The organism is Mycobacterium colombiense, assembly GCF_001953985.1.
Classification (GTDB): domain Bacteria; phylum Actinomycetota; class Actinomycetes; order Mycobacteriales; family Mycobacteriaceae; genus Mycobacterium; species Mycobacterium colombiense_B.
The window spans coordinates 1-57,671 of the sequence record NZ_MBEI01000008.1; the positions used below are offsets into that span (position 1 = coordinate 1).

50 protein-coding genes, 1 pseudogene and 3 riboswitches (1 of these 54 running past the window's edge) are annotated in these 57,671 nt (G+C 67.7%); of the genes and pseudogenes, 37 read left to right on the top strand and 14 right to left on the bottom strand.

The genetic code is table 11. The annotated features are described in order from the left end of the window. From A5732_RS01650 to A5732_RS01750, 21 genes and pseudogenes are all read left to right on the top strand, one after another. The coding region (locus tag A5732_RS01650; protein ID WP_171974940.1) for a WXG100 family type VII secretion target at positions 1-186 on the top strand (186 nt) is incomplete at its 5' end. 105 nt (positions 187-291) lie between these two features. Beyond that, entirely contained in the window at positions 292-1,194 is a 903-nt protein-coding gene (locus A5732_RS01655) for an ESX secretion-associated protein EspG (protein WP_076050565.1), read from the top strand. Between the two features lie 270 nt (positions 1,195-1,464). Next, on the top strand, positions 1,465-2,976 hold the full coding sequence (eccD, locus tag A5732_RS01660) for a type VII secretion integral membrane protein EccD (protein WP_076100252.1): 1,512 nt from the start codon (positions 1,465-1,467) through the stop codon (positions 2,974-2,976). Continuing rightward, positions 2,954-4,810 (top strand): S8 family serine peptidase, encoded by a 1,857-nt coding sequence (locus A5732_RS01665; protein ID WP_076050567.1) that lies wholly within the window; start codon positions 2,954-2,956, stop codon positions 4,808-4,810. The genes eccD and A5732_RS01665 overlap by 23 nt, the downstream gene beginning before the upstream one ends. 16 nt (positions 4,811-4,826) lie before the next feature. Further along, positions 4,827-6,026 carry a type VII secretion protein EccE gene (gene eccE, locus A5732_RS01670; protein WP_076050568.1) on the top strand — a complete coding sequence of 400 codons (1,200 nt, stop codon included), beginning with the start codon at positions 4,827-4,829 and terminating at the stop codon, positions 6,024-6,026. Then, positions 6,023-7,855, top strand: coding sequence for a type VII secretion system ESX-5 AAA family ATPase EccA5 (gene eccA5, locus A5732_RS01675; RefSeq protein WP_076100254.1), 1,833 nt, complete (start codon positions 6,023-6,025; stop codon positions 7,853-7,855). Before eccE ends, eccA5 begins: the two co-directional genes overlap by 4 nt. 125 nt (positions 7,856-7,980) lie before the next feature. Then, positions 7,981-8,156, top strand: a riboswitch (M-box (ykoK) riboswitch). Positions 8,157-8,435: 279 nt separating this feature from the next. Beyond that, a complete protein-coding gene (locus A5732_RS01680; protein WP_076100256.1) occupies positions 8,436-8,735 on the top strand; it encodes a PE family protein in 300 nt (99 codons plus the stop codon). A 17-nt stretch (positions 8,736-8,752) separates the two neighbouring features. Beyond that, complete coding sequence (locus tag A5732_RS01685; RefSeq protein ID WP_076100258.1) at positions 8,753-9,940, top strand: PPE family protein; 1,188 nt, start codon at positions 8,753-8,755, stop codon at positions 9,938-9,940. Positions 9,941-9,959: 19 nt separating this feature from the next. Further along, positions 9,960-11,165, top strand: coding sequence for a PPE family protein (locus A5732_RS01690; protein WP_076100260.1), 1,206 nt, complete (start codon positions 9,960-9,962; stop codon positions 11,163-11,165). An 18-nt stretch (positions 11,166-11,183) separates the two neighbouring features. Further along, positions 11,184-11,519, top strand: coding sequence for a DUF732 domain-containing protein (locus A5732_RS01695; protein WP_076050573.1), 336 nt, complete (start codon positions 11,184-11,186; stop codon positions 11,517-11,519). Between the two features lie 325 nt (positions 11,520-11,844). Further along, positions 11,845-11,958: pseudogene (locus A5732_RS01700) on the top strand (type VII secretion protein EsxI); the annotation flags it as partial. Positions 11,959-12,639: 681 nt separating this feature from the next. Beyond that, positions 12,640-13,905: a PPE family protein gene (locus A5732_RS01705; RefSeq protein WP_076050574.1), complete on the top strand. Its 1,266-nt coding sequence runs from the start codon at positions 12,640-12,642 to the stop codon at positions 13,903-13,905. Between the two features lie 68 nt (positions 13,906-13,973). Next, on the top strand, positions 13,974-15,377 hold the full coding sequence (locus A5732_RS01710; protein ID WP_076100262.1) for a PPE family protein: 1,404 nt from the start codon (positions 13,974-13,976) through the stop codon (positions 15,375-15,377). Positions 15,378-15,430: 53 nt separating this feature from the next. Next, positions 15,431-15,754 (top strand): DUF732 domain-containing protein, encoded by a 324-nt coding sequence (locus A5732_RS01715; RefSeq protein WP_064953774.1) that lies wholly within the window; start codon positions 15,431-15,433, stop codon positions 15,752-15,754. A gap of 121 nt (positions 15,755-15,875) precedes the next feature. Next, a complete protein-coding gene (locus A5732_RS01720; protein ID WP_076050576.1) occupies positions 15,876-16,202 on the top strand; it encodes a DUF732 domain-containing protein in 327 nt (108 codons plus the stop codon). 410 nt (positions 16,203-16,612) lie between these two features. After that, the gene (locus A5732_RS01725; RefSeq protein ID WP_075233757.1) at positions 16,613-17,857 is read left to right on the top strand and encodes a PPE family protein; all 1,245 of its coding nucleotides are present in this window, start codon (positions 16,613-16,615) and stop codon (positions 17,855-17,857) included. Between the two features lie 87 nt (positions 17,858-17,944). Then, positions 17,945-19,348: a PPE family protein gene (locus tag A5732_RS01730; RefSeq protein WP_076100264.1), complete on the top strand. Its 1,404-nt coding sequence runs from the start codon at positions 17,945-17,947 to the stop codon at positions 19,346-19,348. Beyond that, positions 19,345-19,662 carry a DUF732 domain-containing protein gene (locus A5732_RS01735; RefSeq protein WP_076100266.1) on the top strand — a complete coding sequence of 106 codons (318 nt, stop codon included), beginning with the start codon at positions 19,345-19,347 and terminating at the stop codon, positions 19,660-19,662. The genes A5732_RS01730 and A5732_RS01735 overlap by 4 nt, the downstream gene beginning before the upstream one ends. 137 nt (positions 19,663-19,799) lie before the next feature. Next, the gene (locus tag A5732_RS01740) at positions 19,800-20,516 is read left to right on the top strand and encodes an MgtC/SapB family protein (RefSeq protein WP_064953293.1); all 717 of its coding nucleotides are present in this window, start codon (positions 19,800-19,802) and stop codon (positions 20,514-20,516) included. Positions 20,517-20,558: 42 nt separating this feature from the next. Continuing rightward, on the top strand, positions 20,559-21,503 hold the full coding sequence (locus A5732_RS01745; RefSeq protein WP_076050579.1) for a sterol desaturase family protein: 945 nt from the start codon (positions 20,559-20,561) through the stop codon (positions 21,501-21,503). Between the two features lie 95 nt (positions 21,504-21,598). After that, positions 21,599-22,279: an Rv1815 family serine proteinase gene (locus A5732_RS01750; RefSeq protein WP_076050580.1), complete on the top strand. Its 681-nt coding sequence runs from the start codon at positions 21,599-21,601 to the stop codon at positions 22,277-22,279. Positions 22,280-22,286: 7 nt separating this feature from the next. Here the strand turns inward: A5732_RS01750 and A5732_RS01755 are convergent, their stop codons facing one another. Then, entirely contained in the window at positions 22,287-22,733 is a 447-nt protein-coding gene (locus A5732_RS01755) for a nitroreductase family deazaflavin-dependent oxidoreductase (RefSeq protein WP_064953290.1), read from the bottom strand. 122 nt (positions 22,734-22,855) lie between these two features. Here A5732_RS01755 and A5732_RS01760 point away from each other — a divergent pair, with 122 nt between their 5' ends. The 3 genes from A5732_RS01760 (at position 22,856) to A5732_RS01770 (ending at position 25,718) form a co-directional block, all read left to right on the top strand. After that, entirely contained in the window at positions 22,856-23,539 is a 684-nt protein-coding gene (locus A5732_RS01760) for a TetR/AcrR family transcriptional regulator (RefSeq protein WP_216351559.1), read from the top strand. Between the two features lie 135 nt (positions 23,540-23,674). Then, a complete protein-coding gene (locus A5732_RS01765) occupies positions 23,675-24,175 on the top strand; it encodes a VOC family protein (protein ID WP_076100270.1) in 501 nt (166 codons plus the stop codon). Positions 24,176-24,224: 49 nt separating this feature from the next. Continuing rightward, complete coding sequence (locus A5732_RS01770) at positions 24,225-25,718, top strand: FAD-binding protein (RefSeq protein WP_076100272.1); 1,494 nt, start codon at positions 24,225-24,227, stop codon at positions 25,716-25,718. A 3-nt stretch (positions 25,719-25,721) separates the two neighbouring features. Here the strand turns inward: A5732_RS01770 and A5732_RS01775 are convergent, their stop codons facing one another. Beyond that, on the bottom strand, positions 25,722-27,641 hold the full coding sequence (locus tag A5732_RS01775) for an ABC transporter ATP-binding protein/permease (RefSeq protein WP_076100273.1): 1,920 nt from the start codon (positions 27,639-27,641) through the stop codon (positions 25,722-25,724). An 83-nt stretch (positions 27,642-27,724) separates the two neighbouring features. On the opposite strand from A5732_RS01775, the gene A5732_RS01780 reads away from it, so the two are divergent. The 12 genes from A5732_RS01780 to gcvP all read left to right on the top strand — a co-directional run bounded on the left by A5732_RS01780 (position 27,725) and on the right by gcvP (position 41,349). Then, a complete protein-coding gene (locus A5732_RS01780) occupies positions 27,725-29,368 on the top strand; it encodes an acetolactate synthase (protein ID WP_076100275.1) in 1,644 nt (547 codons plus the stop codon). Between the two features lie 70 nt (positions 29,369-29,438). Then, positions 29,439-31,769, top strand: coding sequence for an accessory Sec system translocase SecA2 (gene secA2 / locus A5732_RS01785; RefSeq protein ID WP_076100277.1), 2,331 nt, complete (start codon positions 29,439-29,441; stop codon positions 31,767-31,769). Between the two features lie 52 nt (positions 31,770-31,821). Continuing rightward, positions 31,822-32,451, top strand: coding sequence for a CDP-alcohol phosphatidyltransferase family protein (locus A5732_RS01790; protein WP_076100279.1), 630 nt, complete (start codon positions 31,822-31,824; stop codon positions 32,449-32,451). Next, positions 32,444-33,370: a DUF881 domain-containing protein gene (locus A5732_RS01795; protein WP_076050589.1), complete on the top strand. Its 927-nt coding sequence runs from the start codon at positions 32,444-32,446 to the stop codon at positions 33,368-33,370. The genes A5732_RS01790 and A5732_RS01795 overlap by 8 nt, the downstream gene beginning before the upstream one ends. Before the next feature lie 55 nt (positions 33,371-33,425). Then, entirely contained in the window at positions 33,426-33,758 is a 333-nt protein-coding gene (locus A5732_RS01800; RefSeq protein ID WP_064950365.1) for a small basic family protein, read from the top strand. Between the two features lie 203 nt (positions 33,759-33,961). Continuing rightward, positions 33,962-34,726 (top strand): DUF881 domain-containing protein, encoded by a 765-nt coding sequence (locus A5732_RS01805; RefSeq protein WP_065126395.1) that lies wholly within the window; start codon positions 33,962-33,964, stop codon positions 34,724-34,726. Between the two features lie 28 nt (positions 34,727-34,754). Continuing rightward, positions 34,755-35,153 (top strand): glycine cleavage system protein GcvH, encoded by a 399-nt coding sequence (gcvH, locus tag A5732_RS01810; RefSeq protein WP_076100282.1) that lies wholly within the window; start codon positions 34,755-34,757, stop codon positions 35,151-35,153. Between the two features lie 294 nt (positions 35,154-35,447). After that, on the top strand, positions 35,448-35,909 hold the full coding sequence (gene garA / locus A5732_RS01815) for a glycogen accumulation regulator GarA (protein WP_007771376.1): 462 nt from the start codon (positions 35,448-35,450) through the stop codon (positions 35,907-35,909). Next, complete coding sequence (gene ftsR / locus A5732_RS01820; RefSeq protein ID WP_076050591.1) at positions 35,909-36,661, top strand: transcriptional regulator FtsR; 753 nt, start codon at positions 35,909-35,911, stop codon at positions 36,659-36,661. Before garA ends, ftsR begins: the two co-directional genes overlap by 1 nt. Before the next feature lie 114 nt (positions 36,662-36,775). Next, positions 36,776-37,270, top strand: a complete 495-nt coding sequence (locus tag A5732_RS01825) for a bifunctional nuclease family protein (protein WP_007771374.1) — start codon at positions 36,776-36,778, stop codon at positions 37,268-37,270. A 282-nt stretch (positions 37,271-37,552) separates the two neighbouring features. Then, a complete protein-coding gene (locus A5732_RS01830) occupies positions 37,553-38,182 on the top strand; it encodes a MerR family transcriptional regulator (protein ID WP_064950368.1) in 630 nt (209 codons plus the stop codon). A gap of 62 nt (positions 38,183-38,244) precedes the next feature. Further along, positions 38,245-38,342, top strand: a riboswitch (glycine riboswitch). Further along, positions 38,343-38,467, top strand: a riboswitch (glycine riboswitch). Positions 38,468-38,517: 50 nt separating this feature from the next. Continuing rightward, complete coding sequence (gene gcvP / locus A5732_RS01835) at positions 38,518-41,349, top strand: aminomethyl-transferring glycine dehydrogenase (RefSeq protein ID WP_076100284.1); 2,832 nt, start codon at positions 38,518-38,520, stop codon at positions 41,347-41,349. Positions 41,350-41,363: 14 nt separating this feature from the next. Here gcvP and A5732_RS01840 read toward each other — a convergent pair whose 3' ends face one another. The 7 genes from A5732_RS01840 to A5732_RS01870 all read right to left on the bottom strand — a co-directional run bounded on the left by A5732_RS01840 (position 41,364) and on the right by A5732_RS01870 (position 51,386). Beyond that, positions 41,364-42,008 carry a TetR/AcrR family transcriptional regulator gene (locus A5732_RS01840; protein WP_076100286.1) on the bottom strand — a complete coding sequence of 215 codons (645 nt, stop codon included), beginning with the start codon at positions 42,006-42,008 and terminating at the stop codon, positions 41,364-41,366. Between the two features lie 113 nt (positions 42,009-42,121). Then, the gene (locus A5732_RS01845) at positions 42,122-43,081 is read right to left on the bottom strand and encodes an oxygenase MpaB family protein (protein WP_076100288.1); all 960 of its coding nucleotides are present in this window, start codon (positions 43,079-43,081) and stop codon (positions 42,122-42,124) included. Positions 43,082-43,113: 32 nt separating this feature from the next. Continuing rightward, positions 43,114-44,004 (bottom strand): oxygenase MpaB family protein, encoded by an 891-nt coding sequence (locus tag A5732_RS01850; protein ID WP_076100291.1) that lies wholly within the window; start codon positions 44,002-44,004, stop codon positions 43,114-43,116. Positions 44,005-44,339: 335 nt separating this feature from the next. Continuing rightward, positions 44,340-46,403, bottom strand: a complete 2,064-nt coding sequence (locus A5732_RS01855; RefSeq protein ID WP_076100293.1) for a substrate-binding domain-containing protein — start codon at positions 46,401-46,403, stop codon at positions 44,340-44,342. Between the two features lie 100 nt (positions 46,404-46,503). Beyond that, positions 46,504-48,699, bottom strand: a complete 2,196-nt coding sequence (locus tag A5732_RS01860) for a malate synthase G (RefSeq protein ID WP_076100296.1) — start codon at positions 48,697-48,699, stop codon at positions 46,504-46,506. A 279-nt stretch (positions 48,700-48,978) separates the two neighbouring features. Continuing rightward, complete coding sequence (locus A5732_RS01865) at positions 48,979-50,019, bottom strand: hemolysin family protein (protein WP_076050598.1); 1,041 nt, start codon at positions 50,017-50,019, stop codon at positions 48,979-48,981. Then, complete coding sequence (locus A5732_RS01870) at positions 50,016-51,386, bottom strand: hemolysin family protein (RefSeq protein ID WP_076100299.1); 1,371 nt, start codon at positions 51,384-51,386, stop codon at positions 50,016-50,018. The genes A5732_RS01865 and A5732_RS01870 overlap by 4 nt, the downstream gene beginning before the upstream one ends. Before the next feature lie 321 nt (positions 51,387-51,707). Here A5732_RS01870 and A5732_RS01875 point away from each other — a divergent pair, with 321 nt between their 5' ends. After that, entirely contained in the window at positions 51,708-52,325 is a 618-nt protein-coding gene (locus A5732_RS01875; RefSeq protein WP_076050600.1) for a GNAT family N-acetyltransferase, read from the top strand. Here the strand turns inward: A5732_RS01875 and mbtN are convergent. The 5 genes in view from mbtN to gndA are tightly spaced (at most 53 nt apart) and all read right to left on the bottom strand, a layout consistent with a single transcriptional unit that may run on beyond the window. Continuing rightward, positions 52,292-53,461 (bottom strand): mycobactin biosynthesis acyl-ACP dehydrogenase MbtN, encoded by a 1,170-nt coding sequence (mbtN, locus tag A5732_RS01880; protein ID WP_171974941.1) that lies wholly within the window; start codon positions 53,459-53,461, stop codon positions 52,292-52,294. The two genes, A5732_RS01875 and mbtN, sit on opposite strands and share 34 nt — an antisense overlap. A gap of 15 nt (positions 53,462-53,476) precedes the next feature. Further along, a complete protein-coding gene (gene mbtM / locus A5732_RS01885) occupies positions 53,477-55,042 on the bottom strand; it encodes a long-chain-fatty acid--ACP ligase MbtM (RefSeq protein WP_076100304.1) in 1,566 nt (521 codons plus the stop codon). Next, on the bottom strand, positions 55,035-55,310 hold the full coding sequence (locus tag A5732_RS01890; RefSeq protein WP_065052900.1) for an acyl carrier protein: 276 nt from the start codon (positions 55,308-55,310) through the stop codon (positions 55,035-55,037). Before A5732_RS01890 ends, mbtM begins: the two co-directional genes overlap by 8 nt. Positions 55,311-55,363: 53 nt before the next feature. Further along, on the bottom strand, positions 55,364-56,800 hold the full coding sequence (locus A5732_RS01895; protein ID WP_076050604.1) for a GuaB1 family IMP dehydrogenase-related protein: 1,437 nt from the start codon (positions 56,798-56,800) through the stop codon (positions 55,364-55,366). A 48-nt stretch (positions 56,801-56,848) separates the two neighbouring features. After that, positions 56,849-57,671 carry the 3' portion of an NADP-dependent phosphogluconate dehydrogenase gene (gene gndA / locus A5732_RS01900; RefSeq protein ID WP_076100306.1) on the bottom strand. 647 nt of this gene lie beyond the right edge of the window, so only the last 823 of its 1,470 coding nucleotides appear in the window; its start codon lies beyond the right edge, outside the window — the gene reads right to left on this strand; the stop codon is at positions 56,849-56,851.

Below are 57,671 nucleotides of genomic sequence, written 5' to 3' on the forward strand. Positions count from 1 at the left end.
GATGTGCTTGCTGCCGGCGACTTCTGGGGCGGTGCGGGTTCGGTGGCATGCCAGGAGTTCATCACCCAGTTGGGTCGCAACTTCCAGGTCATCTACGAGCAGGCCAACTCCCACGGACAGAAGGTCCAGTCCGCGGGCAGCAACATGGCCAGCACCGACAGCGCAGTTGGGTCCTCCTGGGCCTAACCCGCAACTTCAGGCGCGGCAGCACACCACCCGTCGGTGTGCTGCCGCGTCCTGCGGTTACCGTGCAGTTTGGCTTGAGGTAACTAGGGACCAAGTGGGGATTTGATGGACCAACAGAGCACCCGCACCGACATCACTGTCAACGTCGACGGCTTCTGGATGCTCCAGGCGTTGCTGGACATCCGGCACGTCGCGCCGGAGCTGCGCTGTCGGCCATATGTGTCTACCGACTCGAACGACTGGCTCAACGAGCATCCCGGAATGGCGGTGATGCGCGAGCAGGGCATCGTCGAGAACGACCAGGTGAACGAGCATGTGGCCGCGCGGATGAAAGTGCTCGCCGCGCCCGACCTCGAAGTTGTCGCCCTGTTGTCCCGAGGCAAGCTGGCCTACGGCGTCCTCGATGACGAAAACCAGCCCCCGGGCTCACGCGACATCCCCGACAACGAGTTTCGGGTGGTCCTGGCGCGGCGCGGCCAGCACTGGGTGTCGGCGGTCCGGGTTGGCGGCGAGATCACCGTCGACGACGTCGCCGTCGCGGACAGCGCCTCGATCGCTTCCCTGGTGATCGACGCGTTGGAGTCCATCCACCACGCCGAGCCCGCGGCGATCAACGCCGTCAACGTGCCGCTGGAGGAGATGCTGGAAGCGACGAAGTCCTGGCAGGAGTCGGGCTTCAACGTGTTCTCCGGGGGAGACCTGCGACGGATGGGAATCAGCGCCGCGACGGTGGCCGCGCTGGGTCAGGCGCTGTCCGACCCGGCCGCCGAGGTCGCGGTATACGCCCGCCAGTACCAGGACGACGCCAAGGGTCCGAGTGCGTCGGTGCTGTCACTCAAAGACGGCTCCGGCGGCCGCATCGCGCTCTACCAGCAGGCCCGCACCGCGGGTTCGGGGGAGGCGTGGCTGGCTATCTGTCCGGCCACCCCGCAGCTCGTACAGGTGGGCGTCAAAACGGTGCTGGACACGCTTCCCTATGGCGAGTGGAAAACGCACAGCCGGGTCTGACATTCGCGCGAAACGCAGAGTTCACCAATGTCTTTGCACTCAACATGCGCTTGAGCTGCGAACACGGCATACTTCTCTCAAGACATCAGCAAATCTCAAACCGGTGTCAACGACAACTCTTAATCGCAAGGCGAGGCAGATGGAATTCCAATTAGTCGGAATGCACTTCGCGGGGGGCCGCAGCAACTCGGCGAGTACACCGGCGCACGCCCGCGCGCGACTGGCGGCACGGGCTTTCAACACCTTCATCACGATAGGGAGTACAGGGCGATGACTGCGGTAGTTGAAGTACCACAGCCTGACGTAGAGGGAATCTCACAGCCTCAGGCAGTCGTCGTCGGCGTGATGGCCGGCGCGGGTGTCCAGATCGGCGTCCTGCTGGACGCCAACGCCCCCGTCTCGGTGATGACCGACCCGTTGCTGAAGGTGGTCAACAGCAGGCTGCGCGAGCTCGGTGAGACTCCGCTGGAGGCCTCGGGCCGGGGCCGCTGGGCGCTGTGCCTGGTGGACGGCTCGCCGCTGCGGGCCACCCAATCGTTGAGCGAGCAGGACGTCTACGACGGCGACCGGTTGTGGATCCGGTTCATCCCGGACACCGAGCATCGCTCACAGGTCATCGAGCACATCTCCACCGCTGTCGCGGCGGACCTCAGCAAGCGCTTCGCCGCCATCGACCCCGTCATCGCGGTGCAGGTCGGTGCGTCGATGGTGGCCATCGGCGTGACGACCGCGGCCGGCCTGCTCGGCTGGTGGCGGTGGCACCACAACTCGTGGCTTCCGACCGTGTACGCAGGCGTGATCGGCGCCGTGGCGCTGGGCGTTTCGCTTCTGTTGTTGATGCGGGCCCACACAGAGCAGGAACGGCGCGTCGCCGACACCATGCTGTTGAGCAGCCTCGCGCCGTTGGCGATCTCGGCGGCGTCGGCGCCGCCCGGCGGCGTCGGATCTCCGCACGCGGTGCTGGGATTCGGGGTCCTCACCATCGCGGCGATCCTCGCCCTCCGGTTCACCGGACGCCGACTGGCGATCTACACCGCGATCGTCACCGTCAGCCTGATCGCGTCGGTGGCCGCACTCGCGCGCATGGTCGCCATGACGAGCGCCGTCACGCTGTTCACCTGTGTCGTGCTGGTGTCCGTGATGATCTACCAGAGCGCGCCGGCGATCTCGCGGCGACTGGCCGGCATCCGTCTGCCCGTCTTCCCGTCGGCGACCAGCCGGTGGGTGTTCGAGGCCCGGCCCGACCTGCCCACCACGGTGGTGCGCTCCGACGGTGGCCCGCCGGTCCTGGAAGGGCCCGCCTCCGTCCGCGACGTGTTGACCCAGGCCGAGCGCGCCCGCTCCTTCCTGTCGGGTTTGCTGATCGGGCTCGGCGTGCTGATGATCGCCTCCCTCACCGCGCTGTCGGATCCGCACACCGGACAGCGCTGGCTGCCGCTCCTGCTGGCCGGCTTCAGCGCGGGATTCCTGATGCTGCGCGGCCGCTCCTACGTCGACCGCTGGCAGGCGATCACCCTGGCCGGGACGGCAGTGCTGATCGTCGGTGCGGTGGTGCTGCGCTACGCGCTGGTGCTGCAGTCGCCCCTCGCGGTCTCGATCAGCGCGGCGATCCTGGTTCTGCTGCCCGCGGCCGGGCTGACATCGGCAGCCGTCGTGCCGAACACCGTCTACAGCCCGCTATTCCGCAAATTCGTGGAATGGATTGAATACCTCTGCCTGATGCCAATTTTCCCGCTGGCATTGTGGTTGATGAATGTCTATGCAGCAATCCGCTATCGCTAACGGCAAGGTGTGGCGTGGTCGCGCGTCCGCCGCGACCATCGCCGCCACGCTCCTCGCGTCGGGCGCCTTAGCCGGCTTGCCGCCCGCGTACGCGATCTCGCCCCCGACGGTCGACGCCGGCGCGGTCCCGCCGGACGGTACGCCGGGACCGGGGGCCCCGATGAAGCAGAACTCGTACTGCACCGAGGTCGGTGTGCTGCCCGGGACGGATTTCCGGCTGCAGCCCAAGTACATGGACATGCTGAATCTGCAGGAGGCGTGGCAGTTCGGTCGGGGTGCCGGCGTGAAGGTGGCCGTCATCGACACCGGCGTGACGCCGCACCCCAGGTTTCCGCACCTGATTCCCGGCGGCGACTACATCATGTCCGGGGACGGCCTGTCCGACTGCGACGCGCACGGCACCATCGTGGCGTCGATGATCGGCGCGGCGTCGGCCAACGGCGCGGGCGTGCCGCCGGCGGCACCGCGCAAGCCGGTCACCATCCCCACCACCGAGCCACCGCCGAAAGCGCCACCGCCGCAGACGGTGACGCTGTCACCGCTGCCGCAGACCGTGACGATGGTTCCACCACCGCCGCAGTCTCAGGAACAGGCGCCGCCCCCGGGTCCCTTCGGCGCGCCACCGCCGCAACCGGCGGCTCCGCAGCCCGCGGGCCCGCCGCCGGGACCGTCGCAGGGTGGCCAAGGTCCCAATGGGCAAGCGCCGGCGTCCAGCCACGGCGGCGGCACCGTGACCATCCCCGGCTACGCCGGTGGCGGTCACGTGGCCAACGTCGACAACCTGCGCGGCCCGCGCCCGCTTGACCCGCCACCGCCACCACCACCGCCGCCCCCGCCGCCGAAGGCGGGCCCGGACGCGTTCAGCGGGGTGGCCCCGGATGTCGACATCATCGCGATCCGGCAGTCCAGCCAGGCCTTCGGCCTCAAGGACGCCTACACCGGTGACGAGGATCCGCAGACGTCGGCGAAGATCGACAACGTGCAGACGATGGCGCGGGCGATCGTGCACGCCGCCAACATGGGCGCTCAGGTCATCAACATCTCCGATGTGACGTGCATGAGCGCGCGCAACATCATCGACCAGCGTTCGCTCGGCGCGGCGGTGCGCTACGCGGCGGTCGACAAGAACGCCGTCATCGTGGCCGCCGCCGGCGACACCAGCAAGAAGGACTGCAAGCAGAACCCGCCCCATGATCCGTTGCAGCCCAACGATCCTCGCAACTGGAACGCGGTCACCACGGTCGTGACGCCGTCCTGGTTCAGCGACTACGTCCTGACGGTCGGCGCGGTCGACACCGAAGGCCGCCCGCTGAGCCAGGGCAACCAGGGCCAGGCGTCGACGAGCGTGGCCGGGCCGTGGGTCGGGATCGCCGCACCCGGAACCGACGTCATCGGACTGTCGCCGCGGGACGACGGCCTGATCAACGCGATCGACGGACCCGACAACACGCTGCTGGTTCCGTCCGGCACCAGCTTCTCGGCGGCGATCGTGTCCGGCGTTGCGGCACTCGTGCGGGCCAAGTTCCCGCAGCTATCGGCGTATCAGGTCATCAACCGGTTGACCCGGACCGCCCGCGCGCCGGCGCGCGGCGTGGACAACCAGGTCGGCCACGGCGTCGTCGACCCGGTGGCCGCACTGACCTGGGATGTACCCGACGGTCCGGTGAAACCGCCGCAGCAACTGTCGGCACCGCTGAACATTCCGAAACCCGCCCCGCCGCGCGATATGGTGCCAGTGTGGGTGGCCGCAGGCGGCTTGCTCGGGGCGCTGCTCATCGGCGGCGGAGTCTTCGGTACGGCGATGCTGATGAAGCGATCGCGGAAAGAGCAATAGGGGCGGAGCAGCTTTCATGAAGCGTCAGCGCAGGTTTGGGTTGTCCTTGTCGTGGCCGCGGCTGACCACCGTGTTCTTGGTCGACGTCGTGATCATGGTGGTGGCCAGCCACTGCCCCGAGTCCTGGCAGGGCACGTATCGCATCGCGTTCTGGGTGGGTGTCGCCCTGGCCTTGCTGGTGACGTTGCTGTCGCTGGTCACCTACCACGGCCTCACCGTCACGTCGGGGCTGGCCACGTGGCTGTGGGATTGGTCCGCCGACCCGGGCTCCGCGCTCGCCGCGGGCTGCACACCGGCCCTCGACTACCAGCGCAAGTACGGCCGCGACAAGGTCGGCGTGCGGCAGCACGACGGCCAACTGGTCACGGTGATCGCCATCAACGGGGGTGACGACGACTCGGCCTCGCGCCTTCGTCACCGGCACTCGGCGCCCACCCTGCTGGTATCGGCGGTCGCGTCGGGTCTGCGCCAGTTCGACGTCCACCTCGATCACGTCGACATCGTGTCGGTGAAGGTCCGCCGCGGCGGTAACGCCGCCGAGTTGTCCAAGCTGGACAAGTGGGGCCCCGAAGAGTGGGAGGTGGCCAACGACGAGCCCACCTCGTACATTCGCCGCACCTGGCTGGTGTTGCGGATGAACCCGCAGCGCAATGTCGCCGCCGTCGCGGCCCGCGATTCGCTGGCGTCGACCCTGGTGGCCGCCACCGAACGGCTCGCCCAGGATCTCGACGGGCTGACCTGTGCGGCCCGGCCGCTCACCGCGGAGGAGCTGGCCGAAGTCGACCGTGCGGTACTGGCCGATCTGGAACCGACCTGGAGCCGTCCCGGCTGGCGCCGCCTCAAGCACTTCAACGGGTTCGTCACCAGCCTGTGGTTGTCGCCGTCCGACATCACCACCGACAAGCTCGATGAGCTGTGGGACGACGAGACCGTCGCCACCGTGCTGACCATCCGGCTCACCTCGCGCGGCGGCCGCCCGCAGGTATCGGCCTGGGTGCGATACCACACCGAAAAGCGGTTGCGCAGAAACGTCTCGTCGGGTCTCAACCGTCTCACCGGACGCCAGCTGGCCGCGGTGCGAGCCAGCCTGCCCGCCCCGACGGCGCGCCCCCTGCTGGTCGTGCCGAGCCGTCCATTGCGCGCCGACGATGACGACCTCGCGCTATCCGTCGATCAGCGGCGAGGGAGCTCGGCGGGCGTACCTGTAGCGCAATGACGAGGCCGCAATCAACCGCTGAAGGTGCCCGTAACGCGATGGTTGCCGGCCTGCTGGCCTCGGGCGTCTCCGTCAATGGGCTGCAGCCCAGCCACAATCCCCAGGTTGCGTCGCAGATGTTCGGCACCGCCACCAACCTGGATCCGGGGATGTGCGACGCCTGGCTGGCGCGGATCCTGGCGGGGGAACAGAGCATCGATGTGCTGGCCGGTGCATGGTCGTCGATCCGGACCTTCGGTTGGGAGACCCGCCGCCTCGGGGTGACCGAGTTGCAGTTCCGGCCCGAGGTTTCCGACGGGTTGTTCCTGCGGCTGGCCGTCACCAGCGTGGAGACGTTGGCGTGTGCGTACGCCGCGGTCCTCGCCGAAGCGAAACGCTACGAGGAAGCCGCAAAACTGATCGACGGCGTCGAACCCCGTCAGCCGGTCGATGAGGAACTGGTCAGCTACGTGCGCGGCGTGCTGTACTTCCGCACGGCTCGGTGGCCGGATGTGCTGAATCAGTTCGCCGAGGGGAAGACCTGGCGGCAGCCCGAACTGAAGGCCGCCGGCGCGGCGATGGCCACCACGGCGCTGGCGTCGCTGGGTGTGTTCGAGGAGGCGTTGCGCCGGGGCCAGGAGGCCATCGAGGGCGACCGGGTGCCCGGCGCGGCCAACATCGCCCTGTACACCCAGGGCATGTGCTTGCGGCACCTGGGCCGCGAGGACGAGGCCGTCGAGCTGCTGCGCCGGGTGTACTCGCGGGACCCGAAGTTCACGCCGGCCCGCGAAGCGCTGGACAACCCGAACTTCCGCCTGGTCCTGACCGACCCGGAGACGATCGAGGCCCGGACCGACCCGTGGGATCCGGACAGCGCGCCGACCCGGGCCGAAACGGAGGCCGCCCGCCACGCCGAGGAGGCGGCGAAGTACCTGCAAGAAGGCGACGCCGAACTCAACGCCATGCTCGGCATGGAACGCGCCAAGCGCGAGATCAAGCTCATCAAGTCGACCACCAAGGTGAACCTGGCGCGCGCCAAGATGGGCCTACCCGTGCCGGTCACCTCGCGCCACACGTTGTTGCTCGGCCCGCCCGGGACCGGAAAGACCTCGGTGGCAAGAGCTTTCAGCAAGCAACTGTGCGGACTGACCGTGCTGCGCAAGCCCGTGGTGGTGGAAACCAGCCGCACCAAACTGCTGGGCCGCTACATGGCCGACGCGGAGAAGAACACCGAGGAGCTGCTGGAGGGCGCCCTGGGCGGCGCGGTCTTCTTCGATGAGATGCACACGCTGCACGAGAAGGGCTACCAGCAGGGCGACCCCTACGGCAACGCGATCATCAACACGTTGCTGCTGTACATGGAGAATCATCGCGACGAGCTGGTGGTCTTCGGCGCCGGCTACGCCAAGGCCATGGACAAGATGCTCGAGGTGAACCAGGGTCTGCGGCGGCGTTTTTCGACCGTCATCGAGTTCTTCAGCTACACCCCCGACGAGCTGGTGGCGCTGACCCGGTTGATGGGCCAGGAGAACGAAGACGTGATCACCGACGAATCGGCGCAGGCGCTGTTGCCGTCGTACACGAAGTTCTATCTCGACGAAAGTTATTCGGAGGACGGCGATCTCATCCGCGGCATCGATACGCTCGGCAACGCCGGTTTCGTGCGCAACGTGGTGGAGAAGGCCCGCGATCACCGCAGTTTCCGTCTGGACGACGAGGACCTGGATGCGGTGCTGTCCAGCGACGTGACCGAGTTCAGCGAGCGGCAACTGCTGCGTTTCAGGGAACTGACCCAGGAGGATCTCGCCGAGGGCCTCAGCGCGGCGGTCGCCGAGAAAAAGTCGGACTGACCCGCCGCGTGCACCCGGCACCGAGGCCCGCGCGGGTGCACTGACGGTGACGGCGGGGTGAACCGCTGGGAATGCGTTGTACGTCAGCTTGACTCAATGCAGGTCGAGTGCCACCATTGCCAATGCAAGCACCTCGCTAGGTGAGGCGTCTGCACGGACACAGGCCACTGACCTCGAACGTCGAAAGACGCCCAGGGTCAGGACAGCTCCTCCCGGATTAAGGGTTGAGCCCAAGTGGCTTCCGGCTTTGGTTGGCCGGATACGCCGTGTGGTGCCGAAGCTCTGACGAGAGGGGTGCCGCAACCGGCCTTTTCGCTGGTTGTTCCTCCCCATGTGCATTGTGTGGCACCCCCGCGTGCCCCGGCTTTGAGGAGGTGAGAGCGAATTAGTCCCGATGACAGTCCGTATGCCAGATCGTTGACCATTTCGCGTCGATCCGACCTCGGCATCGTATTTTCCTGAATTGGCTTGTATTTAGTCAATTTTCGTAGCACGCGCGCTCGCTGACGTGTGGCGTAGGCGCGCGCCCGCGGCCGGCCAGAACCCCTGGCATGCCGACTTCTTCGTGGGGAGATTTGTGATGAACTTTGTTACCGCACAGCCGGAATCGCTGGCCCTTGCCGCCGGCCAGCTGCAATTGATCGGTTCGGCCCTGACCGGCCAAAACTCGGCCACCGCCGCCCCGATGACGGGAGTGGTGCCCGCCGCCGCCGACGAGGTGTCGCTGCTGACCGCTGCGCAGTTCGCGCGGCACGCTCAGACATTTCAGGCGCTCAGCGCCCAAGCCGCGGCGATACACGAAAAGTTCGTGACCACCTTGCAGACCAGCGCCGGATCGTATGCGGCGACCGAGGCGGCCAACGCCGTTGCGGCCCGCTGAGCCCCAAAGGGGGGACCGTGTTGGACTTTGCGGCGCTGCCGCCGGAAATCAACTCGACCAGAATGTATTCCGGACCGGGATCGGGGCCGATGTTGGCCGCTGCTGCCGCCTGGAACACGATGGCCGCTGAATTGCGTTCCGCGGCAGCCTCTTACGGCTCAGTTGTCACTGAGCTCAGCAGTGAAGGCTGGCTGGGTCCGTCGTCGATGTCGATGTTGGCCGCGGCCGCACCCTATCTGGCCTGGCTGGACGGCACCGCCACCCAGGCCGAGGAGGTCGGCGGTCAGGCCTTCGCCGCCGCGACCGCTTACGAGTCGGCGTTTGCGATGACGGTGCCCCCGGCGGTCGTCGCGGCCAATCGCGCTCAGCTGGCGATGCTGGTGGCGACCAACGTGTTTGGCCAGAACACGCCCGCGATCGCGGCCACCGAGGCGCAGTATGCCGAAATGTGGGCTCAGGACGCGGGCGCGATGAACGGGTATGCCACTGCATCGAGTGCGGCGGCACAATTTACGCCGTTGGCCACGCCGCAGTCGAACACCAACCCCGACGGTGTGGCCGGCCAAACCAACGTGGTGGCTCAGGTGGCTCAAACGCCGGCCGGTGCCGTGCAGTCGAACCTGTCGTCGGCAGCAAGCGTTTCCACCTCCTCGTCCCCAGGGTCGGTGTCGTCGTATCTGGCGGGCCTGCTGAGCGGCTCGGACAATTCGGCCTTCGGAACCTTCACGAATGGCAACTTCTTCAGTACTGCGGTGGTGAACGGTGCTCTTGCCGGTGGCCCCTTCAACCCGCAATTCATCATCGCATCGCTCCAGAACGTCCTGGCAGCGCAGCACGCCACGACGCTGGCGGGTCTAGGAGACTTCGCCGCCGACGCCGAAGGCGCCGCCACTGCCGACCTGGCATCGAACACGGTAGGGTCAGCCGGCCTCGGCGGCGCCTCTGCGGGGGTAGGCAACGCGCATCTGGTGGGGTCGATGTCGGTGCCGCAAAGCTGGGCGTCCGCGGCCAACATCACCCCCGGTCAAACGGCCGTGCAGGCCACCGGCGTCACCGGTCTCACCGACACGGCGGCAGCCCCAGCGGCAGGCGGACCAGGAGGCGTTGCGGGGCCGATGGGCGGCACCGGCAGGCGACTACGCCGCGCCATCCCCAAATACGGCTTCCGACCCGTCGTCATGCCACATCCGCCGGCTGCCGGCTAAGAACTCTGGAGAAGATGTCATGACCCTTTATGCGGGATTGCCGCCGGAAATCAACTCGGCCAGAATGTATTCCGGCCCAGGCTCGGAATCTATGCTGGCCGCCGCGGCCGCGTGGAACGCCATTTCTACTGAAATGCGGTCCGCCGCAACCAGTTACGAATCGGTGATCGCAGCGCTTACCAGCGAAGGCTGGTTCGGACCGTCCTCGACGAAAATGTCGGCCGCGGTCGCACCTTTCGTCGAGTGGCTCAGCGCCACCGCTGCGCAGGCCGAGCAGGCCGGCGCACAAGCCAACGCGGCCGCCGCCGCCTACGAGGCCGCGTTTGCCGCAACCGTGCCCCCGGCCGTGGTCGCGGCCAATCGCACCCAGCTGACGAACCTGGTGGCGAGCAACCTTTTCGGCCAGAACACCGGATTGATTGCGGCCAACGAGGTCCAATACGGCGAGATGTGGGCGCAAGACGCCGCCGCGATGACCAGCTACAGCACCGCCTCGCGCGCGGCAACCGCAATGACGCCGTTCCAACAACCGCAATCCGACACCACCAGCGGCGGGACGGTCCAACAAGCCGCAGTCGTCAACGCCGCCTCGAGCAGCTCGAGCACCTCCTCGGGACAGAGTCTGCTGGAGTGGCTTGGCCTCGCGCCCAATACGAATACCTCCACCACCGGGCTTGCCGGGTTGATGAACTTCCTGGATGGGAGCAACGGGTCATTGCTGGGGAGCTTCCTCAACAACGCCTCGGTCGCCAACTTCTCCAACGCCTTTACCACCAGCGGGCTGCTGAACCCGACGTCGTTCATCGATGCGGCGGTCAACATGAACTCCATCGCCTCCTTGAACGCCGTCGACTCAAGCACGTCGGGACTGGGAGTTCTGGCCGCCGGACTTGGGGGTACCGCGAACCTGTCGTCGGTGACCGCGCCCGGCGCGGCAGCGGTGGCCGGTGTAGGGCAGGCGAGCCTGGTTGGGGCCCTGTCGGTTCCGCCGGCCTGGGGTGCAACCGGAGCGGCGATCACGCCACTCGCGGCGACGACTCAGGTCGGCCTGGGGGCGTACCACGGCTTCGGCGCCGCCACCCCGATGGTGATGGAAGAGGCTGGGGCAGTGGGCATGCCGGGTGTGCCCCTGGCGGGCATCCCCGGTGGGCACGAGGACGAGTTCTCCGAGCCGATGTACGGGTTCCGCCCCCGCATCATGGGTCGCCCGCCGGCCGCCGGCTAGGGACAGTGAGGTCGCGACATGAGGTTCCTACCGTTTCTGGCTTCCGCCGTTGCCTTAGCCGGCATGGCAGTACCGGCGCACGCCGACTCCGATGACGACGCGTTCCTCGCCGCCCTCAACAAGGCTGGTATCACCTATCAGAATCCCGACCGCGCCATAAAAGCGGGCCAAAAGGTGTGCGACTTGGCCAAGGCGGGCACCCATGAGCTCGACATCATCAGGGATGTCCACGAGCTCAACCCGGCATTCACCACCGCAAAAGCCGCCCTGTTCGTCCAGGCCGCCGCCAGCGTTTATTGCCCCGACCGTCTATCCACCGGCGATGGCGGAACAAGCCCGCAGAGCAGTAGCTAACGGCCATATCGGCGGCGAGACAACCGAGTCCGTACGGCGTGTCCACCCGTGGCCTAGCCCCCGACATGCGCCCCAACCTCTTCACAGGACGCGCTCGGCTCTTGTGAGAAGCCGGCGGCGTGGTTGGTCGACCCCTTCCTATCCACACGCATCCACGAATTCGGGCAATTCGGCAACGTCTCAGACCCCGTTATCGGCGTGGAGAGCGGACCCGGAAAGCGGCGTTGATCAGCAGAAATGGCCTTCCAGGAAACTGCCAGTAGCTAATCAGTGCCAGAGCAGAGTGTGCGCGTCTACTCGTATGAGGGAACCTGAGGAGAACGGTGTGACGATCAATTACCAGTTTGGTGATGTAGACGCCCGCGGTGCGCTGATCCGCGCTCGGGCCGCGCCCTCGGAGGCTGCACTTGAGGCCGTCGTTCGTGATGTGCCGGCTGCTGCTCTACGAGCGGGCCCACTCCTGCGGACACGACGTTCAGTTACATTCCGCAGCTGTGCCGAAATGCATCTAGTGAACTCGCAGGCGACGGCGTTACCAAGACCTGGATGTAATTCCGACGAACCGCAAAATATACGACTTAGTAATTAACTCAATCCGATATAGGGGGTTGCCAAAATTCGTAACCGAACCCAACGGCGGTAGCTGCTGAGCTAGTTTATAAAGTCGGCAACGGTGCCGATTTTAGTATTAGCATCCAACGAATTAACCAATCCACGGATTAATTGTGTTGATCCGTTGGTCAATGCTGCTCACATGCCGCTTGTGACGTGATTTGCACCACTAATTCAGCGGTTGCTATGTATTGTTCTCACACAGCTCAAGACGTTACGAAGATGTTTGTTTAACAAACGTTTACCTGACGGGAACGTCCGACGAAATAAGTGATCGGCAGCATCGTCAGTGCAAAGGCAGCGTGGCTTGACTAGTGGTTCGCACGCCATTTCGGCGCCGATTCAGAGCTAGGAGCAGGATGGTTTTGTTGTCTGCATCACATGGAATCTGTACATGTGTTCTATAACAGTCTCGGTGAATTCCCTGCGAGTTTCGACCACATTGTCGATACCCGGGTCGCGGGGCGGTGCGTGCGATAGCCGCCAGGTGAGGGACCGGAGGTTTTAGATGTTGGATTTCGGAGCTTATCCGCCGGAATACAACTCGGGGCGGATGTATGTCGGAGCGGGGTCGGGGCCGCTGCTGGCCGCGGCGGCGGCGTGGGACGAATTGGCCGCGGAGCTGCAAAGCACAGGGACGTCGTACAGCTCGACGATCGAAACTCTTGCCACGGGTCCGTGGACGGGTCCCTCGTCCATCGCGATGGCGGCCGCGGCAGCACCGTACGTGGCGTGGATCCACGCCACCGGCGCGCAAGCCGAGCAGGCTGGCGCCCAGGCCAAACTCGCCGCCGGCGCCTACGAGGCCGCGTTCGCGGCGACGGTTCCGCCGCCGGTGATCGCCGCCAACCGCTCGTTGCTCGCCACCCTGGTCGCCACCAACATCCTCGGCCAGAACACCCCGGCGATCGCCGCCACCGAGGCCCACTACATGGAGATGTGGGCGCAGGATGCCGCCGCCATGTACGCATACACGGCGGCGTCGGCCAGCGCCTCTCAGCTGCCCCCGTTCGCCGAGCCACCCCAGACCACCAACGACTCAGCCGGTCCGACGCAGGCCGCCGCGGTTGCCCAGAGCGCCGGGCAGTCCAGCGCGAACACCGTGAGCCACCTGTCCCAACTGAGCACCACGATGCAGCCGGCGGCACAGGCCGCGAGCAATGCCAGCACCACGACGACGGCGGCGTCCGGTTCGTCGCTCACCCTGCCGAGCGCGATAACCAACTGGAACGAGTTCTGGTCGGTCGCGACCGGGCCGTTCTCCCCGCAATCCTGGAGCTCCATCCCCGGTGGTCCGTTCCTGTCATTCGGCCAGGCCTACGCCTGGGGGCAGAACGGTCAGGGCGCGGCCGCGTATCTGGCGGGACCCAAAGCCATCTCGGGGGCGCTGGCGCCGCTGACCAGTGGCGCCAACGCCGTCCAGCCGATGCTCAGCTCCGCGGTCGGGGCGGGGCAGGCGTCGGGGTCCATGGGCAAAGCCGCTCTGGTGGGCGGCATGTCGGTGCCGCAGGGCTGGACGGAAGCCGCACCGGCGATCCGAACGCTCGCCCAGGGGCTGCCGGCCAACTTGGCGGCGGCGCCGGCCGCGATGGCCGGCGAGGAAGGCGTGTTCAACCAGATGGCCTTGTCCAGCCTGGCCGGTCGCGCCGTCGCCGCCGCCGCGACCCGGCCCGTAGGCGGCGCGGCCTCGGCGGCGTCCTCACTGGGCGGTGTCGCCGCCGAGGCGGACCCGGCCGCGGCCACCATCATCGTGATCCCGTGCATTGAGGAATGACAGCGATGACCAAACCGTTTGGCAGCCAAGCACTTTCCGCTAGAACACCCAGGTAAGGGGTACCAGAGATGTTTTACGGAGCCTTTCCGCCGGAGTTCAACTCGGGGCGGATGTACAGCGGCCCGGGTTCGGAATCATTCGTGGCCGCGGCGACGGCCTGGCAGAGCTTGGCCACCGAGCTGCAGTCCACGGCATCGTCGTATTCGTCGGTGCTCGCTAGCCTGACCGCCGGGCCCTGGGTGGGACCGTCGTCGGTCGCCATGGCGTCCGCAGCCGCCCCGTACGTGGCCTGGATGCAGCAAACCGCCGCCCAGGCCGCCCAAACCGCTACCCAGGCCACCGAAGCGGCCGCCGCTTACGAGACGGCGTTCGCCGCCCACGTGCCACCGGCGGTAATCGCGGAAAACCGCACCCTGCTAGCCCAACTGGTGGCGACGAACATCGTCGGGCAGAACACCGCGGCGATCGCCGCGAATGAGGCACAGTACAGCGAGTTTTGGGCTCAGGACGCCAGCGCGATGGACACCTACTTCGCCTCGTCGGCCACCGCGTCCAACAAGCTGACTCAGTTCAGCCCGGCGCCCAAGACCACCAATGAGGCTGCGGCGCCGATGCAAGCCGCCGCGGTGAGTTCGGCAGCCAGCACGCCGGCCGCCAATGTGGCGAACACCGCGGCGAGCGCGGCCACGACCACCCTGCCCTACAGCGGATTGTTCTCGGGCCCGGCGAACCTCGCCTATCTGTACAACCAGTTCGTCACCAATCTATTGAACGGACTGCCGGGTGGGTCGAGCTTTTACACCGGCTTATACAACGCGGTGAAGGTGCCGCTGGGGCTGACCACGCAGTTCAACGACATCGGATTGCTGATCAACTTCCCGTTGTCGCAGTGGCTCAAGTTCGCCCCACCCGTCGGTTATGGGGCGCTGCCGAAAGACGCGCTGGGCGCCGGCCTGGGGGCGCTGGGTTTCGGTCGCGGCACCTTGTACAGCTCGATCAGCCCGATCGCCGGCATGGGCAATGCGGGCACCCTGGTCGGAAAGCTGTCGATCCCGCCGAGCTGGGCGACGTCCACCCCGGCCATCAGGACCGTCGCCGCCGCGCTGTCGGGCGCCGGAACCGAGGCCGTGCCCGCGGCCGCGCTGGGCCAGGGGAGTCTGTTCAATTCGATGGGGCTGGCCGGGATGCTGGGTAGCGCTGCGGGCGCCGGCGGGCCCACCGTGGTGCGGGCGGGCGTACGCAACCGGATGACCCCGATCAAGGACCTCAAAGACAAGCAATCGCCGGAACAGCTGAAACGCCTTGTCGCACAGATCTCGGAGAAGCCCGAAACCGTGCAGCACCACAACGTCGATCAGGAGAACCTCGACGCGCTCCTCGAACAGCTGGCCAAGAAGCCGGGCATCCACGCGGTGCACTTGAAGAAGGGCGACAAGTCGAAAGTCATACCCGCCGATGCCCAGTTGGGCTGACGGCCAAGGTAACTGGCGCGACATCAATCGGAACCACCGACAGGGAGGCAGAGATGAAGACACTACTGGCACTGCTTGGCGCGTCGGCGATGATCGGCCTTGCCGCACCGGCGTACGCCGATCCTCCGCCTGTGCCGGACGGTGACGACGGCGGCTTCGTCGCCGCCCTGCAGCAAGCCGGGTTCAGCTTCAACAGCCCGGGCTCGGCCGTCGCCGCCGGCAGGGCGGTGTGTTCCTGCCTGAACAACGGCGAGTCGGGCCTGGAGGTGCTGCACGACGTGAAAATCCGCAACCCAGGGATGGACATGGAGATGGCCTCGAACTTCGCCATGCTTTCCGCGAAGTACTACTGCCCCCAGCAGCTCTCCAAGGCGTGAGCCGCGGCGGGCGGGTGGTGATCGCTCGGGCCGCCGATCTCGAATGCTCTGCCGCTCAATGGATCTGCGGAACACCGCCCGCCGCTGCGGACATCGCCGCGACATGGGACAATCACGGGTCATGAGACTGCTGCCGGCGCTGAGCGTCGGCGTTGCGGCCGCGATCGGAATGGCCCCGCTCGCGCACGGCGACCCCGGGACACCCGGCGTCGACGAGGCCGGTTTCCTTGCCTCGCTGCGGAGCGCTGGAGTCAACTACTCGACTCCAGAGGGCGCGATCAAGTTCGCCAAGGCGGTCTGCGTGTCAATGGCAAACGGCGAGGTCGGTCCCCAAATGGTCGACGAGCTGAAGAGCGAAAATCCCGGCCTCACCAACGATCACGCGACGTCGTTCTTGGCGATCGCGGCGAAATACTATTGCCCGCAACAACTTAACGGGAAAAGATAGCCGCGAGGAGCGCGGGGATCGTGTGTTCTGGCCGGTTGCGCGTCACGCGCCGCCGATAACTGACTCGCCACCTGCGCGACGACTTCGACAAAGGGTTTGCAAACCACTTCATCGTCAAATGGTGCGGCCCCCGACAAACTTTCGCTTCTGGCGACCGCCGCTCGGCGCCATCACGCCTCCCTATGCCAAAACGTCTTGACCAGGGAGTTCGCCGTGGCACGGTGCGCCTATGCCGCCGTCGATGCCGTGCTGAGAACGACGGGACGCTGAGGCGCAGCCCCGTAAACACATGAAACATAGATATGTTCCACCTGCGGATCTCATGAATTCCATTTGAGCCGGAGCTTGTTTGCCGGCTGGTCGCGTATTCGCCCATACCCTGGCGTCAGAGCAGGACGGGAGGCCAAGGGGTGGACTTTGGGGCGCTGCCACCAGAGGTCAATTCGGGACGGATGTACGTGGGCGCCGGATCGGGGCCCTTGCTGGCCGCCGCGGCGGCATGGGACGCGCTGGGAGCCGAACTGCATTCCTATGCGGCGGCTTACAGTTCGACGATCTCGGGCATGACCTTCGGCTCGTGGTTAGGACCGGCAGCGATGTCGATGAGCGCCGCGGTCGCGCCGTACGTGGCGTGGGCGACCGCGTCCGCTGCACAGGCGGAGCAGGCGGCGATGCAGGCCAGATTCGCTGCCGCGGCCTACGAGACGGCGTTCGCGGCGACCGTGCCCCCGCCGATGATCGCCGCCAACCGCAGCCTGTTGATGACGCTGATCGCCACGAACATCCTTGGCCAGAACACCGCGGCCATCGCGGCGACCGAAGCAGAGTATGCCGAAATGTGGGCCCAGGATGCCGCCGCGATGTATGCCTACGCCGCCTCCTCGGCAGCGGCCACGCAGCTGGCGCCCTTCACCGAGCCGCCGCAGACCACCGATCCGTCCGGGGCGGCAAGGCAATCCGCAGCGGTGGCTCAAAGTGCCGCTTCGGACGTCGCTTCCGAGCTGCCGGCGCTGATCAACGTGCTGCCCACGATGCTGCAAGGCCTCGCGACGACCCCTTCGGCTGCGGCGGCGACGCCGGCGGCATCGATCATCGAAGCCATCTACCCCATCACCGCCGCGCTCAGGCCATTCTTCGCCGCCGTCACCGGCGCTTACAGCCCCATCGGGGCGATCATCCTGCCCGGCGGCTGGTGGCTGCTGTCCCTGCAGGCCCTGGGCCTGGCGCAGAATGCACCGGGCGTCGCCGAACTGCTCGGCGGCGGGAAAGCCATCGCGGGAGGGTTGTCGCCGCTGGCGCCGCTGCGAGGCGGCTACGTCTCCGCGGTGACACCGGAGATGGGAGGCGTGGCGGGGTCGATGGGCCGCGCGACCATGGTCGGATCGCTGTCCGTCCCGCAAGGCTGGGCCGCTGCCGCCCCCGTGATGAAGACGGTCGCCTCGGTACTGCCGGGCGCGAGTCTGGGGGCCCTGCCGGCGATTCCCGCGACGTCGCAAGCGGCCATGTTCGGCGAGATGGCGATGGCGAGTGTGGCCGGACGCGCCCTGGCGGGCGCCGGTGTGCGCACCGTCAGCAATGGCACTACCGGCATCGCCGCAACGGCGGCCGATGGCGTTGCCACCACCGCCACGATCATCGTGGTGCCGGCGGATTGAGCGGGCCTTCGACATGACAGCTCACACTGCACAGCCGCACACGTCGCCGATCCGCGCGATGTCCGCCGGGGCGGGGAGGGCGCGGCGATGAACTTCGCGCTCCTGCCACCCGAAATCACCTCTGGCCAGATGTACATGGGTCCGGGGGCGGGACCGATGTTGACGGCCGCCACCGCGTGGGACGCGTTGGCCGCCGAACTACAGTCCGCGGCGTCGTCCTACAGCTCCATAGTCGAGGGCCTGGCCAACGAGGCGTGGGCCGGGCCGTCGGCGGTAGCCATGGCCGCCGCGGCAGCACCCTACGTGGCATGGATGTCGACGACCTCGGCGCAGGCCAAGACCGCGGCCATCCAAGCCACCGCCGCCGCGGACGCCTATGAGAGCGCCTTCGCGGCGGTGGTGCCGCCGACCGAGATCGCGGCCAATCGCACGCGGCTGGCGATGCTGTTGGCCACCAACGTTTTCGGGCAGAACACCACCGCGATCGCCGCCACCGAGGCCGAATACGGCGAAATGTGGGCGCAGGACGCCTCCGCGATGTTCGGCTACGCCAGCGCGTCTGCCGCCGCCACGCGGCTGGCCCCGTTCGACGAGCCGCCCCAAACCACCAATGCGACGGGAATCGCCGCCCAGTCGGCCGCGGTGGGCCAGGCCGGCGCTCTGGCAAGCGGTACCGGTGCGGCCGCCGAGGCCGCGTCCCCACCGTCCGGCATCATCAGCCAGCTGCTCGAGGCGCTCGGCAACGCGTCCCGCGGTTACATGGAGTTCTGGGACCAGGTGCTCAACACGCTCACGGGTTCCCCGTTGGCCGGGGCGACCTGGCAGAACACTTTCGGGATCCTCGCCGACATCGGCCGGTTCAGCACGGTCGCCAACGACAGCATGAGCCCGATCAACCTGGCCATGACCGAGTTCAAGATGTTCTACAAGGTCCCAGTCGAGGGCCTGGAAATTCCGAAGTCCGCGCTGGGTGCCGGGCTCGGTTTGCGTTCGCCGGGGGCGGGCCTGACCGGCGCGGTATCGGCGGGCGTCGGCGAGGCGAACGTGGTGGGCAAATTGTCGGTGCCGCCGGCCTGGGCGTCGGCGACCCCGGCGATCAGGTTGGCCAGCAGCCTCCCAGCGACCGCCAGTCTGGCCGCGGTCCCCACGGCCGGGATCCCAGGAAGCCTGCTCGGTCACATGGCGCTGGGAAGCCTGACCGGAGGCGCGCTCGGCGCCGTCACACCGCAGGTGGTGAGCGGGAGGGGTGTCCGGGCCCGGGCCGGCGGTGCGACGAAGACCACCGAGCCGGTCAAACTCGACGACGTCATCGCGAAGCTGCAAAAGCAGCCGGACGCGGTGCAGCACTGGAACGTCGACAAGGCCGGACTCGACGCTCTGCTCGACCAATTGTCGAAAAAGCCCGGCATCCACGCGGTGCACGTGTCCAGCGCAGACAAGCCCACGGTGACCTTGCCCGACGCCCGGCTCGGAAAGGCGGGGACGGTGTGAGAGTCCTGCTTGCGCTGCTCGGCGCTGTCGCCGCGATCGGTTTCGCGGCGCTCGCGCACGCCGAGCCGGAGGGCGACGATGCGGCGTTCCTGGCCAATCTCAGCAATTCCGGCATCACCTACAGCAGCCCCGGTCAAGTCATCGCGTCCGCCAAAGCGGTGTGTGGGCTGATGGGCCGGGGCGAGACGGGTTTGCAGGTCGTCAGCGACATCAAGGAGCAAAATCCCGGGATGACGCTGGACGCTGCGGCCACATTCGCGGCCCTCGCATCGAGCGCCTACTGCCCCCACCACCTGACGCCCAAGGCCGGTTAGCCGCAGACCCGCCCGGCGCGGGGGATACTCCCTGATGTCAGCGATTCGGTCGGGCTCCACTCGCCGTTAACACTTGCCGTTAACCCGGATTTGGTTTAGTTCCCTTCGCCGTCTTGCAACCGGGAAGGAGTGAATCGTTGGAGACGCTGAGCGCTCTCGATTTCGTGCTCCGGCTGGGCGTCGGCGTGGGCTGCGGCGCCCTCATCGGCCTGGAACGGCAATGGCGGGCGCGGCGGGCCGGCCTACGCACCAACGCACTCGTGGCCGGCGGCGCGACGCTGTTCGTGCTCTACGCGGCGGCCACCTCCGACACCAGCGCCACCCGGGTCGCTTCCTATGTCGTGTCCGGGATCGGGTTCCTCGGTGGTGGCGTGATCCTGCGGGAGGGCGTCAACGTCCGGGGCCTCAACACCGCTGCCACCCTGTGGTGCTCGGCGGCGATCGGCGTGCTGGCCGCTTCCGGGCACCTGGTGTTCGCGCTGATCGGCACCGGCACCGTCATCGGCATCCACCTGTTGGGGCGCCCGCTGGGCCGGCTGATCGACCGTGACGACAGTGCCGAAGAAGACGAGAGCCTGGTGCCTTACCTCGTGCAGGTGGTCTGCCGTCCGAAGCACGAGAAGTACGCGCGGGCCCAGATCGTCCAGCACGCCGGCAGCAACGACATCACGCTTCGCGGGATCCATACCGGCAACCCGGACGGCGACGAGGTCACCCTGACCGCCCACCTCCTGATGAACGGCGACGCCCCGGCCCGGCTGGAGCGGCTGGTGGCCGAACTGTCGCTGCTGCCCGGCGTCCGCGCGGTGCAGTGGTATGCCGGAGACGAAGCGCAGTCCGACGATCGTCGCTGAGGGCGGGACGGACACCGCCGCGGTCGTCGTAGTCTTACCTGTGTGAGTGCCCTGTCAGGCTTCCTGTCGGCCCTGCCTCCGCAGATGCGGGATCCGGTGCTGGTCGCCATCCCGTTCTTCCTGCTGCTGTTGACCCTCGAATGGACTGCGGCCCGGAAGCTGGAACACCTCACAGCCGAGGCCGCCGACACGGCGCGGCCGGCATCGGGGGCGCACCTGACCCGCGATTCGGTGGCGAGCATCTCGATGGGACTGGTGTCGGTGGCCACCACGGCCGGTTGGAAGACCCTGGCTCTGCTCGGCTATGCCGCGATCTATGCCTACGTGGCGCCCTGGCACCTGTCGCCGACGCATTGGTACACCTGGGTCGTCGCGATTCTCGGGGTGGACCTGCTCTATTACGCCTATCACCGGGTCGCGCACCGGGTGCGATTGATCTGGGCGACCCATCAGGCCCATCACTCCAGCGAGTACTACAACTTCGCCACGGCGCTGCGCCAGAAGTGGAACAACAGCGGCGAGATTCTGATGTGGATCCCGTTGCCGCTGTTGGGAATTCCACCGTGGATGGTGTTCTTCAGCTTCTCGGTGAACCTGATCTACCAGTTCTGGATTCACACCGAGCGGATCGGCAAGCTGCCGCGGCCGTTCGAGTTCCTGTTCAACACGCCGTCGCATCACCGGGTGCACCACGGGATGGACCAGGTCTACCTCGACAAGAACTACGGCGGCATCTTCATCGTCTGGGACCGGCTCTTCGGGACCTTCCAGGCCGAGCTGTTCCGGCCGCATTACGGCCTCACGAAGCGCGTGGACACGTTCAACATCTGGACGTTGCAGACCCGCGAATACGTCGCGATCGCCCGCGACTGGCGATCGGCGACGCGCCTGCGCGATCGGTTGGGTTACGTGTTCGGCCCGCCCGGCTGGTTACCGCGAGCGGCCCGTCCCGCCGAGGCCGGCACCCCGGCCGTGACCTCCCTGTAACATTTGCGCAGGCCGGCGCGAAAAGCTGAGCGTGGAGGAATGGTTACGCCGTAACCTCGCCCTCCCGCCGGTATCGGCCCGATGGATCGGAGTTCATGGTGCATCGTCTGGCAACGCGCACGTTCGCCGCGTCGGTTACGGTCGTGGCCCTCACCTGGTTTGTGCCGGCCGCGCCGGCCAAAGCCGACGTCGTGGTGTATCCGGGCATGGAAATTCGCCAGGACAACCGGGTTTGCACGCTGGGATACGTCGATCCCGGCCTGAAAATCGCGTTCACCGCGGGGCACTGCCGGGGCGGGGGCAGCGGTGTGGTGACGGACCGGGGCGGCGCCGTCATCGGCCGGATGGCGGCGTTTCGGGACAACACCCCCAGCGGGACGACAGTGTCCACGAGCCAGGTGATCAACGACTACGAAGCGATCGTGCTGGACAACAGCGTCATGGCGAACAACATCCTGCCGGGCGGCCGGCCATTGGTCTCGGATCCCGGCCTGACGCTTGCGCCCGGGCAGCCGGTCTGCCATTTCGGCGTGATCACCGGGGAAACCTGCGGGACGGTGGAGAGCGTGAACAACGGTTGGTTCACCATGTCGCACGGCGTGCAGAGCCATAACGGCGATTCGGGCGGACCGGTGTATCTGGCGCCCAGTGGCGGCCCCGGACAGATCGTCGGGATCTTCAACAGCGTGTGGGGTGACTTCCCGGCCGCGGTGTCGTGGGGGGCTACGTCGGAGGAGGTCCGCGAGGACCTCGGAGTGCGCGACAACGCGCACTAGGGGGTCGTCAGCCCGCCGGGGTCAGCGCGAACACCGGAATCGAGGGCGCGGCGGCGCGGAACTGTTCGTCGGTGCTGTCCGGGGTCAGCCCGGCGACATAGCCCTTGACCTGCCAATACCACCTGGCCAGGTAGCGCCGCAGCAGCTCGGGCTTGGCCGCGTCGTCGACCTCGTCGGCCCGTAGGCGTCGCCGGTGCCAGCGGGGACCCACCTCGACGACGGACGCCGCCCGGACATTGCGTGCCCACTGGGTATTGCCGCGCGGCGAGACCAGGTAGTCCACGCCGTCGACGGTCAGCAGGTTGATCACCACCGCGCGTTGCTTCCCGGATTTGCGGCCGCGGACGTGCAGCGCCCGGGTCCCGGCGATGCTGATTCCCGCCTCGGCAAGCCAGCGGATGACCCCGTTGGCGGCGCGGGCGGCCCGATTCGGTTCTTCATAGCGGGTGGACATGGTGCGGCCTCTCAGCGAATCCTGGTCAAACTTTTGAGAGCGGTGCTCTCTGATTCGAACACGCTGCCACAACCCGTCACGGAAAGCAAGAGCAGTGTTCTCGGTTGTGTCAGACTGGCCGCGTGGGCAAACGCCAGGAATCGCGGGAGCAGATCGAGGCACGCATCATCGAACTCGGTCACCGCCAGCTGGCGGAGCGCGGCGCGGCCGGGCTGTCGGTGCGGGCGATCGCTCGCGACCTGGGCATGGTGTCCTCGGCGGTGTACCGCTACGTGTCCAGCCGCGACGAACTACTCACCCTGCTGCTGGTCGACGCCTATTCCGACCTGGCCGACGCCGTGGATCGCGCACGCGAGAAGGTCGGCGACGTGTGGAGCGACGACGTCGTCGCCATCGCGCGGGCGACCCGGGGCTGGGCCGTCGCACACCCGGCGTGCTGGGCCCTGCTGTACGGCAGTCCCGTGCCCGGATATCACGCGCCACCCGAACGCACGGTCGCAGTGGGGACCCGGGTGGTCGCGGCGTTGTTCGACGCGGTGGCGGCCGGAATCGCCACTGGCGATATTCGGCTGACGAATGATCTTGCCCCGCAACCGATGTCATCCGACTTCGAACGGATTCGTCACGAGTTCGGGTTCCCCGGCGATGACCAGGTGGTCGCCAAGTGCTTTTTGCTGTGGGCGGGAGTGTTGGGTGCGATCAGCCTCGAGGTGTTCGGGCAGTACGGCGCCGACACGCTGACCGACCCGGAAACCGTCTTCGAAGCCCAGCTGCGGCTGCTGGTGGACGTCCTGAGCCAGCACTGATGGCTCGCGGCGGCCGCGTGCACGACCCGAATTAGAACGTGTTCACCCGGCGATTCGCCTGCCGGGAGTGCTCGTCATGGCAAAGTTATTCGGGCCCTTTCTGGAGGCCACGGGACTGGACTATTGTGCGAGGCGATGACGCTTCCCGTTCAATCACCGACGCAGATCGCCTGGGTCACCGCCGACCTTGATGCCACCGAAACGGCCCTCACCGGCCTGTTAGGTGTGCGGAAGTGGGTGCGCATACCCGATGTGCACTTTGCTCCGGACGCGTGCAGCTACCATGGCCGATCCGCCGACTTCTTTGCCAGCATCTCGTTGAGCTACCTCGGCGACATGCAATTGGAACTGATCCAACCGGTCCGCGGCGAGAACATCTATAGTGACTTTTTGTCCGAATGCGGGCCGGGTTTGCACCACATCTGCATGGAGGTCGAAAGCCCCGAGCGACTGGATGCAGCGGTGACCGGGGCCGCCGAGCGGGGCGCCGCGGTCGTGCAGCGAGGCGTGATGCCCGGCGGCATTCAATTCGTCTACCTATCAGCGCCGCAGGCGGGCGTGCCGTATGTGGAGCTTGCGTACGTTTCGCCCGAAATGAGGGCGTTTTACGACTACATCAAACAGGAGCAGCGGTGAGCCGCGTCGGCGACGACACGGAACGCGGCGATGAGGAGGAGTGGCGCCAATGGGCACGGAGATACCGGCAACAGTCAGTGCGGACGGCGTGACCACGTGGTCGGACGACGTCGACGTCGTGGTGATCGGGTTCGGCATCGCCGGCGGCTGCGCCGCGGTGGCGGCGGCGGCGGCCGGCGCTCGGGTGCTGGTGCTCGAACGTGCGGCCGCGGCCGGCGGCACCACTTCGCTTGCCGGGGGCCACTTTTACCTCGGTGGTGGCACGGCGGTGCAGCAGGCAACCGGTCAAGACGATTCCGTCGAGGAGATGTACAAGTATTTGGTCGAGGTGTCGCGTGAACCCGAACTCGACAAGATCCGCGCCTATTGCGACGGCAGCGTCGAGCATTTCAATTGGCTGGAAGACTTGGGTTTTCAGTTCGAGCGCAGCTATTACCCGGGCAAGGTCGTCGTCCCGCCGGGCACCGAGGGGCTGAGCTACACCGGCAACGAGAAGGTCTGGCCCTTCTGCGAGAAGGCCAAGCCGGCACCGCGTGGGCATTCGGTGCCGGTGCCCGGCGAATTGGGCGGCGCCAGCATGGTCGTCGACCTGCTGCTCAAGCGCGCCGACGCCCTGGGCGTGCAGATCCGCTACGAGACCGGGGTCACCAACCTGGTGACCGGCGACGACGGCGCCGTGGTCGGCGTCGCGTGGAAGCACTTCACCGACACCGGTGCCATCAAGGCCAAGTCCGTCATCATCGCGGCGGGTGGATTCGCGATGAACCCGGAGATGGTCGCCGAGCACACGCCCGCGCTGGGCCAGGAGCGACGCACCAAACATCACGGCATGGTGGCGCCCTACATCCTGGGCAACCCCAACGACGACGGACTGGGCATCCGGATGGGTGTGTCGGCGGGCGGCGCGACCAAGAACATGGACGAGCTGTTCATCACCGCCGCGGCCTATCCGCCCGAGGTTTTGCTGACCGGTGTGATCGTCAACAAGGATGGCCAGCGGTTCGTCACCGAGGACTCCTACCACTCGCGCACTTCGGCTTTCGTGTTGGAGCAGCCCGAGCAGACGGCGTACCTGATCGTCGACGAGGCGCACACCGAGATGCCGGCCATGCCGCTGATCCGGTTCCTCGACGGCTACGAGACGATCGCGGAAATGGAAGAGGCGCTTGGCATTCCGACGGGGAATCTCGCGGCCACGCTGGATCGCTACAACAAGCACGCCGCGGCGGGCGAGGATCCCGATTTCCACAAGCAGCCGGAATTCCTTGCGCCCCAAGACAATGGCCCCTGGGCGGTGTTCGACCTGTCGCTGGGACGGGCGATGTACTCGGGATTCACCATCGGTGGCCTGGCGGTGACGGTCGACGGCGAGGTGCAGCGGGCCGACGGCAGCGTGGTGCCCGGTTTGTACGCCGCGGGCGCGTGCGCTTCCAACCTCGCCCAGGACGGCAAGGGCTACGCGAGCGGAACGCAGCTGGGCGAGGGGTCGTTCTTCGGCCGCCGCGCCGGAGCGCACGCGGCCAAGCGGGCCGGGGGAGCGTAGCCGCTATACCTGCGCGGGTTCCTTCTCGACCGGGCCCAGTTGCCAGGGGCCGCCGCCGAGCAGGTGCAGCTGCTGCTCGTGGTGCTGCTCGACGGTGGGCCGGTGGCTCACGCTGACCATGACGCACTCCGGCAGCTCGGCCCGAACCAACTGATACAGCGCGAATTCCAGGCCTTCGTCCAGCGCGGAGGTGGCCTCGTCGAGGAAGACCGCCTTCGGCTTGGTCAGCAGGATGCGCGCGAAGGCGACGCGCTGCTGCTCGCCCGGCGACAGCACCTTGGCCCAATCGTGGTCTTCGTCCAGCCGGTTGATCAGCGGCGCCAGCGCCACTTTGGTGAGCACGCCGTGCAGCTGCTCATCGGAGACGTCGTCCGGCGAACTTGGGTAGCACACCACGGTGCGCAGGTTGCCGAGCGGCACATACGGCAGCTGCGACAGGAACATCGTGGCGTTGTCGCCGTCCGGTCGGCACAGGGTCCCCGAGGCGTACGGCCACAGTTCGGCCAGGCTACGCAGCAGCGTCGTCTTGCCTGCCCCGGACCGGCCGGTGATCACCAGCGTGTCGCCGTGGTCGAGCTGGATGTCCAGCGAGTCGACCAGCTGATCGCCCTCCGGTGTGCGCACCTCGATGCCGCGGAGTTCGACCGCCGACTCCTCGCTGGGCTTGACGAGAATTGCCGGCAGCGCGCGGCCCTTGCTGTTGGCATCCACCAGCCCGTGCAACCGGATGATCGCCGCGCGAAACGAAGCGAACGCGTCGTAGTTGTTACGGAAGAAGGACAGCGACTCCTCGATCTGGCCGAAGGCCACCGCGGTCTGGGTGACGTCACCGAAGTGGATCCGGCCGGCGAACAGCCGGGGCGCCTGGATGACCCAGGGCAGCGGAACGATCGCCTGGCTCATCGACCAGTTCCATCCGTTGAAGATGATGGTCCGGCGAACGAACTTGCGGTAGTTGCCGATGATCGGATCGAAGCGGCGCCACAGCTGTCGGCGCTCCACCCGCTCACCGCGGTAGAAGCCCACCGCCTCGGCCGCATCGCGCAAGCGGACCAGCGCGTAACGGAATGCCGCATTGAGCTTTTCATTGTTGAAGCTGAGCCAGATCAAGGGCCGTCCCAACCAGAACGCGACCACCGTGGCCACCAGCACGTAGACCAACACCACCCAGAACATGGCACGCGGCAGGTTGACGCCGGCAACGGTCAGGTCGCCGGACAGATTCCACAGGATCGCGGCGAACGAGATCACCGAGGCCATCGCGTTGACGGCCCCGAAGAGCAACGTGTTGGTCGTACCGTTGGTCGGGGCGTTCGGGGTGCCACCGGCGTTGGCGGTGAAGATGTCGATGTCCTGCTGGATGCGCTGGTCGGGGTTGTCGATGGTGTTGTCGATGAACAGGTCCCGGTAATACGCCCTGCCGGCAAGCCAGTCGTCGGTCAGGTTGCCGGTCAGCCAGACCCGCCAGGCGATGATGAAGCGCTGGGTCAGGTAGATGTCCGCCATGACTCGGATAACGAATATCGTCGCGAGCAGGATGAAGATTGCGATCGACACCCAAAAGCCATGAATTCCAGATTGTTTGATCTTGTCATTGTCCGCGGCCATGCCTTGCACCGCTATCTGCACCGCCGTGCTCAAGTCGTTGGACTGATAGCTGAGTAACACGTTGAGGCGCACGGACAGGACCACCGACAACAGCAGCACGCCGAGCATCAGCCAGACCTTGATGCTCGCCGAGCCGACGAAGTATCCCCGGGTGATCCGCCAGAACTGCCGGCCCCAGGGCGTGAGGTAGCGCAAGGCAACCAGCACAACCAGGAGGCAAACGGCGCCGATCACCCACGCGATGGCGAGCCACCGCAACGAATCCATGGTTGCCGTCGACCAGTCGATCGATGGCGTGAACGGCTTCGGGCCCACGGTCGGTCCCTCCTTAACGAGGCGGTGGTCGGACTTCAAATCCTTCGGCGAAAGTACCCGACGGATCTGGTTAGGCTGCGGTCATGACTACCGACGCCGTCCCCGCACAAACATTGCACGCCGGCCGGCTTATCGCGCGGCGCCTGCGGGCCAGCGGCGTCGACACCGTCTTCACGCTGTCCGGCGGCCACCTGTTCTCCATCTACGACGGATGCCGCGACGAGGGCATTCGGCTGATCGACACCCGTCACGAGCAGACGGCGACCTTCGCCGCCGAGGGGTGGTCGAAGGTGACGCGGTCGCCGGGCGTGGCCGCGCTGACGGCGGGGCCGGGCATCACCAACGGGATGAGCGCGATGGCGGCGGCGCAGCAGAACCAGTCGCCGCTGGTGGTGCTGGGCGGACGGGCGCCGGCGCAGCGCTGGGGTATGGGCTCGCTGCAGGAGATCGACCACGTGCCGTTCGTGGCGCCGCTGGCCCGCTTCGCCGCCACCGCACGGTCGGCCGACGATGCCGGCCGGCTCGTCGACGACGCGCTGCGCGCGGCCGTCGGTGCGCCGTCGGGCGTGGGGTTCGTCGACTTCCCGATGGACCACGCGTTCTCCATGTCCGACGACGACGGCCGGCCGGGCGCCCTCGTCGACCTGCCGCCGGGCCCGGCACCCGATGGCCAGGCGCTGGAGCGCGCCGCCGCGCTGCTGTCCGCGGCGCAGCGGCCGGTGATCATGGCGGGCACCAACGTGTGGTGGGGGCGCGGGGAAGCGGCCCTGCTGCGCCTTGCCGAGGAACTCCAGATCCCGGTGCTGATGAACGGGATGGCCCGCGGCGCCGTTCCCGCCGATCATCCGTTGGCGTTCTCCCGGGTTCGCGGAAAAGCGTTGGGGGAGTCCGACGTTGCGCTGATCGTCGGCGTGCCGATGGATTTCCGGCTCGGCTTCGGCGCGGTGTTCGGGGCGCAGACCCAGCTCATCGTGGCGGACCGGGTCGAGCCCGAACGCCGCCATCCGCGGCCGGTGCAGGCCGAGCTCTACGGCGACCTGTTGACGATCCTCGCGGGCCTCGCCCCCGCCACGGGGATCGACCACCGGGACTGGATCGGCGAACTGCGAACCGCCGAGATCGCGGCGCGCGCCAAGGAGGAGGCCGAGCTGGCCGATGACCGCATCCCGCTGCACCCGATGCGGGTGTACGCGGAGCTGGCACCCATGCTGGATCGCGACGCGATCATCGTCATCGACGCCGGCGATTTCGGGTCGTACGCCGGGCGGGTGATCGACAGCTACCGACCGGGGTGCTGGCTGGACAGCGGCCCCTTCGGCTGCCTGGGATCGGGCCCCGGCTACGCGCTGGCCGCCAAGCTGGCCCACCCCGACCGTCAGGTGGTGCTGCTGCAGGGCGACGGCGCGTTCGGCTTCAGCGGCATGGAATGGGACACCCTGGTCCGGCACAACGTGCCCGTCGTGTCCGTGATCGGCAACAACGGCATCTGGGGGCTCGAACACCACCCGATGAAAGCGCTCTACGGCTATTCGGTGGTGGCCGAGTTGCGTCCGGGGACGCGCTACGACGAGGTGGCGCGCGCCCTGGGCGGCCACGGCGAACTGGTCGCCGCACCCGGCGAACTGCGGCCCGCGCTGGAACGCGCCTTCGCCAGCGGGCTGCCCGCCGTCGTCAATGTGCTCACCGACCCCGACGTCGCGTATCCACGCCGCTCGAACCTCGCCTGAGTCGCGCGCGGCCTGCACTGTCGCCGACTGGCTTGAGCCCGCCCGGAAAGTCACCGCGTACCGTTGACCTGTGCCTAAGACGACCCGCGCTCAACCCGGCCGGCTGAGCAGCCGCTTTTGGAAGCTGCTCGGCGCCAGCACCGAGAAGGACCGCAGCCGCTCGCTCACCCAAGTCACCGACTCGTCGGAGTACGACGACGAGGCGTCCAAGCTGACCGACGAGCAGCTATGCAAGGCGGCCGGGCTGCTCAACCTCGAGGACCTCGCGGATTCCGAGGACATCCCGCAGTTCCTCGCCATCGCGCGCGAGGCGGGCGAGCGGGCCAGCGGGCTGCGGCCGTTTGATGTGCAGCTGCTGGGCGCGCTGCGCATGCTGGCCGGCGACGTCATCGAGATGGCCACCGGTGAGGGCAAGACGCTCGCGGGCGCGATCGCCGCGGCCGGGTACGCCCTGGCCGGGCGGCACGTGCACGTCGTGACCATCAACGACTACCTGGCCCGTCGCGATGCGGAATGGATGGGCCCCGTCATCGAGGCCATGGGCCTGACGGTCGGCTGGATCACCGCCGAGTCCACCAGCGAGGAACGCCGGGCCGCCTACGGCTGCGACGTCACCTACGCCTCGGTCAACGAGATCGGCTTCGACGTGCTGCGCGATCAGCTGGTGACCGACGTCGCCGACCTGGTCTCGCCCAACCCCGACGTGGCCCTGATCGACGAGGCCGACTCGGTGCTGGTCGACGAGGCGCTGGTGCCGCTGGTGCTGGCCGGGACCACGCACCGCGAGACGCCGCGGCTGGAGATCATCAAGCTGGCGGGCCAGCTGGAGGCCGGCACCGACTACGACACCGACGCCGACAGCCGCAACGTGCACCTGACCGAGGTCGGTGCCCGCAAGGTCGAGAAGGCGCTCGGCGGCATCGACCTGTACTCCGAGGAACACGTCGTCACCACCCTGACCGAGATCAACGTCGCGCTGCACGCGCACGTGCTGCTGCAGCGCGACGTGCACTACATCGTCCGCGACGACGCGGTGCACCTGATCAACGCCGCGCGCGGGCGCATCGCGCAACTGCAGCGCTGGCCCGACGGCCTGCAGGCCGCCGTGGAGGCGAAGGAGGGCATCGAGACCACCGAAACCGGTGAGGTGCTGGACACCATCACCGTGCAGGCGTTGATCAACCGCTACGCGACGGTGTGCGGCATGACCGGCACCGCCCTGGCCGCCGGCGAGCAGCTGCGCCAGTTCTACAAGCTCGGTGTGTCACCGATTCCACCGAATGAGCCCAACATTCGCGAAGACGAGTCCGACCGGGTCTACATCACCGCGGCGGCCAAAAACGACGCGATCGTCGCGCACATCGCCGAGGTGAACGAGACCGGGCAGCCGGTGCTGGTGGGTACCCGCGACGTGGCCGAATCCGAGGAGCTGCACGAGCGGTTGCTGCGCCGCGGCGTGCCCGCGGTGGTGCTGAACGCGAAAAACGACGCCGAGGAAGCCCAGGTGATCGCCGAGGCCGGCAAGTTCGGCGTGGTCACCGTCTCGACGCAGATGGCCGGGCGCGGCACCGACATCCGCCTCGGCGGTTCCGACGAAGCCGACCACGACCGCGTCGCCGAGCTGGGCGGCCTGCACGTCGTCGGAACCGGGCGGCACCACACCCAGCGCCTGGACAACCAGCTGCGCGGCCGCGCCGGCCGTCAGGGCGACCCGGGATCGTCCGTCTTCTTCTCCAGTTGGGAGGACGACGTCGTCGCCGCCAACCTCGACCACAACAAGTTGCCGACCCAGACCGACGAGGACGGCAAGATCGTCAGCCCGAAAGCGGCGGGCCTGCTCGACCACGCCCAGCGCGTGGCCGAGGGCCGCATGCTGGACGTGCACGCGAACACCTGGCGCTACAACCAGTTGATCGCCCAGCAGCGGGCCATCATCGTCGATCGGCGTAATACGTTGCTGCGCAACGCAACCGCGCGTGAGGAGCTCGCCGAGCTGGCGCCCAAGCGCTACGAGGAGCTGGCCGAGACCGAAGGAATCTCCGAAGAGCGCCTGGAGACGATCTGCCGGCAGATCATGCTGTATCACCTCGACCGGGGCTGGGCCGACCATCTGGCGTATCTGGCCGACATCCGCGAGAGCATCCACCTGCGGGCGCTGGGTCGGCAGAACCCGCTGGACGAATTTCACCGGTTGGCGGTCGACGCGTTCGCGTCGCTGGCCGCCGACGCGATCGAGGCCGCCCAGCAGACGTTCGAAACCGCGAACGTGCTCGAAGAGGAGCCCGGACTGGACCTGTCCAAGCTGGCGCGGCCGACGTCGACGTGGACGTACATGGTCAACGACAACCCGCTGTCCGACGACACGCTGTCCACCCTGAGCCTGCCCGGGGTCTTCCGCTGACCCGCAGTGCGCGGCCAGCCGCGCACCCGCCGTTCGGCTAATGTCACGGCTCATGGAGCCGGTGCTTCCACCCAACCGGGTGCTGACGGTGCCCAACGTGCTCAGCGCGGTGCGCCTGGCGCTGATCCCGGTGTTCGTCTACGCCCTGCTGGTCGCGCACGCCAACGGGTGGGCCGTCGCGATCCTGATGTTCAGCGGCGCCTCGGACTGGGCCGACGGCAAGATCGCCCGGCTACTGAATCAGTCCTCCCGGCTCGGTGTGCTGCTCGACCCCGCGGTCGACCGCCTCTACATGGTGGCGGTGCCCATCGTGCTGGCGTTCAGCGGAATCGTGCCGTGGTGGTTCGTCATCGTCCTGCTCGCGCGCGACGGACTGTTGGCGGCGACGCTGCCGCTGCTGTGGGGCCGCGGGCTGTCGGCGCTGCCGGTGACCTACATCGGCAAGGCCGCGACGTTCGCGCTGATGTCCGGCTTTCCGCTGGTGCTGCTGGGCACCTGGGACACGTTGTGGAGCCGCGTGATCGGCGCCTGTGGTTGGGCCTTCCTGATCTGGGGCATGTATGCCTACCTCTGGGCGTTCGTGCAGTATGCGGTGCAGATGATTCTCGTGCTGCGACGCATGCCCAAGGTCGACCGCGCTTTTCGGCCGTCGGCCGCGGCGAAGGTGGCTGACCATGGCTGACGTGGACCGCCTGCTGGGCGGCTATGACCCCAACGCCGGTCGCGGCGCGCATGTGGCGTCGCGGCCCGAACTCATCCCGGTGCCGTCGCTGTTGCGTGCGCTGCTGTCCGAGCACCTCGACCCCGGCTACGCCGCGGCGGCTTCCAAGCGCGGCGCCGCCGACGCGCCGGACAGCGGACGCCGGCGCGTGTTCGGTTGGCTCTGGCAGGCGGTGGCGGCGCTGCTGATCGCGACGGTCTTCGCCGCCGCGGTCGCCCAGGCCCGCTCGGTGGCGCCCGGGGTGCGGTCCGAGCAGGAGCTGCTGCTGGGCAATGTGCGGTCGACGGAGGGCTCCGCGGCAAAGCTGAACCAGCGCCGCAGCGAGCTGGCGACGCGGGTCGACGACGTGCAGCGTCACGCCCTGGCCGAGGACGCCGAGGGGCAGCGGCTGCTGAAACGCCTTGACGCGCTCAGCCTGCCGGCGGCCAGCACGGCGATCATCGGGCCCGGTCTGAAGGTGACGGTGACCGATCCCGGTGCCGGCCCGAACCTTTCCGACGTGTCGAAGCAGCGGGTCAACGGCAGCCGGCAGATCATCCTGGACCGCGATCTGCAGCTGCTGGTCAATTCGTTGTGGGCGAGCGGTGCCGAGGCGATTTCCGTCGGCGGTGTGCGGATCGGGCCGAACGTCACCATCCGGCAGGCGGGTGGCGCGATCCTGGTCGACAACAACCCGACCAGCAGTCCGTACACGGTGCTGGCGATCGGGCCGCCGCGCGCGATGCGCGATGTCTTCGACAACAGCCCGGGCATGCAGCGGCTGAGGCTGCTGCAGATCTCCTACGGTGTCGTGGTTACGGTGGACGTCGCCGACGGACTAACGCTTCCTGCCGGATCGACGCGGGATGTCAAGTTTGCCAAGCAGATTGGGCCACAGTGAGAAGAGTCCTGACCAGACAGGTTCCCCTGTGTGAGACGCGGACGGGAAACCACGCATGATCGGTATCGCAGCCCTGGCGATCGGCATTGTGCTCGGCCTGGTTTTTCACCCCGCGGTGCCCGAAGTCGTCCAGCCCTATCTACCGATTGCGGTGGTCGCGGCGCTGGACGCGGTGTTCGGCGGGTTACGCGCATACCTGGAGCGGATTTTCGATCCGAAGGTCTTCGTTGTCTCGTTCGTGTTCAACGTCTTCGTGGCCGCCCTGATCGTCTACGTCGGCGACCAGTTGGGCGTGGGTACGCAGTTGTCCACGGCCATCATCGTCGTGCTGGGCATCCGCATCTTCGGCAATGCCGCCGCCCTGCGCCGCAGGCTGTTCGGGGCGTGACGCGCGCCGGCGACGATGCAGAGCGAAGCGATGAGGAGGAGCGGCGCCATGAGCCACGTGAGGTCAATGTGAGCCAGGATCCGGGAGATCGCAACGGCGGCGGCCGCGCCGCCGACGGCCAAAGTGGTGACGGGCCAACCGGGCCCGGCCGCCCCGGGGCCGGTGCGACGCCGGAACAGGGCGCACCGCACGGCCGTCACGAACTGGCCGCGAAGAGCCCGCGTCCGGAAATCGGCCCGCTGCACCGCACCGGGCTGTTCGGCATGATGCGCGGCGGCCGGTCCCGGATGGCGTTCGGGACGCTGGCCGCCATGCTGTGCCTGCTGCTGGGCCTGGCGATCGTCACCCAGGTTCGCCAGACCGAATCGGGTGACTCGCTGGAGACGGCCCGGCCCGCAGACCTTTTGGTGCTGCTGGATTCGTTGCGACAGCGCGAAGGCACGCTCAACACCGAGGTGAACGACCTACAGAACACGCTGAATTCATTGCAGGCGTCCGGGAACAACGACCAGGCCGCCATCCAATCCGCGCAGTCCAGGCTGGCGGCGCTGTCCATTCTGGTCGGGGCGGTCGGCGCCACCGGGCCCGGCGTCACCATCACCATCGAGGACCCCGGACCCGGGGTGTCGCCCGAGGCGATGCTCGACGTGATCAACGAGTTGCGCGCCGCCGGCGCCGAGGCGATCGAAGTCAACGACGCACACCAATCGGTGCGGGTAGGTGTCGACACCTGGGTGGTGGGTATGCCTGGGTCGCTGACCATCGACTCCAAAACCCTGTCGCCGTCGTATTCGATTCTGGCGATTGGCGATCCGCCCACGCTGGCCGCGGCCATGAACATTCCCGGCGGCGCCCAGGACGCCGTCAAGCGCGTCGGTGCCCGGATGTCCGTTCAACAGGCCGACCGAGTGGACGTCACCACCTTGCGGCAACCAAAACCGCACCAATACGCTCAGCCCGTCAAGTGAGCACCACCCGAATAGAACAGGATCACTCGTGAGCGATATCCCGCCCGATCTGCGCTACACCGCCGAACACGAATGGGTTCGGCGAAGTGGGGATGACACCGTGCGCGTGGGCATCACCGATTTTGCGCAGTCGGCGTTGGGCGATGTCGTTTTCGTTCAGCTGCCCGACGTGGGCACCGAACTGACCGCGGGCGAATCCTTCGGTGAGGTCGAATCGACGAAATCGGTGTCGGACCTCTACGCCCCGGTGTCGGGCAAAGTCACCGCGGTCAACAGCGATCTGGACGACAGTCCGCAACTGGTGAATTCCGACCCGTACGGCGGCGGTTGGTTGCTGGATGTGCGGGTATCCGACGCCGGCGAATTGGAGTCGGCCATTTCTTCGCTGCTCGACGCGGAGGCCTACCGCGGAACGCTCACCGAATGACGATTGCTAATGTCCCTGCAGCCCCGCGCGGCCAGCGCGCGGTGCAGCCAGGGTGCGGGGAAATCGAAGTTTGGGATCGTCAGGTGGTGGGCGCATTGCAAGCCGGTGCGCGGTACCGTCGACACATCGACCTTTGAAGTCTCTCGAAGATCGCTGAAAGACACGTGAAAGACTCTTGAACGTACGAAACGGCAGTAAACGGCATATCGGGCACACAAACCTGGTGCACAAGCCGGCCGAGCGGCCCGGACAGACAACGCCACAGCAGCCAGTGAGGAGCAGCGCGTGACGGACATGGACAACGACCAGAATTCGGATGAAGTCACGGTAGAAACGACTTCGGTCTTCCGTGCCGACTTCCTCAACGAGCTGGACGCTCCCGCACAGGCGGGAACCGAGAGCGCGGTTTCCGGAGTCGAAGGACTCCCCGCCGGCTCGGCGTTGCTGGTCGTCAAGCGTGGACCGAATGCGGGCTCGCGGTTTTTGCTGGACCAGCCCACCACGTCCGCCGGCAGGCACCCCGACAGCGACATTTTCCTCGACGACGTGACCGTCAGCCGCCGGCACGCCGAATTCAGGTTGGAAAACAACGAATTCAGCGTGGTCGACGTTGGTAGTCTCAACGGCACTTACGTCAATCGTGAGCCCGTGGACTCCGCGGTGCTTGCCAACGGTGACGAAGTGCAGATCGGCAAGTTCCGCTTGGTGTTTCTGACCGGACCCAAGCAGGGTGAGGATGGAGGATCTTCAGGCTAGTGAGCGCACCCGATAGCTCGGCACTGGCCGGGATGTCGATTGGGGCGGTCCTGGAACTGCTGAGGCCGGACTTCCCCGATGTCACCATCTCCAAGATCCGCTTCTTGGAGGCCGAAGGGCTGGTGACGCCGCAGCGCGCCGCGTCGGGCTATCGAAGGTTCACCGCCTATGACTGCGCGCGGTTGCGGTTCATCCTTACCGCGCAACGTGATCACTACCTGCCGCTGAAGGTCATCAGGGCGCAACTGGACGCCCAGCCCGACGGTGAGTTGCCGCCCGTCAAGGGTCCGTATTCCGTCCCGCGCCTGGTGTCCGTGGCCGGCACCGGGGAAGCCGCCGGGTCGGACGCGGGCTCCGACACCTCGGCGGTGGCCCCCACCCACGTCCGGCTGAGCCGCGAGGAACTGCTCAACCGCGCGGGCGTGGGGGACGACCTGCTGATCGCGCTCCTCAAGGCGGGGGTCATCACCACCGGGCCCGCCGGTTTTTTCGACGAGCACGCCGTCGTCATCCTGCAGTGCGCGCGGGCGCTGTCGGATTACGGCGTCGAGCCGCGGCATCTGCGCGCTTTCCGCTCGGCCGCAGATCGCCAGTCGGACCTGATCGCCCAAATCGCCGGGCCGGTAGTCAAAGCCGGCAAGGCCGGTGCCCGCGATCGCGCAGACGATTTGGCGCGCGAAGTCGCCGCGCTCGCGATCACGTTGCACACGTCGTTGATCAAATCCGCCGTTCGCGACGTTCTGGATCGCTGAGGACTAGACTTCGGTCGACAGCTTGGTTTTCGGCAGCAGGGCGGATTTTTGACCTCGCCGTCCACTGGCGAGTACCAATTCAACCGGCGCCACTAATGCGGAGGGCAGACACAAATGGGTGAAGTTCGTGTTGTCGGCATTCGCGTAGAGCAGCCGCAGAACCAGCCGGTGCTGTTACTGCGCGAAACCAACGGTGACCGCTACCTTCCGATCTGGATCGGCCAGTCGGAGGCCGCCGCCATCGCCCTCGAGCAACAAGGCGTTGAGCCCCCGCGCCCGTTGACGCACGATCTGATCAGGGATGTCATTGCCGCGCTTGGGCATTCGCTGAAAGAGGTGCGGATCGTCGATCTGCAAGAGGGCACTTTCTACGCTGACCTGGTGTTCGACCGCAACATCACCGTGTCGGCCCGGCCCTCGGACTCGGTGGCGATCGCGTTGCGCGTCGGCGTTCCGATCTACGTCGAGGAAGGCGTGCTGGCCCAGGCCGGCCTGCTGATTCCCGACGAGAGCGACGAGGAAGGTGGCACCGCCGTCCGGGAGGACGAGGTGGAGAAGTTCAAAGAATTTCTCGACAGCGTGTCTCCGGACGATTTCAAGGCCACCTAGCGAAACCCGCTACCACCAGCACTTGGGAACGGCGGGGCGGCTGGTTTAGCCTGGATGGCGACATCACGGATCCATCTCAAACCACACCGTGATGTCGACACGCTGTCGGATAGCTCGCCCACTTGGCCCCGCGGCGGCCATACTTTGATCGCCACTACAGGCGCGGCGGCTATCAGAAAGCGTAAGCTCTACTAGCACTCGGGCCTGAGCAAACGTGGCTGCTATGCAGTGCAGCCACAGACGCAGCTAACGACGAGAGCGCGATCGCGGAGAGGAACCACCGTGAGCGAGCAGCCACGCCAAGAGCAGCTCAACCTAGCCGACAGCGGTAGCCCGGCGGCCGGTGACCGTCCCGTCACCGTAGCCAGCGCACCCGTGCAGCCCGGGCTTTTCCCGGACGACTCCGTGCCCGACGAGCTGGTCGGCTACCGCGGTCCGAGCGCCTGCCAGATCGCCGGCATCACGTACCGGCAGCTGGACTACTGGGCACGCACCTCGCTGGTGGTCCCGTCGATCCGCAGCGCGGCCGGCTCCGGCAGCCAGCGGCTCTACTCGTTCAAGGACATCCTGGTACTCAAGATCGTCAAGCGGTTGCTGGACACCGGGATCTCGTTGCACAACATCCGCGTCGCGGTCGATCACCTGCGTCAGCGCGGTGTCCAGGACCTGGCCAACATCACCCTGTTCTCCGACGGCACCACCGTTTACGAGTGCACGTCGGCCGAAGAGGTCGTCGACCTGCTGCAGGGCGGGCAGGGCGTCTTCGGCATCGCCGTGTCGGGCGCCATGCGCGAGCTGACCGGCGTCATCGCGGACTTCCCCGGCGAGCGGGCCGACGGCGGCGAGTCGATCGCCGAGCCCGAGGACGAGCTGGCGTCCCGGCGCAAGCACCGCGACCGCAAGATCGGCTGAGCGGCGCGCCCACCGCACACCGCGCCGCGCCTGCCGCGGTCCGAGTAAACTGGGCTGCGCATCGCATTCGAGCGGGAGAGTTCCGTGGCTGCCAGCCACGGACGCCGAAGGAGCAACACCTCTCCGTCAACCTCTCAGGCACCCGGACCGCGCGAAATCATGATGCCTCTGGAAAGCGGCGAGGACCCCGTGGTCTGCGCCCGCCGATGGGGAAAGGCGCTCAGGCAGCATCGGGCACCGAATCTCTCAGGCGCCCGGCGAACGGGTGAAGACAGAGGGAGAGGGCCGTTCGTCCTCTGCCTCGATATGTCTTCGCCCGATACTCAGGAGTTCCAGTGCCCGATCAATCCACTTTCGCGGCTCGGCACATCGGCCCGGACGGCCAGGCCGTCGCTGCCATGCTCGCCGTCATCGGCGTCGACTCGCTCGACGAGCTGGCCGCCAAGGCGCTTCCGGCCGGCATCCTGGACCGGCTGACCGCCGGTGGCGCCGCACCCGGTCTCGACCGGCTGCCGCCGCCCGCGACTGAGACCGAGTCGCTAGCCGAACTGCGGGCGTTGGCCCAGGCCAACACGGTGGCCGTGTCCATGATCGGGCAGGGCTACTATGACACCCTCACGCCGCCGGTGTTGCTGCGCAACATCATGGAGAACCCGGCCTGGTACACGGCCTACACGCCGTACCAGCCCGAGATCAGCCAGGGCCGGCTCGAGGCGCTGCTGAATTTCCAGACGATGGTCGCCGACCTGACCGGCCTCGAGGTCGCCAACGCCTCGATGCTCGACGAGGGCACCGCGGCGGCCGAAGCCATGACGCTGATGCACCGCGCGGCGCGCGGGAAGGCCAACCGCCTGGCGGTGGACGCCGACGTCTTCGCCCAGACCGCGGCCATCTTGGCCACCCGGGCCAAGCCGCTGGGCATCGAGATCGTCACCGCCGACCTGCGGGACGGGCTGCCGGACGGCGACTTCTTCGGCGTCATCGCCCAGCTGCCCGGGGCGAGTGGCCGGGTCACCGACTGGACGGGTCTGGTGGAGCAGGCGCATGACCGGGGCGCGCTGGTTGCCCTCGGCGCCGATCTGCTCGCCATGACGCTGATCACGCCGCCCGGTGAGATCGGCGCCGACGTCGCCTTCGGCACCACCCAAAGATTCGGTGTGCCAATGGGATTCGGCGGGCCGCACGCCGGCTACCTTTCGGTGCATGCCAACCACGCGCGTCAGCTGCCGGGCCGGCTGGTGGGAGTGTCGCTGGACGTCGACCGGACGCCGGCCTACCGGCTGGCGCTGCAGACGCGTGAGCAGCACATCCGCCGCGACAAGGCGACCAGCAACATATGTACCGCGCAGGTGCTGCTGGCCGTGATGGCCGCGATGTACGCCAGCTACCACGGCGCCGAGGGGCTGACCGCGATCGCGCGCCGGGTGCACGGTCACGCCGAGACGATCGCCGCCGCCCTCGGCGATGCGTTGGTGCACGACACGTACTTCGACACCGTGCTGGCCCTGGTGCCCGGACGCGCCGCCGAGGTGATCGCCGCGGCCAAGGCGCACGGCATCAACCTCTGGCGGGTCGACGACGACCACGTGTCGGTGGCCTGCGACGAGGTCACCACCGACGAGCATGTCGCCGCGGTACTCGAGGCCTTCGGACTGCACGCCACCGGGCAGGCGGGTGGCGGTGCCGGCATCATCACCCGCACCTCGGAGTTCCTCACCCATCCCGCGTTCACCCAGTACCGCACCGAGACCGCGATGATGCGCTACCTGCGCACGCTGGCCGATAAAGATATTGCCTTGGACCGCAGCATGATTCCGCTGGGTTCGTGCACCATGAAGCTGAACGCGGCCGCCGAGATGGAACCGATCACCTGGCCGGAGTTCGCCCGCCAGCACCCGTTCGCGCCGGCGTCGGACACCCCCGGACTTCGGCGACTGATCGCAGACCTGGAGACCTGGCTGGTGCAGATCACCGGCTACGACGCCGTCTCGCTGCAACCCAACGCCGGGTCGCAGGGCGAGTACGCCGGCCTGCTGGCCATTCACGACTACCACGCCAGCCGCGGGGAACCGCACCGCGACATCTGCCTGATCCCGTCCAGCGCGCACGGCACCAACGCGGCGTCGGCGGCGCTGGCCGGGATGCGGGTGGTCGTGGTTGCCTGCCACACCAACGGTGACGTGGATCTCGACGACCTGCGCGCCAAGGTCGGCGAGCACCGCGACCGGCTGTCGACTCTGATGATCACCTATCCGTCCACGCACGGCGTGTACGAACACGACATCGCCGAGATCTGTGCGGCCGTGCACGACGCCGGCGGCCAGGTGTACGTCGACGGCGCCAATCTCAACGCGCTGGTCGGTCTGGCGCGGCCGGGGAAGTTCGGCGGCGACGTCAGCCACCTGAATCTGCACAAGACGTTCTGCATCCCGCACGGCGGCGGCGGACCCGGAGTCGGGCCGGTGGCGGTGCGCTCGCATCTGGCGCCGTTCCTGCCGGGACACCCGCACGCCCCCGAACTGCCCCAGGGGCATCCGGTGTCCGCGGCGCCCTACGGGTCGGCCTCGATCCTGCCGATCAGCTGGGCCTACATCAGGATGATGGGCGCCGAGGGCCTGCGCGCGGCATCGCTGACCGCGATCGCGTCGGCCAACTACATCGCCCGGCGCCTCGACGAGTACTTCCCGGTGCTCTACACCGGCGAGAACGGCATGGTCGCCCACGAGTGCATCCTGGACCTGCGTGGCATCACCAAGTCCACCGGCGTCACGGTCGACGATGTGGCGAAGCGCTTGGCGGACTACGGTTTTCACGCGCCCACCATGAGTTTCCCGGTGGCCGGCACGCTGATGGTGGAACCCACCGAGAGCGAGACCCTGACCGAAGTCGACGCGTTCTGCGACGCCATGATCGCCATCCGTGGCGAGATCGACCGGGTGGGCGCGGGGGAGTGGACCGTCGACGACAACCCGTTGCGCGGCGCACCGCACACGGCCGAATGCCTCGTGGTCAGCGACTGGGACCACCCGTACACCCGGGAGCGGGCCGCCTATCCGCTGGGCAAAGAATTCCGGCCCAAGGTGTGGCCGCCGGTACGCCGCATCGACGGCGCCTACGGCGATCGCAATCTGGTCTGCTCGTGTCCGCCGGTGGAGGCGTTCGCCTGACGCTCGTGCGGGTCTCAGCCGGGCGCCAGCGCCGGGGCCTGTAACACCAGCGGCACCAGGTAGCGGCGGGCGAAGTCGCGGGCCTGGTGCTGGTTGTAGATCGGGATGACCGACTTCGGCGTTCTGATCAGCGAGATGATCAGCCGTCCGATCATCTCGCCGACCACCTCGGGGTCGAGTTCGGCGGACAGTTCGCCGCGTTCCTGCCAGCGGCGTAGCCAGGTGGCGATGTAGCCGCGGGTCATGGCGATCAGGTTCTCATCGGTCAGATAGGCGGATAGTTCACCGGCGGCGGGTGATTCGCGGATGCTGCGGGTGAGCAGCTTCGGCGCGGAGGCTTCGTGAACAAAGGCCGCGAAGACTTCCGCGATCCCCTCTTCCGGCGTCGCCGCCCGGGCCGCGACCTCGGAGACGAGCGTGCTCAGCCGCAGTGATTCGTCCATGATGGTCAGCCGCACCAGGTTTCGCTTGTGCCGGAAGCGGCGGTAGACCGTGGCGACACCGACTCCGGCGGTGTCGGCGATGTCCTGCATGGTGGTGTTGGAGAATCCGCGCTCGGTGAAGCAGGTGCGTGCCGCGGTGACGATGCTGCGGGCCGTCGGATCGAGGGTGGCCAGGCCGTCGGGCATCAGGCCCAGCAGCATCGCGGGGTCTACCATCTGGCCTCCAGCCGGTCGGGGTATCACGTCGATTCTGCGCCGTGTCAGCGTATTCGCCCGCGGGTGCGGTGAGCTCCTCCGGGTGTGCCGTCGCGGCAGCCTATCGTGCCGAATCAGGCTCGGCTCGGCGGTGCGAACGAATCGAGCAGCACCGAGCGGTAGCGGTCGCGCAACCGTTCGTACTGGTAACGGTTGTAGGCCAGGGGCTCCAAAGTAAGCCGGCGCGGCAACCATCGCCAGCCCAGCTGCAAGGCGGCCACGTAGACGGCGAACTCGACCTGCTCACGCGTGCCCCACCGCACGCCGAGCAGCCCGCGCATCGTGGGGTGGGCGACCGCGGCCGAGCAGACGACCACCGGCCGGGACGCCAGCGTCGTCATCACCGGCCAGACCAGCCGGAGCAGTGGCCGTATTTGCCGGGGTAGCAACAACTTCGGGAGCGGTGGCGCGACGAAGCTGCGGTTGGCGAATTGCAGAAAGTCGTTGTCGGCCAGATCTTTTGCGGCGACGGCGTTGTAGTACTCGAGCATGTCGTGCAGGGTTGCCGGCAGCTTCGCCTGCTTGCTGGGCAATTCCAGGAATTGCAGCTCCGCCCGCAGCGTCTGGTAGACCACCTCCTTCTCGGCCGGGGTGAGCCGACGACCGCACACCCGCAGATACGCCTGATACAGGAGGTTGAGGCCGCTCACGGCCACCCAGATCCACACCTCGGGATCCAGTGCGCTGTAACGGGTGTCGCTGAACGAGTCCTTGCCGGTGCCCCGCACATCGCGGTGCAATCGTTTGAGGTCGGCCCGCGACGTCCGCACGTCGGAGCTGTCGCCGAAGGTGGCCAGGGCGGTGAACGCGGCGCTGCGGATGCCGCGGTCGGTGAAGTTGTCGGCGAACCGTCCGCTGCGGTCCACCGCCGCGGCGATCTCCCGGTGCGCCACCTGGTCCAGAGCCAGCCGGCCGAATGCCGCCGCCAAGGGCGAGCCCGCGAACCACCGGACGTCGTCCGCCAATTCGCGGTGCGCCGCATCTGGTTTCAACGTGGCTCCATTGCCCCATACGAAACTCGCCGACGTCGTCATGCCGCTCCTCCTTTAATGGGCCAGAGTTCGGGTCACACCACGGTTGCCCCGGTGATGTGGCGCAACCGCATGTCCCAGACCACCGCCTGCACACCCAGCCGCATCAGGAACCGCGGCGTGAACAGGTCCAGCACCCCGAGAACACGCTGCCAGCGGTCGAACCGGCGTTGCTGCGCGTCCGACCAGCCGAATCCGAGCTTGTCGCGCAGTTGTGCGGGCAGATAGCCCAGCGTCATGAACAGGTTCCAGCCGCCGAACAGCGCCGGGATGGGCGTGGGCAGGAAGTTCAGCCGCGCGATGCCGATCAGATAGCGGCGCATCCGTTCGTCGAAGTCGAGTCGGTCGAGTTGCTGCTGCCAGTACCGGTCAGCGGCAGCCCGATCGGCCGGCCACATTTCGGGCGGCACCTGCAGTGTGGTCGCGAACACCGACGCGGCCCGGTGAATCGTTTCCGGGTCGTGGCGGGATCGCCCGCCCCGCAACCTGCGGGTGTCCTCGAAGACCGCGGCCATGCAGGACGCCACCCAAAGCTGTAACGCGGGGTCGAACGCGTTGTAGCGCACCGGGCTTTGCGGACCGGACCGCACCGGGACGTGTGCGGCGTTGACCGCTTCCCGATACACTTTGCGATCCTTGGCATTTCCGGCGATGGCCACCGCAATGTAGGTGAACGTTGTGCGGGCCCGTTTGAACGGGTGCTTGTGCAGGTTGCCGCTGTCGACCTTGCTCTCCATCACACCATAGGCCACGCCCGCATTCGCCAGCTGCATCACGACATTCGCCGCACCGTACGCCGGGGTCAGCCAGGGTGACATCTCCTCGGCCAGAAACGAGGTGTTTACCGAATCGCTGTCGGCCCGCTCGGCGCGCCGATCCGGCGGGGTGGCCGGGAGTTCGGGATCAGTGGGTAGCGGATGGGCCACGTCGCCGCCTTCCTGGATCGACCTCGGACGGGTTCGGGTGCGTGTCCGCTGCGCCGCCAGCGGATGTCTCGAACACGTCCCCACAGTCCCCACGCCTGATAGAAATCGGGGTGATTTCTATCGTTGAGTCTGGCACAGACCGCCGCCGTTCGATAGAGACGGCGAGAGATTCGGTCGGGACCGGTGTGGCAGCCATGCCTTTCGCCGAGTCCGACCTGCGCGTTCCGCGAGCGCCCGGCGCCACCGGAGCCGGTATCGCCGGTAGGCGAACGCGAACTATCTATCACGGACCGCGGCGGCCCCGTGCCCACGCCGGGCGGGGCCGACTCGCGCCGTCAGCTCAGAAAGGCGTTGATCGCCGACGCGAGATCGGGTGACGCCGACGTCGCGAGATTCTGGTAGCTACCGCCGCTGAGCTGGGCTACCGCTTCCCAGGTGCTGCGGTCCGGGTCGGCTCCGAAGTCGATGACGTTCACGGCGATGGGTTTGGCCGAATCGGCGCTCTTGCGGATGAAGTCCTGCAGCCCCGGCCCGTCCAGTGTCTGGTCGGTGTGCGGTCCCGCGGTGATCAACAGGATCGAATTCGTCTGTCCCGCATGGTAGTTGGTCTGCATATCCTGGTAGAGCATCCGCAGCGTGGTGAAGGACACGGCGCCGCCCCCCGACGAGTACTGCTTGTCCAGCGCGGTGGCCAGCGCCGCCGAACGCGGCTGGCCGTTGACGGCGTCGGACAGCGGCCCGCTCGCCACCTCGGAGCGACCCTCGTGGCCGTCGAACGTCCACAGCCCGACTACCGCGGTGCCGGGCAGCGCCTTGATCTTGTCCTGCAGCGCGCCGATCACGTTGGCCAGCCGGGATTTTCCGCCTTCCTGGCCGGGCATCGACTGGTCGAGCATGATGGTCGTGGCCTGCCCGCTCGACGGGCTCGCCATCGCCTCGGCGAGGGTGGCGCGGATCGGCTCATCGCCCACCGACACCGCGGCCGGCAGCGCCGGGAAGTTGGTGACCGGACTGCTGGGCGGTTTGACCCCGTTGACGCGGAAGCCGGCCTTCGCCAGCTTGGCCAGCTGATCGGACTTATGCATGAAACGCGAGAACTCGCTGGCCGCCGAGGCCTGTTCCCGGCTGAGCCAGGAACCACTGAGCAGCACGGTGGGGTAGTCGGCCACCGCGGCGGAGCCGGGTGGCAGCCAGAACCCCAAGGCGCCGTTGGCGTCTGGCAACGATTGGCCGCGCCGGAACAGCTGCTGCTCGGTGGTGACGACCGCGTGGACGGGGGCGGTCGCGGGGTCGCCGGGCTTCAGCAGCGTGTTCATCGCCTCGTTAAGCGAGTTGTCGGCCAGCTTGGGTTGTCCGCTCAGCAGGCTGCGCACCGCGCCGGTACCCTGCGTCACCGGCGCGCCGGGCGGTACCGACGCGGTCGCCACCGCCTCGCCGGCCAGGAACGATGCGTCCCCGTTGCCGTTCATCGGCAGCGCCAGCCGCAGCGAGCCCCACGCGGGTAAGTTCAACCCGGCCAACGCATTCGGGTTGTTTTGCAGTCCGGGCAGCGCCGCCCAGTTCTGGTTGGACAGGGCCGGGGCGAGTTGCGGGCGGATGGCCAGCACCACCGGCGAGGTGACCAGCGAATGGCTCTCGGTGACGGTCTTCTGGGCCGTCGCCCCGGCGAGCCGCGCGGCCGAGATCGAGCTGCCCGGAATCCACAGCGCCGGCTGGCCGCCCAGTTCCGCGGGCCATTTGCCGATGAAGCCGTTCAGCACGGCGTCGGAGTTGGCCGGCTTGACGCTCACCACCATGCAGTGGTCGCCGATCGGCCCGGCGGATTTGTTGTAGCTTTCCGCGAGTTGCTGAACGGAATCGGCGATCGACGGGTCTGCGACGACGGCCACCGTCTCCTGGCCGCCCGAGCAGCGGCCCGCCGCCGTGTGCGATCGCTTGGACAGCGCGTCACCGAAGAAGCTCCATAGGATCACCGATCCGACCACGACGACGACCGCGACCAGCGCCACGATCACGCCGATGCTGACGCCGCGAGGGCCGCCGTCGCTGCGATGACCACCCAGCCGATCGGCGAGCCCACGATGCCCGCCCCGGAAGAGCGACGGTGTCGAGGCCGGCGGCTCCGCGCTCGACGCGGCGGCCGGCCGCGACGGAAACTCCGGGTAGTCGTCAGCGGCGCTGTCTACGAACGAATCCTCGGCCGCGTAGGGATCGTCGTCGGGATACCGACGTTCGCGGGAGTAATAACCCTCGTCCGAGTAGAGGTCGGCTTCCTCGTCGCGGCCGGCCTCCAGGTGGCGGCGTCCCGCCTCATCACCTCGAGACGGCTCGTCGACGACGTCGTCGCGAGATGGCTCGTCGAGGAAGTCGTCAGGGTCGGGCGCACTGTGCCTACCCATAGCAGTGCCCGCGGCCTTTCCGTCGATCCATCGTTAACTCGGCGCCGATTTTAATCATCGCCGGCACTATTACACGTACGAACCCGATTTGAGCGCAGGCTCAATTCGACTGCGCGGCGTGTGCCTTAACCTCACGCCGACGGCGATGCAGGATCGGCTCGGTGTAACCGTTGGGTTGCTGCGTTCCGGTCAAAATCAGATCCTGTGCGGCGAGGAAGGCCAGGCTGTCGTCGAAGTTCGGTGCCATCGGCAGGTACGCCGCGTCCTTGGCGTTCTGTTCGTCGACCAGCGGTGCCATCCGCTCCAGGCTGGCCCGCACGTCCTCCTCGGTGATCACGCCGTGGCGCAGCCAGTTGGCCAGCAGCTGGCTCGAAATCCGCAGCGTGGCACGGTCTTCCATCAGCGCGACGTCGTGAATGTCGGGCACCTTCGAGCAGCCGACGCCCTGCGCGACCCAGCGCACCACGTAGCCCAGGATGGACTGGCAGTTGTTGTCGACCTCTTCGCGGATCTCCTCGGGAGCCCAGGCCAGCTCCTTGGCCAGCGGGATGGTCAGCAACTCCTCGATCTTGGTGCGCTTCTTGCCGGCGAGCTCCTCCTGCACGGCGCCCACGTCGACGTAGTGGTAGTGCATCGCGTGCAGGGTGGCCGCCGTCGGCGAGGGCACCCACGCGGTGGTCGCGCCCGCCTTCGGCTGGCCGATCTTCTGCTCGACCATGTCGGCCATCAGCTCGGTCATCGCCCACATGCCCTTACCGATCTGGGCCTTGCCCTTGAAGCCGGCCGCCAGGCCGATGTCGACGTTGGCATCCTCGTAGGCCTTGATCCACGCGGTGCTCTTCATCGCACCCTTGCGGATCATCGGCCCGGCCTCCATCGAGGTGTGGATTTCGTCGCCGGTGCGGTCCAGGAAGCCGGTGTTGATGAACACGACCCGGTCGGCCGCGGCCTTGATGCAGGCCTTGAGGTTGACGGTGGTGCGCCGCTCCTCGTCCATGATGCCGACCTTGAGGGTGCCCTGGGGCAGGCCGAGGACGTCTTCGACGCGGCTGAACAGCTCGCAGGTGTAGGCGACCTCGTCGGGCCCGTGCATCTTGGGCTTGACGATGTAGATGGACCCGGTGCGGCTGTTGGCCAGCGGGCCGTTCGCGTCCCCGGTCTTGAGCCCGTGGATCGCGGTCAGGCCGGTGAACAGCGCATCCATGATGCCCTCGAACACCTCGTTGCCCTCGGCGTCGACGATCGCGTCGTTGGTCATCAGGTGACCGACGTTGCGGACGAACAGCAGGCTGCGGCCGGGCAGAACCAGTTCGCCCTCGCCGTCGGGTGTGCTGTAGGTGCGGTCCTCGTTGAGCACCCGAGTGAAGCTCTTGCCGTCCTTGGAGACCTCTTCGGACAGATCGCCCTTGTTCAGCCCGAGCCAGTTGCGGTAGCCCAGCACCTTGTCGTCGGCGTCGACGGCGGCCACCGAGTCCTCGAAGTCCATGATCGTGGTGATGGCCGATTCCAGGACCACGTCCTTGATGCCCGCGGAGTCGGTCTTGCCGATCGGCGATTCCGGGTCGATCAGGATCTCGATGTGCAGGCCGTGGTTGACCAGCAACACCGACCAGTTGGGGGAACCGAGCTCGCCGGTGTAACCGGCGAACTTCTCCGGGTCGGCCAGGCCGACGGAGCCGTCGGCGGTCGTGATCTTGAGCCGTGCGTCGTCGACGGACAGGCCCGTCGCGTCGGCCCACGAACCGGATTCCAGCGGCACGGCCTCGTCGAGGAACTTCCGCGCGTAGGCGATCACCTTGTCGCCGCGGACCTTGTTGTAGCTGGTGCCCTTTTCGGCGCCGTCACTCTCGGGGATGACGTCGGTGCCGTACAGGGCGTCGTAGAGCGAGCCCCACCGGGCGTTGGCGGCGTTCAGCGCGAACCGGGCGTTGAGCACCGGCACCACCAGCTGCGGGCCGGCGGTCGTGGTGATCTCGTCGTCCACACCGGAGGTGGTGATGGTGAAGTCCGCGGGTTCGGGTTGCAGATAACCGATTTCGGTCAGGAACTGGCGGTACTCGTCGATGTCGAGCGGCGCGATGACGCGGCTGCGGTGCCACTTGTCGATCTGGGCCTGCAGCTCGTCGCGGCGGCGTAGCAAGTCCTGGTTCTTGGGGGTGAGGTCGGTGACCACCTTGTCGACGCCCGCCCAGAAGCTGTCCGGGTCGATGTCGGTGCCGGGCAAGGCCTCGTTGTTCACGAAGTCGTAGAGCACTCGGGCGACGCGCAAGTTCCCCGCCGACACGCGATCAGTCATGATTCTCCTCCGTCATGGGCCGCACCGGACCATCGTCGGGCCAGATTGGCAATGTCATAAGCCTACCGAGCGCAGCATGGTGAGCGTTATCACCCGACTCGCCACAGCAGGTCAGGAAGCGCTGACAGCCCCAAGAACGACGCTGCGGCGAGCATCGGGATCTGTTTCCAGCAACGCATGTTCCGCGTGCCAACGGCCGTTGCCCTCCAGCACTTTCTTAACTGGTAGCCGTGAAAGATCATACGGGCAGCGCAGAGGCGTCCCGGCCGGCCAGTGCCGCTACGCGTCGCGCATGGTGCCGACGAGGTCTTCAACCAGGTCTTCCATGGCCACCATGGCCACCACCGCCCCGATTTCGTCGGTCACCAACGCCAGATGGCTGTTGCTGCGGCGCATCCGGGACAGGGCATCGGCCAGCGCCAGCGACCGGGACAGCCGCGGCAGCGGGCGCACCTTCGCCAGATCGATCACCGTCTGCGGATCGTCGCCGAGCGTCAGCACGTCTTTGATGTGCAGATACCCGAGGAAGACGCCGCCGACGCTGGCCACCGGGAACCGCGAGTAACCGGTCTGGGCCAGGGCCTGCTCGACCGCCCCGACCGTGGGGCCCGAGCCCGCCGCGGCGACCGGTACCGCGTGCACGCGGGCGAGGGGCACCGCCACGTCACCGACCACGCGGTGGCGAATTTGCAGTGCCCGGGTGAGCCGGGTGCGTTCCTCGCGGTCCAGCAAGCCCTCGGACTCCGATTCGGCGATCATCTCGCTGAGCTCGACGGGGGAGACTGTGATCTCCAGCTCGTCCTTGGGTTCGACGCCGAACGCGCGGACCACCAGGTTGGCGCACTTGTTGTAGAACACGATGAACGGCCGCGCGGCCCGCACGTAGGCCAGATACGGCGGGACGAGCAACATCGCGGTGCGTTCCGGTCCGGCCAGCGCGATGTTCTTCGGCACCATCTCGCCCAGCAGCACGTGCAGCGTCACCACGATGGCCAGCGCGATCGCGAACGACAATGTGTGCAGCAACGTCGGGTGAATTCCGGTGAGCCCCAGCGCGGTTCGCAGCAGATTGGACACCGCCGACTCGCCGATCCGCCCGAGCAGCAGGGACGCGGCCGTGACGCCCAACTGGGCACCGGCCAGCATGGACGGCAGCTGCTCCCCGGCCCGGATCACCGTGACCGCGGCCGCCTTGCCCTGTTCGGCGAGCGCCTCGAGGCGGTCGCGGCGCGCCGAGATCAGCGAGAACTCCGCCCCGACGAAGAACGCGTTGACCCCGATCAACAGGACGGCCAACAGCAGGCCCATGGTGTCGCTCATCGGTGCACCCCGGTCGCGGGGACGTCACCGTGACTGCTCAGTTCGATCAGCTCGAGCAGGTCGATTCGGCGGCCATCCATCCGGATCACCGTTGCCTGCCAACGCGTCACCGGGTCCTGTAGGCCGTCGGAGTCCAGCGCGGGCAGCTTGACCGTGTCGCCGGCCACCGGGATGTGACCGATCTCGCGCAGCACCAGCCCGCCGATGGTCTCGTAGGGGCCTTCGGGCGCCCGAAAGCCGGTGGCGGCGGCCACCTCGTCGATGCGCAGCAGGCCCGAGACCCGCCAGCCGGAGCCGGCGGGCACCACGTCCGGAGTCGCATCGTCGTGCTCGTCGCGGACGCCGCCGACGATTTCCTCGATCAGGTCCTCGACGGTCACCATGCCGGCGGTGCCGCCGTATTCGTCGACGACCAGCGCGGTTTGCAGGTTGTTTGCCCGGATCTCGGCCATCACCGCGTCGCCGTCCAGGGTTGATGGCACGTTCGGAACGGGTTGGGCCACCGTGATCAGCCGCGTGCGGGCGCGTTCGGTCCGCGGGATGGCGAACACCTGCTTGACGTGCACGATGCCGACCGTCTCGTCGAGGTCGCCGTCGACGATCGGGAAGCGGGAGAATCCGGACTCGGCGGCCGCGGTCACCAGGTCGGCGACCGTGTCGTCGGTCTGCAGGGCCACGATCTTGGACCGCGGCGTCATCAGCTCCTCGGCGCTCAGGGCGCCGAACTGCAACGAGCGCCGCACCAGGGCCGCCGTCGCGGCGTCCAGCGAGCCGCTGCGCGCCGACGAACGCACCAGCGACAACAGCTCCTGGGGGGACCGGGCCGAGCGCAGCTCCTCGGCCGGTTCGACGCCGAGCCGGCGCACGATCCAGTTCGCCGCCCCGTTGGTCAACCGGATCGCCGGGGTGAGCAGCAGCGAGAACAACAGCTGGGCGCTCACGACGGCACGGGCCGTCGACAGCGGGCGCGCCACCGCCAGGTACTTGGGAACCAGCTCGCCGAACACCATCGACACCGATGTCACGATCACCAGCACCAGGAAGGCCATGATCGCGTCGCCGACCTTGTCGGGTATGCCGATCGCATCCAGCCACGGGTGCGGCAGGTCCTGCACCATCGGATCGGTCAGGTAACCGGCCGCCAGCGTGGTGATCGAGATACCCAACTGGGCGCCCGACAGTTGAAACGACAGCCGCTGGTGCGCGTGACGGATCCAGCGGTCGCGGCGCCCGCCGCCACGCGCGTTGGCCTCGACGGCGCTGCGGTCCAGGGTGGTCAGCGAGAACTCCGCGGCGACGAAGACGGCGTTGCCGAAGATGAGCACCGCGATCGACACAATGCTGATCACGGTGACGGTGACGTTCATGAACGACGCGGCCGGCCGGCCGAGGGGAAAGGCGTGACGAGCGGAGACGGCGCGGAAGGAGGCTCCGCATCGGGCGATTCGGCTGACGGCCCGTGCGCCCGCAAGCCGTTGGCTGGCACGGGTGCCTGCGGCACGTCGATCCTTTCACTGCCTGGTGGCTGAGCGGTCGCGGTTGCGTCCGTCTTTGCTGTCATATGCTAGCCCGGGTCGCGGCCGCACGGCGCTGCCCAACCCCGGCCAGGGGGTCGCCCGGCCGAATTCGGCGGATTCCCCGGGCCGACTAAAGTATGGCTAACCTTACTCAGGTACGCTCTGCGCACTATGCCCGACGCTCAGACGCCGTCCATTCAGGTCCTCCCGCGCGAACGCTTCGACATTCCCGACGAGGTGGCGCGCATTCCCCGCCCACCGGTTCCCACCCTCGATCCACCGTTCGGCATGCGCGTGGCGCAGCTCGAGGACGTGGACATGGTCACCGAGTGGATGAACCGCCCGCATTTGGCGCAGGCGTGGGAATACGACTGGCCGGCGCCCCGTTGGCGCCAGCACCTCAGCGCCCAGCTGGACGGGACCTATTCGCTCCCGCTGCTCGGCAGCATGGGAGGCACACCGCGCGCCTACCTCGAACTCTATTGGGGCGCAAAGGATCTGATCTCTCACTACTATGACGCCGAGCCCTACGACCTGGGGCTGCACGCCGCCATCGCCGACCTTAACCTGGTGAACCGCGGCCTGGGCCCCATGCTGTTGCCCCGGATCGTGGCCAGCGTCTTCTCGACCGAGCCGCGGTGCCGGCGGATCATGTTCGACCCCGATCACCGCAACGCCACCGCGCGCCGGCTGTGCGAGTACGCCGGATGCAAGTTCCTCGGCGAGTACGACACGACGAATCGGCGCATGGCGCTCTACGCGCTGGAGGCGCCGATCACGGATTCGTAGCCGCCGTAGTCGGGCGCCATCCCGGCGGCCACCAGCTCCCACAGCACCTCGTCGGTGCCGCCACCGACGCGGGCCAGCTTCATGTCGCGCCACCAGGAGCCCAGCGGTGACTCATCGACCAGATATCCCGACCCGCCGAAGATGTGCATGCACTCCGAGATCACTTCCTCGCCGAGGCGGGCGGCGGTCACCTTGATGCCCGCGGCCGCGCGCAGGTCCAGCCGGCCCTGGGCCGCAAGGCCGTTCAGCCCGTGCCGCAGCAGATCGACGCGCGCCTGCAGATCCGCCATCCGCAGCCGCAACGCCTGGTGCTCGAACAGCGTGTGGCCGAATTGCCGACGAGTCATCATGCGGGCCAGTGTGATTCCGATCGCCCGCTGGCACGACGCGGCGATCTGCCCGGCGATCGACATGCGTTCATGCGCCAGCCCCCAGCTGATCGCGGCGAGACCGGTGCCGGCGCGGGCGACCAGGGCGTCGGCGGGCACCCAGGTATCGATGTGCACGGCGGCGGTGTCCAGCGGGCCGGCGCCGACCTTGTTGTAGGGCCGCTGCACGCTGACCTGCGCGGTCGGCACCGCGATCAGCGCGACGTGGCCGTGTCTGCTGTTCGAGTCGTCATCGACGCTGCGCGCCACCACCATGATGTGATCGGCGATGGGAGACAGCGACACGAACTTCTTGATTCCGCGGACATCGAAACCGCCGTTCCGAGAGGAGATCTCGGTGCGAACGATCTGCAGATCCGAGCCGCCCGACTCTTCGGAGGCCCCGATGCACAGCACGGCCTGGCCGCGGATCGCCCGCTCGCAGATCTCCTTCAGGTAATCCGACTTGCCGAATCGGCGCAGCACCGAGATGGCCGAGTCGTGCAGGCTGACGCCGACCCCGATGCCCGCCGACGACAGCCGGCCCAGCGCGAGCGCGAGTTCCACCAGCTTGGCCACGTCGGGCAGCGGCCGGGTGCCCCACTTCCGGCTGAACACCCCGCGGGCACCCAGGTGCTCGATCAGCTCACGCGGAAAGCGTTGTTGCGCTTCGGCTTCGGCCGTCCACGCCAGGACTTGGTCGTCGAACGCGCCGGCGAGCAGCTCCCGGTAGTCGTCGAGGGTGGTGTCGGATGTCGAGGTCGTCACCGCTGTTATCGTCACTTAGTCCACCGCCTCCAAGGAACGCCGGACTTCCAGCCGGCGGAGTTTGCCCGAGGACGTCCGGGGCAGCGACCCCGGCGCCATGAAGATCACGTCGGACGGAACGACGCCGCACACGGACGCGACGCGCGCAATGACCTCGGCGCTGGCGCCGGCCTGATCTGCGCCGCGGAATTCGGCGGCGACGATCAGGCCGGGGCGCGCGGAACGCTCACCGGTGGCCAGCGCCACCACGGCGCCCTCGCGCACTCCGCGGACCCCGGCGGCGGCCGTCTCGATCTCGGTCGGGAAGATGTTGCGGCCCGCGATGGTGATGAGCTCCTTGGCCCGGCCGCACACTACGAGGCCACCCTCGTCGAAGAAGCCGAGATCGCCGGTGGGAAACCAGCCCTGGCGGTCGACGGGTGAGTGACCCAGATAGCCGTCCATCATCGACGCGCCCCGGATCTCGATCTCACCGATCCCGTCCCGCGCGTCGTCGCGCGGCGAGATCCGGATCTCTGTCCCCGGAATCGGCTCGCCCAGCACCGCGTGGCGATGCGACCCCGTCTCGTCGGTGCCGCTGGCGAAGCGCAGCCCGGTGCCAGGGGCCGGCACGGTCACGGCACAGGTCGACTCGGCCAGCCCGTAGGACGGGGTGGCGGCGCCGGCGTCGAATCCGAACGGGGCCATCGCGTCGGCGAAGCGCTGGTATCCCTCGCAGTCGACCGGTTCTCCGCCGTTGATCGCCACCCGCAGCGCGCCGAGGTCGACGTCGGATACCCGGCGGGCATACCTGCCCAGCAGGTTGTAGGCGAAGTTGGGCGCCGCGGTGATCGTCGCGCGGCTTTCCGAGAGCCACCCCAGCCAGCGAAACGGCGAGGCGGTGAAAGCCGCTGTGGGAGCCAGCCATACCGACATTCCGCCCAGCGCCGAGGCGAGCAAGAACGACAGGCCCATGTCGTGGTACAGCGGCAGCCACGAACAGCCGACGTCCGCCGGCGTCACGGCGAGGCGCGCGTTGAGCCCGCGCAGGTTGGCCAGCACCGCGCCCGGCGCGAGCATGGCCGTCTTGGGTGAGCCGGTGGAGCCCGCCGTGCCCTGCAGGATCGCCGGGTTACCGGCGTCGGTCGTAAAGGCCGCTCCCGCGCGACCCGGATGTGCCGCCGCGGCAAGGTTTTCGACGACCATGTCGCCGAGTCCGGATGGATCCAGCGCCTGCAATCCGTCCAGGTGCGCGCCATGGCTCAGGACGGTGCGCACACCGATCCCGCTGAAGCGGGTCAGCGTCGACTCGGCCCACTGCCTGCCGTCGGCGCCGCGCACCGGCCCGGGCAGGATCGACACGCCGGCGCCCGCGAGCCACGCGCCCTGGATGGCGGCGACGAACTCGAGTGTCGGTTCGCCGACGAGGCCCACCGCGGCCGGGCGCCCGCGGTCCAGCAGCCACCCGGCGATGTTTTCGGCCAGCCCGTGCACTTCCGGCCAGGGGTGGTGGCCCCACCTCGACGTCTCGCGGTCGAAGACAACCAGTTCGCTGGTGCCCGTGCGCATCGCGTCCGTCAGCGCCGCGGCCAGTTCACTCATCGCGAGGTTTCGCGGCGATCGCGGCCTGCAGGTCGCCGACCGTGTCGCAGTTCAACAGCTCCTCTTCGGACAGGGACACGCCCAGCCGCTCTTCGATCGCCACCATGCCCACGGCGAAGGCGACCGAATCCAGTCCGACGTCGTCGACGAGCCGGGCATCCGGCGTCACGCGCGACGGGTCGACGTTCAGGTCGTCGCGCAGGATGCTCAGCAGCTCGGCGGCGACCGGAGAAGGGGAAGTCGAAGAAGTGGGGGAAGAGGAAGTCATGGCGCAGAACGTTAGCAGCCTGACTTAGGCAAGGCTAGCCTTACTGCCGCGTGTCACCAGCCCTGTGGCAGCGGATGCCCCTCGGCGAAGCCGGCGGTCGATTGCACGCCGACCACGACCCGGTCGTACAGTTGCGCCAGGTTGGCCGCGCCGACATAGGTGCAGGTGCTGCGCACGCCCGAGGTGATGTGGTCGAGCAGATCCTCGACACCGCCGCGGGCCGGATCCAGCCCCATCCGGGACGTCGAAATGCCCTCCTCGAACAGCGCCTTGCGGGCCCGATCGAACGCGGTGTCCGCCCCGGTGCGCGCGACCACCGCCCGCTTGGAGGCCATGCCGTAGCTCTCCTTGTACGGCTGGTCCTCGCGGTCGCGCATCAGGTCGCCGGGCGACTCGTACGTGCCGGCGAACCACGACCCGATCATCACGTTAGACGCCCCGGCGGCCAGCGCCAGCGCCACGTCCCGGGGATGCCGGACGCCGCCGTCGGCCCACACGTGTCCACCCAATTCCCGTGCTGCCGAAGCGCATTCGACGACAGCCGAGAATTGGGGGCGGCCTACGCCGGTCATCATCCGGGTGGTGCACATCGCGCCCGGTCCGACGCCGACCTTGACGATGTCCGCCCCGGCGCCCAGCAGGTCCCGGGTGCCCTCCGCCGAGACGACGTTGCCCGCCGCCAGCGGCACGCCCAGCTCCAGCGCCGTGACCGTCCGGATCGCCTCGATCGTCTTGACCTGGTGCCCGTGCGCCGTGTCGATGACCAGCAGATCGATCCCGGCCTCGACAAGCGACCGCGCCTTGGCCCCGACGTCGCCGTTGATGCCGACGGCCGCGCCTATCCGCAGCCGGCCCCGCGCGTCGACGGCCGGGGTGTACAGGCCCGCGCGGATGGCGCCGGTGCGGGTCAGCACGCCGGCCAGCGTGCCGTCGGCGTTCGTCATGACCGCGACACCGATGGGTGACTGCTCGAGCAGGTCAAAGACCTTGCGCGGCTCGGTTCCCACCGGGGCGGTGACGAAGTCGGTCATCGCGACGTCGCGCACGCGGGTGAAGCGATCCACGCCCAGGCACGACGATTCGCTCACCAGGCCCAGCGGACGGCCCTCGAAGGTGACCACCGCGACACCGTGCGCCCGCTTGTGGATCAGGGCCGTCGCGTCGGACACCGAGTCGTCGGGCCCGAGCACCACCGGGGTGTCGAGAACCAGGTCGCGGCTCTTGACGAACTCGACCGTCTGCTGCACCGCGGTGATCGGCAGATCCTGCGGCAAGATGACGAGTCCGCCACGGCGCGCGACGGTTTCGGCCATCCGCCGGCCCGCCACCGCGGTCATGTTGGCGACGACGACCGGGATCGTGGTGCCCGAGCCGTCACCGGTGGACAGGTCGACGTCAAAGCGCGACGCGACCTCCGAGCGGTTCGGCATCACGAACACGTCGTTGTACGTCAGGTCGTATGCGGGTCGGTGCCCGTCGAGAAACCTCATCGCAGTCGCCCCACCAACTCAAGCCCCCTTCACTCTGGTATCGCCCGGCTACGCGGGCACTTCGGAGCGGTCTCCGCTCCACAGTGTGTGGAAGCGCTTGCCCGGGTCGTCATCGATGCGCCCGTAGGTGTGTGCGCCGAAGAAGTCGCGCAAGCCCTGCGTGAGTGCCGCCGGCAGCCGCTCGGTGCGCAGCGCGTCGTAATAGGACAGCGCGGAGGCGAAGCCGGGGATCGGGATGCCGAGCTCGGTGGCCTTCACCACGACGCGACGCCAGCTGTCGATGGATTCCTCGATGGCACTGCGGAAATAGGGCGCGACGATCAGGGTCGGCAGGTCGGGATTCTCGTCGAACGCCTCCTTGATCCGGTTGAGGAACTTCGCCCGGATGATGCACCCGCCGCGCCATATCGTCGCCATGTCGCCGGGCGTGATGCCCCAGTCGTACTCGGCGCTGCCGGCCTGGATCTGGTTGAAGCCCTGCGCGTAGGCGACGATCTTCGACGCGTACAGGGCCTTGCTCACGTCGTCGATGAACTGCGTTGCGTCGCTTGGCTTCTCGCCGAGCCGGCCGGAGGCCAGGCCGGTGGTGGCCTTGCGCTGGGCGACCGAGCCGGACAGCGCGCGGGCGAACACCGCCTCGGCGATACCGGTCACCGGCACACCGAGATCGAGGGCCGACTTCACGGTCCAGCGCCCCGTGCCCTTCTGCTCGGCCTCGTCGAGGATGAGGTCGACCAGCGGCTTGCCGGTTTTGGCGTCGGTCTGGCGCAGCACCTGCGCGGTGATCTCGATCAGGAAGCTGTCCAGGTCGCCCTTGTTCCACTCGGCGAACACGTCGGCGATCTCGGGAGCGGTCTTGCCCAGGCCGTCG

What these genes read in the sequence shown, in the direction of transcription:
- A5732_RS01655 (WP_076050565.1), top strand. Translation starts at nt 292, where the DNA reads ATGGACCAACAGAGCACCCGCACCGACATCACTGTCAACGTCGACGGC.
- eccD (WP_076100252.1), top strand. Translation starts at nt 1,465, where the DNA reads ATGACTGCGGTAGTTGAAGTACCACAGCCTGACGTAGAGGGAATCTCA.
- A5732_RS01665 (WP_076050567.1), top strand. Translation starts at nt 2,954, where the DNA reads ATGCAGCAATCCGCTATCGCTAACGGCAAGGTGTGGCGTGGTCGCGCG.
- eccE (WP_076050568.1), top strand. Translation starts at nt 4,827, where the DNA reads ATGAAGCGTCAGCGCAGGTTTGGGTTGTCCTTGTCGTGGCCGCGGCTG.
- eccA5 (WP_076100254.1), top strand. Translation starts at nt 6,023, where the DNA reads ATGACGAGGCCGCAATCAACCGCTGAAGGTGCCCGTAACGCGATGGTT.
- A5732_RS01680 (WP_076100256.1), top strand. Translation starts at nt 8,436, where the DNA reads ATGAACTTTGTTACCGCACAGCCGGAATCGCTGGCCCTTGCCGCCGGC.
- A5732_RS01690 (WP_076100260.1), top strand. Translation starts at nt 9,960, where the DNA reads ATGACCCTTTATGCGGGATTGCCGCCGGAAATCAACTCGGCCAGAATG.
- A5732_RS01695 (WP_076050573.1), top strand. Translation starts at nt 11,184, where the DNA reads ATGAGGTTCCTACCGTTTCTGGCTTCCGCCGTTGCCTTAGCCGGCATG.
- A5732_RS01705 (WP_076050574.1), top strand. Translation starts at nt 12,640, where the DNA reads ATGTTGGATTTCGGAGCTTATCCGCCGGAATACAACTCGGGGCGGATG.
- A5732_RS01710 (WP_076100262.1), top strand. Translation starts at nt 13,974, where the DNA reads ATGTTTTACGGAGCCTTTCCGCCGGAGTTCAACTCGGGGCGGATGTAC.
- A5732_RS01715 (WP_064953774.1), top strand. Translation starts at nt 15,431, where the DNA reads ATGAAGACACTACTGGCACTGCTTGGCGCGTCGGCGATGATCGGCCTT.
- A5732_RS01720 (WP_076050576.1), top strand. Translation starts at nt 15,876, where the DNA reads ATGAGACTGCTGCCGGCGCTGAGCGTCGGCGTTGCGGCCGCGATCGGA.
- A5732_RS01730 (WP_076100264.1), top strand. Translation starts at nt 17,945, where the DNA reads ATGAACTTCGCGCTCCTGCCACCCGAAATCACCTCTGGCCAGATGTAC.
- A5732_RS01750 (WP_076050580.1), top strand. Translation starts at nt 21,599, where the DNA reads ATGGTGCATCGTCTGGCAACGCGCACGTTCGCCGCGTCGGTTACGGTC.
- A5732_RS01755 (WP_064953290.1), bottom strand. Translation starts at nt 22,733, where the DNA reads ATGTCCACCCGCTATGAAGAACCGAATCGGGCCGCCCGCGCCGCCAAC.
- A5732_RS01765 (WP_076100270.1), top strand. Translation starts at nt 23,675, where the DNA reads ATGACGCTTCCCGTTCAATCACCGACGCAGATCGCCTGGGTCACCGCC.
- A5732_RS01770 (WP_076100272.1), top strand. Translation starts at nt 24,225, where the DNA reads ATGGGCACGGAGATACCGGCAACAGTCAGTGCGGACGGCGTGACCACG.
- A5732_RS01780 (WP_076100275.1), top strand. Translation starts at nt 27,725, where the DNA reads ATGACTACCGACGCCGTCCCCGCACAAACATTGCACGCCGGCCGGCTT.
- A5732_RS01790 (WP_076100279.1), top strand. Translation starts at nt 31,822, where the DNA reads ATGGAGCCGGTGCTTCCACCCAACCGGGTGCTGACGGTGCCCAACGTG.
- A5732_RS01795 (WP_076050589.1), top strand. Translation starts at nt 32,444, where the DNA reads ATGGCTGACGTGGACCGCCTGCTGGGCGGCTATGACCCCAACGCCGGT.
- A5732_RS01800 (WP_064950365.1), top strand. Translation starts at nt 33,426, where the DNA reads ATGATCGGTATCGCAGCCCTGGCGATCGGCATTGTGCTCGGCCTGGTT.
- garA (WP_007771376.1), top strand. Translation starts at nt 35,448, where the DNA reads ATGGACAACGACCAGAATTCGGATGAAGTCACGGTAGAAACGACTTCG.
- A5732_RS01825 (WP_007771374.1), top strand. Translation starts at nt 36,776, where the DNA reads ATGGGTGAAGTTCGTGTTGTCGGCATTCGCGTAGAGCAGCCGCAGAAC.
- A5732_RS01840 (WP_076100286.1), bottom strand. Translation starts at nt 42,008, where the DNA reads ATGGTAGACCCCGCGATGCTGCTGGGCCTGATGCCCGACGGCCTGGCC.
- A5732_RS01845 (WP_076100288.1), bottom strand. Translation starts at nt 43,081, where the DNA reads ATGACGACGTCGGCGAGTTTCGTATGGGGCAATGGAGCCACGTTGAAA.
- A5732_RS01855 (WP_076100293.1), bottom strand. Translation starts at nt 46,403, where the DNA reads ATGGGTAGGCACAGTGCGCCCGACCCTGACGACTTCCTCGACGAGCCA.
- A5732_RS01860 (WP_076100296.1), bottom strand. Translation starts at nt 48,699, where the DNA reads ATGACTGATCGCGTGTCGGCGGGGAACTTGCGCGTCGCCCGAGTGCTC.
- A5732_RS01865 (WP_076050598.1), bottom strand. Translation starts at nt 50,019, where the DNA reads ATGAGCGACACCATGGGCCTGCTGTTGGCCGTCCTGTTGATCGGGGTC.
- A5732_RS01870 (WP_076100299.1), bottom strand. Translation starts at nt 51,386, where the DNA reads ATGAACGTCACCGTCACCGTGATCAGCATTGTGTCGATCGCGGTGCTC.
- A5732_RS01875 (WP_076050600.1), top strand. Translation starts at nt 51,708, where the DNA reads ATGCCCGACGCTCAGACGCCGTCCATTCAGGTCCTCCCGCGCGAACGC.
- mbtM (WP_076100304.1), bottom strand. Translation starts at nt 55,042, where the DNA reads ATGAGTGAACTGGCCGCGGCGCTGACGGACGCGATGCGCACGGGCACC.
- A5732_RS01890 (WP_065052900.1), bottom strand. Translation starts at nt 55,310, where the DNA reads ATGACTTCCTCTTCCCCCACTTCTTCGACTTCCCCTTCTCCGGTCGCC.
- A5732_RS01895 (WP_076050604.1), bottom strand. Translation starts at nt 56,800, where the DNA reads ATGAGGTTTCTCGACGGGCACCGACCCGCATACGACCTGACGTACAAC.